The sequence below is a fragment of the Bacillus sp. SH7-1 genome (genome assembly GCF_008042405.1).
Lineage (GTDB): Bacteria > Bacillota > Bacilli > Bacillales > Bacillaceae_G > Bacillus_A > Bacillus_A thuringiensis_N.
This window is the reverse complement of record NZ_QNUD01000006.1, coordinates 57,672-115,342: the sequence shown is the minus strand read 5'-3', so window position 1 is coordinate 115,342 and position 57,671 is coordinate 57,672. Positions and strand designations below refer to the sequence as shown.

Here is a 57,671-nt window from a genome sequence, read left to right as displayed (position 1 = left end):
TCATAAAATTTCCAAAAAAACCTAAAATCGCTGAGTTCCAGAAATGGAGCGGGGGAACCAATTTTGTGCATCGTCACTTGGGGTGAATCTTTCAGTTTTGAAAGTAGGGCTACTCTTTAGGCCCGAATCCGACAGCTAACCTCGTAAGCGTTTAGAGAGGAGGTTTACTTTGTGTTGTTCATTTCGAACACTAAGTAGAGCTTAGTGTTCTTTTTTTGATAATCTGATGGTAAATTTTTACAGTAGGGAGAGGGATAGCTATGTTAGATGTTGTAATGATCGGAATTTTTGTTGTGTTAGTCGCATCGATGGCAAGTCTTGCAAGTTGGTCAGATAAAGTTGTGAAAGAAGGGAAGCAATCATGACGATTGCCTTATCGGTTATTGTTGCAGTAATTACGGTGTACTTAGTGTATGCATTATTAAATCCGGAAAAGTTTTAATTAGGGGGAGTCATTCATTATGATCTGGGTCGCAGTTGTTATTACAATGCTATTGTTTATTCTTGTGGCAAAGCCAACGGGAATTTATTTAGAGAAAGCCTTTCAAGGTAGCAAAAAGCTAGATCAAGTATTCGGGCCTTTTGAAAAACTTATTTTTAAAATTACGGGTGTAAAAGAATACAATCAAACGTGGAAACAGTACGCACTATCATTAGTTTTATTAAATGGATTTATGATTGTTGTCGTATATTTCATTTTCAGACTACAAGGAGTATTGCCATTAAATCCAGCACACATTGAAGGAATGGAGCCCACACTCGCTTTTAATACAGCAATTAGTTTTATGGCTGATACAAATTTACAGCATTATAGCGGTGAAAATGGTTTATCGTATTTATCACAATTAATTGGGATTACATTTTTAATGTTTGCAGCACCGGCAACGACATTAGCACTCGTTATGGCATTTATAAGAGGGCTCGCTGGAAAAGAACTCGGTAACTTTTTCGTTGATTTTACAAGAGCGTTAACGAGAGTATTTCTTCCTATCGCATTTATTGCGGCGCTAGTCTTTGTCGCACTTGGTGTACCACAAACGTTAGACGGTGCAGTTACAGCACAAACAATCGATGGGGCAAAGCAAAATATATTACGCGGGCCAGTTGCATCATTTGTTTCCATTAAGGAACTTGGAAATAACGGCGGTGGATTTTTCGGAGCAAACTCTACGCACCCTTTTGAAAATCCAGGGCAAATGAGTAATATTTTGCAAATGATGCTTATGATGTTATTGCCAACAGCACTACCATTCACGTACGGACGAATGGTAGGAAATAAAAAACAAGGACGTATTCTTTTCGTTTCACTATTCATGGTGTTTTTACTAGGGTTTATAACGATTACGACATCTGAACTAAACGGGAATCCGGCATTAAATGGAATGGGTATTGAACATATACAAGGAAGTACAGAAGGAAAAGAAGTAAGGTTCGGAACAGTATTTTCTTCCCTTTATGCGACTGTAACGACAGCTGCTGAAACAGGGGCTGTTAATACGATGCATGATACGTTAACACCAATTGGTGGATTAGTTCCACTTGTAAATATGATGTTAAATACAGTATATGGCGGCGTTGGAGCAGGTTTTGTGAACATTATTATGTATGCGATTATCGCAGTCTTTATATCTGGATTGATGGTTGGACGGACACCAGAATTTTTAGGTAAGAAAATTGAAGGTAAGGAAATGAAATTAATTGCGGTAACGATACTATTTCATCCACTGCTTATTTTAGGATTTTCAGCATTAGCACTTTCAACAAGTTTAGGAACGGATGCTATTTCTCATTCCGGTTTCCACGGTTTGACGCAAGTGGTATATGAATATACATCGTCAGCTGCGAATAACGGATCTGGATTTGAAGGATTAGCGGATAATACACCGTTTTGGAATATTACAACTGGTTTAGTTATGTTTTTAGGTCGCTATTTCAGTTTAATTACAATGCTAGCTGTGGCAGCTTCATTGAAAGAAAAGACGGTTGTACCAGAAACAGTCGGAACGTTCCGTACGGATAATAGTTTATTTGGCGGCATTTTCATCGGAACAATTGTAATTGTCGGTGCATTAACATTCTTCCCGATGTTAGTACTTGGTCCAATTGCAGAATTTCTTACATTGAAGTAATGGAGGGTAAATGATGAGACCGGTAGTAGTAAAAGAAAAAAGAGTAAATGAATCACAAATACATGCTGTAGAAGATGAGGTTAGACAAGCGAAAACGATGGATCGTGATATCGTGACACATGCGATGAAACAATCCTTTGCGAAATTGAGTCCGAAAGTCATGATAAAGAATCCAATTATGTTTGTTGTGGAAATTGGATTTATCATTACGTTCATTTTATCGTTTCTTCCAAGTAGTTCCAGTAGTGTACCAGGATGGTTTAATATAACAGTTTCTCTCATTCTATTATTTACAGTTTTATTTGCTAACTTTGCAGAAGCGTTAGCGGAAGGGCGGGGGAAAGCGCAAGCCGATTCTTTAAAACAGTCGAAGAAAGATGTGTTTGCAAATGTTGTAAAAGAAAATGGAGACATCGCTCAAGTTTCAGCAACCGATCTTAGAAAAGGTGACGTTGTTATTGTAAAACAAGGAGAAATGATTCCAAGTGATGGGGAAGTCATAAAAGGATTAGCATCTGTTGATGAATCTGCGATTACAGGGGAATCAGCTCCTGTAATAAAAGAAGCGGGCGGTGATTTTTGTTCCGTGACAGGTGGAACGATGGTTGTAAGTGACGAGATTACGATTGTCATTACGAGTAATCCTGGTGAATCATTTATTGATAAAATGATTTCGTTAGTAGAAGGGGCTGCGCGTCAAAAAACGCCGAATGAGATTGCTTTAAATACAGTATTAACGAGTTTAACGCTTATTTTCTTAATCGTTGTTGTGACGCTGCCGATTTTTACAAATTATTTAGGATTTCAAATTGATACAGCTGTACTTGTAGCGTTGTTAGTTTGTTTAATTCCAACGACAATTGGTGGATTATTATCAGCGATTGGTATTGCCGGGATGGACCGCGTGACAAAGTTTAATGTGTTAGCAATGTCGGGTAAAGCAGTAGAAGCTGCGGGCGATATTAATACAATTATTTTAGATAAAACGGGTACGATTACTTTCGGGAACCGAATGGCTCATACATTATTACCTGTAGGAAATGAAACGATTGAGCAAGTTGGAAAGTGGGCTGCAATTGGCTCAGTTTTAGATGAAACACCAGAAGGTCGATCGGTTATTGAATATGTAAAAACGAAATCGATATCATATAATCGAGAAATTGCAGAACAAGGTGAGTTTGTTCCGTTTAAAGCAGAAACGAGAATGAGTGGTGTTGATTTACAGGACGGAACGAAAGTGAGAAAAGGTGCTGTAGGTAGCGTAATTGAATGGGTTCAGTCACAAGGTGGAACGATTCCGAAAGATGTAAATCAAAAAGCAGATTTCATTTCAAAAGAGGGCGGAACACCACTTGTAGTTGCAGTGGATAATCGTATTTACGGTTTAATTTATTTAAAGGATACAGTAAAACCTGGTATGCGTGAACGTTTTGAACAATTACGCCAAATGGGGATTAAAACGGTTATGTGTACAGGGGATAACCCATTAACAGCAGCAACAATTGCAAAAGAAGCTGGAGTAGATGAATTTGTTGCTGAGTGCAAACCAGAAGATAAAATTGCGGTTATTAAAGCAGAGCAAGATAAAGGAAAACTCGTAGCGATGACAGGTGATGGTACAAATGATGCGCCGGCATTAGCGCAGGCTGACGTTGGATTAGCGATGAATAGTGGTACAACAGCTGCGAAAGAAGCAGCGAATATGATTGATTTAGATTCGAATCCAACGAAGATTATTGAGGTAGTAGGAATCGGTAAGCAATTGTTAATGACACGCGGTGCTTTAACGACGTTTAGTATTGCAAACGATATTGCAAAATATTTTGCAATCATTCCAGCGATGTTTACACTTGCGATTCCGCAAATGGAAGCATTAAACATTATGAAACTAACATCACCACTGTCAGCGATTTTATCAGCATTAATATTTAATGCAGTTATTATTCCATTACTCATTCCATTGGCGATGAAAGGTATCGCATATAAACCGATGAGTTCGAATGCACTACTTGGCCGAAACCTACTTATTTATGGGCTTGGCGGAGTGATTGTACCGTTCATTGGAATTAAAGTAATTGATATGATTGTCGGCTTGTTTATATAAGGAAGAGGGGAAAGAGATGGCGAAGAAACAAAGTATACTATCACCAATCATCCGTATTACTTTTACATTTTTAGTGTTGTGCGGACTTGTATATCCGCTTATTGTTACTGGTATTGCACAAGCAGTAATGAAGGATAATGCGGATGGAAGTCTAATATATAATGATAAAAATGAAGTGATTGGTTCTAAATTAATCGGTCAAAATTTCACAGATCCACGTTATTTTCATGGGCGCGTTTCTAGTATTGAATATAAAGCAGAAGCATCTGGTTCAAATAACTATGCACCGTCTAATCCAGATTTAGAGAAACGAGTAGAGAAAAGTATTGAAGAGTGGAAGAAACAAAACCGGGCCGTACCAGTTAAAGAAGTGCCAATCGATTTAGTGACGAATTCAGGTTCAGGGCTTGATCCTGACATTAGTCCGAAGGCAGCTTCCGTGCAGGTAGAGCGCATCTCTAAAATAACGAATATTCCGAAAGAAATGCTAAATCAATTGATTAAAGATCAAACGGAAGGCGCGGCACTTGGTTTATTTGGAGAAGATCGCGTGAACGTCTTAAAGTTAAATTTAGAATTACAGAAACTAATGAAATAGTAACAGTGCTACCTCAATCTAACGGATTGAGGTAGCGTTGTTTCAAAAGAAAGGTTGTGAATGTTTTGTATGCAGATGACTATAAACCAACTTTTCAAAGGCGAACACCAGAAGAGTATTTAGAATATATTCGTCAGCAAAATCGCGGGAAGTTAAAGCTGTACGTGGGGGCTGCTCCAGGAGTAGGGAAAAGTTATAAAATGCTACTTGATGCTAGAGAGATGAAAAAGGACGGTATGGATATTGTAATTGGTTTAATTGAAACGCACGGGAGAAAAGAGACGGAAGACGCAATTACTAATTTAGAAAAAGTTCCTTTAAAAGAAATAGAGTATAAAGGAAAAGTATTTTATGAACTTGATGTGGAAGGAATTATAAAACGTGCACCGCAAGTCGTTGTTGTGGATGAACTCGCGCATAGTAATATTCCTGGATCTAAAAATAAGAAACGTTATATGGATGTACAGGAATTGCTAGATGGAGGTATATCCGTATTATCAGCGTTTAATATTCAACATTTAGAAAGTGTTCATGACATTGTAGCTCAAATTACGAATGTTAAAGTGCGAGAACGTATTCCGGATTTTATTTTGCAAAAAGCAAATGAAATTCAGCTCGTTGATGCAACACCGGAAGTATTAAGGAAGAGATTAATAGATGGAAAGATATATAAGGAAGAAAAAATTCAACAAAGCTTACAAAATTTCTTTACGCTCAATAATTTAGGGGCACTAAGAGAATTGTCACTTCGTGAAGTTGCCGATGATATGGACGAGAAAATTAGCCAAACAGTAATAGAACCGATTGGCGTAAAAGAAAAAATTCTTGTTTGTGTACAATACAGCTCAACAGCGGAGAAATTAATAAGACGAGGATGGCGCATGGCTGATCGGTTAAACGCTGAATTGTATGTATTAAATGTTGAAAGAGAAAATATAGACTCTCTTTCAGCAGGTAAAAAACAAACAATTGAAGAGTGGAAGTCGCTCACGAATCAATTTGATGCAAGTTTTGTGTTAGAAGAGGCGAAAGGGAGAAAGCCAGCAGATGTTATTATTGAAGTTGCGAAAAGATTACAAGTAACGCAAATTTTATTGGGGCAATCGGCAAGAACAAGGTGGGAAGAAATAAGAAAAGGCTCGATTGTAAATGAGATTATGAGACAAACGAAGCATATTGATATTCATATTGTTGCGGATCAACGAGCGTAAAATAGAGACCATCTGTAGGTCTCTATTTTACTTTTTGTGTGGCGGGGAAGCGTAGCATTTTCATCGCATATAAGATTATGATTAGAAACATAATTGCACCTAGGAAGAAAATCCAAAAGTAGTTTTGATTAAATAAAAGAAATCCACCTACAAGTGGTCCTGTGCTCATACCGAGATAGCGGATGAAGTTGTACATACCGATAGCAGTTGCACGTTCTTGTATGAATTCTTCCGTTAATAAAGTAGTGTGAGTTGGCATAGACAGTCCCATACTAAAACCGTATAAAGAGGTAACGATAATGATGAATGGAATGTTGATGCTATATGTGAAAGAGAATAAAGTGACACATATAATATTGAAGAAACTAGTAATGAATAAAGTTTGCTTTGTTGTGAGGCGCTTTTGCAAAAACTTGTAGCAATAACTTCCTAACATAATAGAAAGGGACATCGGTACAAACATAAGGCCAATTTCACTTGCAGTTAAATGAAATGAATTTGTTAAAATACTCGGTAAAAAAACGAGAAAGCAAAAGTAAATACAAAATTGAATAAAGCCAATAAGAGTAATAGAAAATCCAGTAGTATTTTTTAAGATACGCCAGTAATTCTTTTTTGCTTGCGGTTGCTTAATTACAGTTGGTTTTGTTTCTGGAAGTAGTGAGATATTTATAATTAATAAGAGAATGCCAAGCGTAGATAAAAACAGAAATACGGATAAGTGACCATTTATACTGCCGAGATAACCACCAATGAGGGGACCAATCGCAGGTGCGAGAGCAAGTAACATTTGATAAAGGCTCATTGCTTCTCCGCGTTCTTTTCCTTCAAATAAATCGCCGATAATCGTTGCTGCGACTACAGGTATAGCCGCTATTCCTATAGCTTGAACAGTTCTAAAGAATAGAAATAAATAAATGTTCGCTGAAAAAGCACATCCAATTGAACCAATTGTACTAATGATTAAACTAGGAATAAGGACAGACTTTCTTCCTTTTGTATCAATTAAAGGCCCATATACGAGCTGCATAATTGCAAGAACGAGTGTGAAAAGTGAAACTGTTACATTTACAAGATAAAAAGAAGTATGAAAAGAACCTTGAATCATGGGCAAGATAGGTGTGTAAATATTTTGAGCGAAGGAACCGAGTAAGGCGCTAATACAGATAACATATAAAATGAAATTTAGTTTGGATTTTTTCATCGTGTTAACCTCCTTTTTGATTTAGTTTCCTTGGAAACTAAATTTATTTTAACATGTTTTTCTCACTTGTAAATATGAAAAAATGATTTTAAAATGGTATATAGTTAAATTGTTTCTTTGGAAACTTAGGGGGCGAACGGATTGGATTATGCAACGAAACAAATGGAAATACTTTCGGACATTCGTACACTTTTGCATAAAAAAGAAGAACATTTGAAAGGACAAAATGAGAAGTTTCTTCGTGAGACAGGTGTAAGTGGTATGTCTTTATCTGAGTTACATGTAATCGAGTGTATCGGGAAAAATGGTCTGATGAATGTAACGGCAATTACGATAGAAATGGGAATGACGAAGGGCGCAATCTCTAAAATTTGTACAAAGTTGTTTCAAAAGCAATTCGTTGAGAAGATACAAATGTTAGATAATCAAAAAGAAATTTTTTTCCGCTTAACGGAAAGCGGAAATGAAATATATAAAGCTCATGATAAATTGCATAAACAAGCTGAAGAAAAGTGGCTGTTACTTTTAGATGGATATACGAAAGAAGAGCAAGACTTTATTCAAAGGTTTATAAAGGATGTCTCCGATCATTTGGAAATATAATTGGAAGAAAAAACTCCTTCATTTCAAGCCGTTTGAATATAATTTCTAAAAGAACTCATATATAATAGAAAAAGATACTTAACATAGTGAATAGTTAAAGAGTCAATATATAAAGAGGAGAGAATAACATGCTTGAAAATACGGGGTTAGTATTAGAAGGCGGCGGGATGCGTGGTGTATATACGGGCGGGATACTAGAATACTTTATGGAACAAGATTTATATTTTCCATATGTAATCGGTGTATCAGCTGGTGCTTGTCATGCAGCGTCGTATCTTTCCAGACAAAGAAATAGAAATAAAACGGTCAATATTGACTATGTATCACATCCAAAGTATTTATCGTATAAAAACTTATGGAGAAAACGTCAGTTATTTGATATGGATTTCATTTTTCATGAAATACCAGAAAAGCATGTGCCGTTTGATTTTGAAACATACTTTAATAGTCCCGAACGCTTTCTTGTAGGAACAACGGATTGTGAAACAGGACAGTCTGTTTATTTTGAAAAAGAGGGAACGAATGATGATGCGCTAAATTTATTACAAGCGTCTAGCTCATTACCTTTCATTGCACCAGTAGTAAATTACCGTGGTAAGCAATTATTAGATGGCGGGATTTCTGATCCAATTCCAGTTCGAAAAGCACAGGAGGATGGATTTAAAAAATCAGTCGTTATTTTGACGAGAAATCATGGTTATGCAAAAAAGAAATCAAAATTTGGCTGGGTTGCAGCGAAAGCTTATAAAAAATATCCGAACCTTGTTAACACAATGCTAAATCGTTATGAAGTGTATAATGAAACACTTCACTACATTGAAAAAGAAGAGCAAGCGGGTAATTTATTTGTTATTCGTCCAGAAGTGCCGCTTCAAGTAGATCGTATGGAAAAAGATGCGATAAAACTACAAAGTTTATATGAGCAAGGTTATGAAGATGCAAAGAGACAATTTGCAGATTTACAGGCGTTCTTGCAAAAATAAGTATTAGGCTGCAGAGAAGAAATTCTATGCAGCCTTTTTTATTATTGGTTTCAATGCCGAATGTTGGTTATACACGTTTTTAGGTTATGGTATAATATGGATAAAAGTATGTGGAGAGGTGATACATATGGAAAATGTATATAAAGGACTTAGACATACTGGATTTATCATGATGCTTATTTTTGGTGGTGTATTTTTACTTCGCTGGTTTATTCATGATGAAATGTTATTAGATCAATTTATTGGTTTTAGTGTGGGCATAGTAATGGTTATTTCATCAGTTTTCATTCAAAAGTGCAGTAAAGAATTACAGGTAGAATAGAAATATTAAAAGGTTATAAGCTTCTTCATATTTTGGCGGGAGCGTTATAGTTTGAATGATTGTTGTAAAAGAAAAGTAGAGCATCGAATTTCGATGCTCTACTTTTTTAATGTGGTAAGAAAATCAATTGATAAGCAAACAAAATTCCAAATACATATACAAGTGGGTGAACAGAACGAAATTTACCTTTTGCCACTTTCATAAGTGGGTATGAAATAAATCCAAGTGCAATACCTGTTGAGATACTTGATGTAAGTGGCATGCTTAAGATTACTAAAAATGCTGGGAATGATTCATCAAATGCATCCCAATCAATGTGGCGAACAGAGCCCATCATAAGACTACCAACGATAATTAATGATGGTGCAGTAATAGCTGATACACCAGAAATGGCACTTACTAATGGTCCGAAGAACGCTGCTAATGCAAATAAAACAGCTACTGTAACGGTTGTTAAACCAGTACGACCACCGGCAGCAACACCAGCAGATGATTCAATATAAGCTGTTGATGGTGTTGTTCCGAACATAGAACCGATTGTTGCTGAGAATGAGTCAGATAGGAGGGCTCGTCCTGCTTTTGGAAGCTTTCCATCTTTCATAAATCCACCTTGTTGAGCAACGCCAAGTAATGTACCTGTTGTATCGAATAGTGTAACAAGGAAGAATGAGAATACAACGCCGTATAATCCGTAGTTAATTACGTCAGATACAGCAGTAATTGGATTTGAAACGATAATTCCTTCTGGTAATCCAGGCATTGATGTAACACCGTTTGAGAATGTTAATTGTCCTGTGAAGAAAGCGATAATACCAGTTAATAGCATACCGATAAATAGTGCGCCATTTATATTTAAAGACATAAGGACAATTGTAATTCCAAGTCCAGCCAATGCTAGTAGAACTGGAGCAGAGTGAAGATCACCAAGTCCAACTAAGTTTGCATCATTTTTTGTAACGATACCTGTTAAACGTAAACCGATAAAGGCGATAAATAGACCGATACCAGCAGTAATTGCATGTCTTAAGTTTTCAGGAATTGCTTCCATTAATTTTGTACGGAATGATGTAAATGATAACAAAATTAAAATCATACCTGCTACGAATACAGCAGAGAATGCAATTGCGAAAGTCATGCCTTCATGAGCTTTTACAACGGAGTAAGAGAAGTAAGCATTTAATCCCATACCTGGCGCGATTGCGATTGGTAAGTTTGTAAAGATTGCCATAAATAATGTTCCGACAACAGCAGCGATAATGGTTGCTGTAAATGCTTGTTCAAATGGAACACCTGCATCCCCAAGGATGACCGGGTTTACGACAATGATATATGCCATTGTTAAGAAGGTAATAATACCTGCCATAATTTCAGTTTTAATAGAAGTTTTATGTTTTGAAAGGTTAAACATATAAACATCCTTTCTGTTTACGAATAATTTTCACAACAGTTATATATAATATTCGTTTTTTAACTATTTTGCAATAGTTTTGCATAAAAAGTTTATAACAATTCATATTTTGTGTCTTAAATTCGAATATTAATCGTAAACCAATGTGTGAATTTCAGCTTTTTATTGTGCACATGCTAAGGAAAAGGAGTTGAAAGTAGCTATGCCACAGCAAAAAAACTTTATAACAATGCCTGCGCAACATCAAAATAAACAACCTGGTATTGAATCATTAATGAATCCGCTACCACAGTTTGAAGATCCAAATTATAAAGGTAGCGAAAAGTTAAAAGGAAAGAATGTATTAATTACAGGGGGAGATAGTGGAATTGGACGAGCTGTTTCTATCGCTTTTGCGAAAGAAGGAGCAAATATTGCGATTGCTTATTTAGATGAGGAAGAAGATGCTAATGAGGCGAAGCAATATGTTGAGAAAGAAGGTGTAAAGTGTGTATTGTTGCCGGGTGATTTAAGTGATGAACAGCATTGTAAAGATGTTGTTCAAGAGACCGTCCAGCGGCTAGGTAGTTTACAGGTTTTAGTAAATAATGTCGCGCAGCAATATCCGCAGCAAGGATTAGAATATATTACAGCGGAACAGTTAGAAAAAACGTTTCGTATTAATATTTTTTCTTATTTTCACGTTGCGAAAGCAGCACTTTCTCATTTAAAGCAAGGGGATGTCATTATAAATACGGCGTCTATCGTTGCGTATGAAGGAAATGAAACTTTAATTGATTATTCCGCAACGAAAGGGGCAATCGTAGCTTTTACAAGATCACTTTCTCAATCGTTAGTGCAAAAAGGGATTCGTGTAAATGGTGTTGCACCAGGACCAATTTGGACACCGCTTATTCCATCAAGCTTTGATGAGAAGAAAGTATCACAGTTCGGAAGTAATGTTCCAATGCAAAGACCTGGTCAACCATATGAATTAGCGCCAGCATATGTATATTTAGCGTCGGGTGATTCATCCTATGTTACCGGGCAAATGATACATGTAAATGGGGGCGTTATTGTAAATGGATAGTTTTCATTTATAAGAGCAAAGTAAAGTTAATTCCACTTATTATAGTGAGCGCTAGGGGGGATATAGATGAAAAAGTTATGTTTCGTCATACTATTATTTTTCATCCTACCGGTTAGTGCTTTTGCTGATACAGATCATTTAATATTAGTGAATCTTACGACAAACCAGTTGTCTTTTTTTGAAAATGGAAATTATACAAAAACATTCTCGGTAACAACTGGAAGAGAACGTACACCTACGCCTGAAGGGAATTTTTGTATTATAACTAAATTTAAAAATAAAGAATACCATCGAAAAAAAATAGCTGGGGGTGCACCGAATAACCCCCTAGGTACGAGATGGCTTGGGCTAGATAAGAATGAATATGCGATTCATGGGACAAATCGGGAATGGACGATTGGAAGTAGGGAATCAAATGGCTGTATTCGCATGCATGACAGGGATATACAATGGTTATATGACCGAGTCCATTTACAAACAAAAGTAATCATTTCTCGTTTTCATGCGAGCCCCGAATATGAAGCGAATAAGCTTGGTTACCGCGTTGTGAGCTGGAACGGTCGTAAAATAGAAGAAGAGCAAATTGGTATGCTTACGTTAGTAGACCGCGTGGATATATATTGGCAAGAACCAAATGGGCAGTTAACAAAAGTAAAAACGGTATTGCCAAATGAAAGATATGCAGTGTACTCAAAACGAAAAGATGGAATATATTATATAGGAAACAATTTGTATATTGCTGATGAAACAGGAGAAAAAATTCGCTATGAACAAATTCCTTCTTCCACTTTAAGTAATATATATAAACGGAAATATAATGTTCCGTAATGGCTACCGTATTATAGACGGTAGCTTATTTCTACTTTGAGTTTAACTGCAACTATTGTATTTTGCTGAATATAATACAGTACAGATAGGGAAGGCGGTTACATTATGAAAAGTGAATTTGCTTTTAAAATTTTCTTAGTAACGACCTGTTTATTTCTCGTGTATTTGTATGCATTTCTCGTCTTTTCTTTTTATGTTCCATATGTTGATTTAATATTGTTCTTCGGGTTTATTTGGGCGTTTGTTAAAGCAAGAGAAGGGGAGAAGAGTATATATCGGCGTATTACGTTATGCGGGACAGCCGTTCTCGTTATTTTGTACTTTTTTATTATGCATGATTTTTGGAGAGGGATGTAAAAAAGCATACGAGTAATCGTATGCTTTTTATGTTTAATATTTTGGCTTAAAAGTATGACAACAAGTTTCTACACTCGTTGCTACAGAACTTTCTAGCGTCTCGTTCGTTAAAACTGCACTTGTATACGAATCATTTTCAGTTTGACCCGATTCATCTGCATCCGGCTGAACGATAATCGCACTGGCTTGACAAAAGTTACCTTGTCCCCAAAATGAGCAATTGGAAACAGAGCATCTTACTTCTGGCATAAAACCCCCTCCTTATACATTAGTTTGGGAATTTACGCCCATTTCATGTGTAGAAGGAGTTTCCTTTTCTCGTTATTTCTTCGTTTGTTCAAACCATTCTTTGAATTTTTCTTTTGATTGTTCTCCGCTAATACGGCTTACTTCTTTACCATCTTTAAAATGAATAATTGTCGGTGTTCCTTGGATATTGTATTTATCCCAAGGCTCGTTTAAATTTTCAATATCAATTACCTTCATATCAACATTTAAATCTTTCGCTAAAGGTACAACAATAGGAGAGACCTTTTGGCAATGAACGCAAGAGGTTTGATAAAAGTAAATCGTTTGTTCTTTTTTATCTTCTATATTTTTATTGAGATCCTCAAGGGAAATTTTATTTGAGTAGTAACCTTTTTCATCTGTCGATGCGTTTTTCTTTTCCATTTGTGTTACAGCAAAGATTGCCGCAAATAAGACGATAATAATACCGCCAAATATAAGCATTTTTTTCATTCTTTCATCTCCTTATTTGTTTTTGATGACAATAAAGCTACAAACAGCGATTGTAATAAAGCCGATAAGTGCTAAAAACGGGATTGTCACAAAGCCGAACCAGTTTATGTATTCTCCCGTACATGGTACACGACCGCAAGCTGCCCCAGCAGCTGAAAATGCTGCGATTTTTTGAATCGCATAGTGATATAAAGAAATACAAGCACCAATACTTGCAATTGGTAAAGAATAATTTGCGATGCGATAGTCTTTTTTTACTACAGCGATACCGAGCCATAACACGAATGGATACATAAAAATACGTTGATACCAACAAAGGACACAAGGCTCAAATTTCATGATTTCGGAAAAGTATAAACTTCCTAGTGTAGCGATAAAAGAAGCTCCCCAAGCGGTAAGTAAAGCATATTCTTGCTTTTTTTCTCGTCCCATATTTTATACCTCACTTATAATAGTTACATACTAAATTATAGTATGAAGTGGCACAGAAAAGAAAGAAAAAATATGTTTATCAATAAAAGTTTTATAAGGGGAAACTTTTATTGATATAAACATTTTAAAAAAGCGCTATTCTCCAGAAGAGAATAGCGCTATATTTTACATTTGAATTTGCTCTACTTCTTCTACATGTGACTTTTGGGATGCGTGGTCAATATATTGAAATAGGAGCTGCAATTGTTTATCAACTTCTGGCAGTTCTTTACTGTATTGATAAGCGTGTAAAAAATGCTCAATACGCTTAGAAAATAATTGATCGTTCGTTTGAACCATGAGAACGAGTAATTTATCCCAATTACAGCAATACGTGTAATAGAGAGCTTTATCATAGTCATTATATGTTTGCACTGTGTACCCTCCTTACCGAGAGTTATATATAGTGTGTGATAAGTAAGGAGAAATACACTTGAAAGAATTTGTTAAGAAAAAAAGTGAATGAAAAAAAACGAGGTGTTTCCTCGTTTTTTAAGCTTTTGGCATTGGCGTAGGTGTTGGTTTGCCATAGCCTTCTTTGTATTTATTATCGATATAGTTACGAATTTCAAGCGTTGATTTTCCTTTTTGTTTCATGGAAGCAGATTCAACTGCGATTTCTAGGCAATTAACGCAAGTCGTTGCATGGGAATCCCAAACAACTTCACCATTCTTTTTAATTTCACGAATAAAGCAGTTTTTATTATTTTTATGCCCTACACTTTCACCGCAACCGCAGTAACATGGAATCCAATCTAATAGCTCTGCATTTTGTCCAGCGACAGTGTAGATATCTTTCATTTGTGGATCAAGCTTGTCTAGGAAGGTAGGAAGTGTGTCGACTCCTTTTGTTTTCTCTTGAATGTCAGCTTGCTGAGTGTGCGATGCATGGTCGTGCTCTTCTTTTGATTCAGATGATTTTTTTTCATTTGTACTAGTAGCTCCGCATCCAGCAAGAATTAAACTCAGTACTGCAAGTAAAGAAAATACATATTTCTTCATACGCTTGTCCCCTTTACAAATGTATTAATCAAATTGTATCAGAGATTATGGTGTGTTGGGTGAAGATTTTTTCGACCGATTTTTGAAATGCCATCGTAATGAATGGAATAGAAATAAAATCGGGATATAAGCGTATACAATATATAAGCCAGCTTGAGAAAGTACTGTATTTAATGTATTGATACTTTCGCGGTTTGTGAAAAATAATGAAGCTATAAAGACGATGGAAATAAAAAATGGTAATGTAAATTTAAATGAAATATGAAAGGAACGCTTCATCGTTTGGCATGATGACCAAATGGTTAAACAAAGGTTTGGCAAAATAATTAAAAACCAAACGAAAATAATAATGTATTCAAAGCGTTGAATGAAAGGGACTTTAATTATTTTTAGCATCGTTAAAGTAGGCCATATAGTACGATTTAGTTGTCCCTCGCTATAATACATAAAGGACACGATGGCTAAAACTACATAAATTAAGGTACTAAAAACAATTCCTGCATGGGCCCATCTTTTTAAAGATTTTCCTTTTTCAATAAATGGATAGAAGATAAGGATTGTTTCAAAACCGAGAAATTCTAATGCAGATTGTTTTGCCGATATAAGTATGTCAAAAGGTGAATGTGTAAAGACGGGTAAAATATTACGGAAATGTGCATATTTCATTGGATAAATTAAAAAGAATATAACGAAAAGAGGAAGAATGACTCCCCAAAAGCATATTCCTGTCACTGAGCGAAATCCACCTTTTATAATGTAGCAAGTCACTAATAAAAACATAAGGGTAAGTTTCCATAATTTAATGGTAGGGAAAATCCAAACTTGTATTACTTCCATATATGTACGAAGAACAGTAAGGCAAAATAATAAGCAATAAAGAGTAAAAATTACAGAAAATATGGATCCAAACCACTTTCCAAAGCTTGTTGTATGAATGCTAATTAAATCTCCGTCTTTTTCAAGCATTTTTAGCATACAAAACAGTACAATATGAGTTGCAATCCCGGCAATAATAAGAGAGATCCAAGCATCATAACCTGCATTTTTTAAAATTACACGTTGATATCCGAGAACTCCTATTCCGATTTGAAGAGAATGCAGTAAAATAAATGCAAAATATGGAGAGACTGTTTTTGTTTTATTCATTGTATTCATTGCTTATTTCACCTCACTATTCCCCGATTCCGGATTGAACAATATTAATATCTAAATTTACATCTACAGCTATATTTTGATACATATTTCGAATTTGTTTTATATTCCATTTTCTCGTATGGCTTCTAATTTCATCGCGTATTCCTAAAGGGTCAATTTCCTTTTCTTGAAATTGCTTGATTAACCCTTCACAGTCTTTTTCAACATTTTGCTCAATTTGTTTTTTTATATAATTGATATTTGTTTTTTTTCTTAAATCAATCCAATTAGGAGAGTTTTTAATTAATCCATCTAATTTCAAATTAATTTTTACTTTTGGTATGTCTCCAGTTTGATCTATATCATATTTACTTTTCCCAGCTAAATCTTGTATGACAACCATACCTTTATGTTTATTCTTTTTTATCGCTGCTTCGTAACGTCCATTTTTCGTAGGATTAATAAGTAATTTTGTTAAAACAGAGTGTCTTTTATCTGTATACATGACTACTTTATCATCTTTTAAAAAAGCAAGTCCTTTAACAACGACAGAATGATTAGCGTCCATTTTAATATATGGGACATAGGCATCACATACAGAAGAATAGTAATTATATAAAAAAACGTTCAATGAAGTTTGTGGAATGTTCTCATTTCGTATATTTTGCTCGAGTAAATCAACAATGGATAATGAACCATTCTGTTTTCCATGATTTAAAAGATCTTCGGCTGATCCATCTACAATTGCTAGTTGTACATCACGCCCGATGTTTGGGTCACGTTGTAAGTTGGTAATAATTTCTCCCATTCCTCGTTCTCCTAGAGCCTTTCCAAATAAGACGACACGCATTTGACCTATAACAACATTGTGAGGAGATTTCGCATTTAATCGTGAAGCAATAGTTTCAAGTGAACGGGCCGATGTTGATTGAGTCTCTGGTTTAGACTTTACACCATGTGTATACTCTGGAAATAAGATAGTTCCTTGGAATCTTTTGTTTTTGGTGATGTCAAATCCAGCGACATGAATAATACGCTGCGCATCCACTATATACGTTTGTGTACAGCCGGTTTGTAGAAAAAAGAAGATAATGATAAGGTGCAATAAGAATTTTTTCATTCACCATCACCATCACGTTTTTGCTTCGCTTTGTTTGGATTATAGCGCCATTTAGATTTTGGTCTAAGAAAAGAAGGCCTTTGTGCCGTTTGACTAAATGGTAAGCGGAGAAAACTTTCTGCTGCACCTAAACCACGAAATGGATATAAAGGTAATAAATAAGGTGATCCAAGTGACTTTAATTTAATTAAATGAGCTAAAATAAATACAAATCCGACAATAAGACCTAATCCTCCGAATGCACCGGCTAAAAGAATAAGTGGAAATCGTAACAAACGGATAGTAGAAGACATTTTTACAGTCGGTGTTGTGAAAGATGCAAGGGCAGATAAAGCAACTGCAATTAATAAGATCGTACTCGTTAAAGCTGCCTCAACGGATGCTTGCCCAATTACAATTCCACCAACAATTCCAATCGTTTGTCCGACTTTTGTCGGTAAACGTGCTCCCGCTTCACGCAGCAATTCGATTGTAATTTCTAAAAAAAGTGCTTCTAGAATAGGTGGGAAAGGTACGTTAGCTCTCGAGAAAATAATAGGGCCTAGTAAGTCGGCAGGAATCATTTGATAATGATATGTTAAAGCTGCTGTATAAATGGCAGAGGAAAAAAGAGAAAATATAGCCCCGAAAAAACGAATGATACGAAAGAATGAACCAATCATCCACGGTAAATAATAGTCCTCTGGCGAAATAAAAAAATCTAGTAACGTTGTTGGGCCTGATAAAGCATAGGGAGAGCCATCTGTTAAAATTAAAACTTCCCCGCTAATTAATGCAAATATTGCTCGATCTAATCGTTCTGTAGGTAGTAGAACAGGAAAAGGTGAATTGCTATTATCACTAATAAATTGCTCAATCATAGTCGCATCAAACGGGACATCAAAGTCAATGTCTTCTAGCCGTTGTATTGCGGTGTTGATAAATTGTTCATTTGTAACTCCTTCTATATAAGCAACTGCTACTTTCGTTTTTGACATAGATCCGACGGTAACTTCTTTAAAAATGAGTTGCTCTGTTACGATATTTCGGCGTAATAAGTGTATATTTGTATCAAGGTTTTCAACGAAACCAACTTTAGGACCAATTACACTATACTCATTTTCTGTGTCATTATATAACCGTTTTCCTAAAACGGTACTCTCTGCACGAATTAAGGCATATTGATCAGGATTCGAATTGCTTTTTAAGCGTATTAAAATATATCCACCTAATAATTTTTCACGAATATCATTAATAGAAGGAGAGGTAATGATATCTTCAATAGACACAATATTATATAAATCAGAGATATTTTGAATGTGTTCTGCCTTCTTTTTTATAGGAGTTAAAATAAATTGTTTAATAATAAGTGCTTCCACGACAGATTTATAATAAAACAAGCATAACGTTTCATCTTCAAGTATGTTATAAGAAACAAAGTCGGTAGATTCTTTCATGGTGTATATAAATTCTGGAATAGAACAAATTGTTTTTGTAGTAGTCTTTTTAGATTTTTTAGATGATAAACGAAACATTTTCTCACCCCTAACATATATCATTTCCTTGTGTTAGTTTTTGGGAAAGACGGGAATTTATACTTGAAAATTGAAAGTTCATAAAGAAAAGGAAGAGTATTGAAAATCTCTTCCTTTTTGGTGTATTAATTTGTTTTCTTTTCCTTAATCGACTTTACTAATTTAATCATTTCTGCGCGTATATCTTCTTTGTTTACATTTAATTTTTCTGCAATTTGTTTAATATCCATTCTGTCTTTTTTCATTTTTAGTACATCATCAAGGGGAGTATTACTTTTTTGAGAGATGATTGTTAATACCGTGAGCTGACGTAATCCGATATTATATTCTTTCATTTTTTGTTTTAGTCCATCTGGTGTAGATTTTTGCATATTTGCTAATTCTTGCAGTAGTGCTTTTTTCGTTTCTTTATTCATATGATGTTTGTTCAACTTACTTGGATCTACACCGAAATGCTGGGCTGTTTTCTCCCAAGATTTATTTTGCTTATAGTAAGCTAAAACGTCTTTTATTTCTTTTTTACCGATTCTTGCAATATGAGCAGCTTTCCAAATTTCATGTTTGTTATAGCCGAGTTTTTCGAGCGACTGCATTTCTTCTTCTGAAATAGGCTTATGGTGATGCAATGTTACTTCTTTTGGCGTAGCAGCGAAGGTAGGGAAGACGGTTGCCCCAAATAATAACACTGCTATAGTCATACTTACTGCGATTTTTTTGTACATATAAACTCCTCCTAGATGGATAATGTGGAAAGCTTTACACATATCATTTCCATAAAATGTGAAAAACTTGTGAACAAGCTAAGTTTTTTTATTCACAGGATGATGAAATGATGTTTTGAAAGTTTTCCAACATAAAACATTGATTAATAGTAAAAAACTAGGGTATAATCGAAATTGAAAATCAATATCAATAATAAAAATAATCTTATACATATAGATAAAAATAAGGGAGAGAAAAATATGACTACATATACTTCCATCGCAAATGTGATTAAAGAAAGACGTTCTGTTCGTACATTTACAGATAAAGCAGTAGACAAAGAGTTATTAATTGAATTATTAAACGACGCAACATGGGCACCGAATCATAAACACCGTGAACCATGGAATTGTAAATTATACATTGGAGAAGGCCGTCAGAAATTAGTAGACGCAGTATTAAACTCTTTCACAGAAGAAGAAAGAGCGAAACGCGGTAAAATTTTATCGGATCGTTTCTTAAGCACACCTGCACAAATCGTTGTATATATCAATGAAGACCCACGTCAAATTCAACGTGACGAAGATTACGCTGCAACATGTGCATTTATGCAAAACTTCCAACTTCTTGCTTGGGAACGTGGATTAGGTTGTGTTTGGAAATCAGGCGGATTAAACTACAATCCATTATTTATAGAAGGACTTGGTTTAACTAGAGGTCAACGCATCGTTGGAATTCTTCACCTTGGCTATTTTGATAAAGCACCAGAAGGAAAAGCTCGTACGCCGATTACGGAGAAGATGGAGATTATTGAAGGTTAATAGATGAGACATTCTCGTTTTTTATGAGGGTGTCTTTTTATTATGCAATCAATCCTCATGAAAGCTTGTTCCTCATCATACACTTTCTTAAGGGAAAGTGTAAGGAGGGAAAATAATGAAAGCAAGTGACGATAAAGCACTGCAATATGCAATTGCGGAAATTACGGAAATTGCGACTGGATTTGGGCTAGATTTTTATCCGATGCGTTATGAAATATGTCCAGCGGAAATTATTTATACATTTGGTGCATATGGGATGCCGACGAGGTTTTCACATTGGAGTTTTGGAAAACAGTTTTTCAGAATGAAATTACAATACGATTTAGGTCTTAGTAAAATATACGAACTCGTTATTAACTCTGATCCATGTTATGCCTTTTTATTAGATACGAACTCGTTAATTCAAAATAAATTAATCGTAGCGCACGTTTTAGCGCACTGTGATTTCTTTAAAAATAATATTCGGTTTTCAAATACGAAGCGAGATATGGTAGAAAGTATGTCAGCGACAGCTGAACGGGTGAAAGCATATGAGCATAAGTACGGAAAAGAAGAAGTAGAAACATTTTTAGATGCCGTACTTGCCATTCAAGAGCATATTGATCCTTCGCTCATGCGCCCAAAACTTGCGTGGAGTATTGATGATTTAGAAGAAGAAGTAGAAAAGAAAAAGGTATCACAATACGATGATCTATGGAATTTAGATGATCGAAACAAAAAGAGAGAACGATCCAATATACGCAAAAAGAAGAAGATTCCACCGCAACCAGAGAAAGACTTGCTCCTCTTTATTGAAGAATATAGCCGTGAGCTAGAAGATTGGCAGCGCGACATATTAACGATGATGCGTGAAGAAATGTTATATTTCTGGCCGCAGCTTGAAACGAAGATTATGAACGAAGGCTGGGCGTCCTATTGGCATCAACGCATACTTCGTGAAATGGACTTAACATCTGATGAAGCAATCGAATTTGCGAAACTAAATGCGGGTGTTGTACAGCCATCAAAAACAAGCATTAACCCATACTACCTTGGGATTAAAATGTTTGAAGATATTGAAGAACGTTACAACAACCCGACAGAAGAAATGAAACGCCGTGGTGTAAAACCAGGGTCTGGTCGTGACAAAATCTTTGAAGTACGCGAAATTGAATGGGATGTATCGTTCTTAAGAAACTACTTAAATAAAGACCTCGTTATGCGAGAAGATATGTACTTATTCCAGCGCCAAGGAAAAGAGTATAAAGTAATAGATAAAGAGTGGGAACATGTGCGTGATCAACTCGTAAATATGCGTACAAATGGCGGCTTCCCGTACTTAGTAGTAGAAGACGGAGACTACTTAAAGAACGGAGAATTGTACATTAAACATAGTTACGAAGGAATCGAGCTTGATTTAAAATACTTAGAAAAGGTATTACCATATCTTCATCAGCTGTGGGGAAGAACGGTGCATATGGAGTCAATTGTGGAGAGTAAGGGCGTTGTGTTTTCTTATGATGGGAAGATGGTGCATCGGAAGTATGTGTGATGAAAAGAACGAACATAGAATGCTATGTTCGTTCTTTTTTATTTGGAACAAGGTCAAATATGCTATTCTTGAAAAAGGGAGTTACATAGAGAAATGGAGAGGTTCAAATGAGCAAAGTAGGGGTATGTAAGGTGGATATTACGCCGCCTATAGGTATTGATTTTGTCGGATATGATAGAGAGACAGGCATAAATAATATTGAAGAGCGTATTTATGGGACGGTTTTTGTATTTGAAAAAGATGAAATGAAAACTGTATTTATAAGCATTGATAATATTGGGATGTTAGTAGAAGATACGAATATGATTCGTGAGCAAGTAGCGAGTGAACTTCATGTGCCGTTTGAGCGAATAACGGTTGTTTATACTCATACGCACTCCGGTCCAGAGACAGTCGGCGATGATCCGCTAGTGCAGTCGTATAAAACGATTTTAGTAAATAATGTAGTGCATGGTGCTGTTACTGCGAATAAAAACTTGAAGCGATGTGAAGTTGGCTGGGATGTTACGACAGGTGGTATTGGGGTAAACAGAAGAGAGAGAACATCTGATGGAAGAGCAAAGATGGGAACAAATATAGAGGGTGTTGTAGATAAACGAATCGGTATGTTAGCAATAAGAGATGCTGAAACGAAAGAGTTATCTGGGATTGTAGTGTTTTGTACGGCGCATCCGAATGTTTTAAAAGGTGATAGTGATGTATTATCAGCGGACTATCCCGGGATGGCGCGAGAGATTCTTGAGAAAATCGTAAACTGTCCTGTTATTATTGTGCAAGGTGCTGCTGGAAATGTGAATGCGAAGTATCGTGGTTCTAGGGAAGCATTAACACAAATGGCTTACATGCTTAGTGGACATGTATTAACAATGTTACCGACAGTTACATATAGCCCGATTGTAACTGTAAGAACGATTTCGAGTACGATGCAAATGAAGTTGAAGGATATTCCTGAAATTGATGAGATACGAAGCATGGCCCAGTTTGCTGAAGAGCAGTGGGGCGTGAATACGGATGAATGGCTTACTATCGTTTTAGAGAAATATAAGCAAGGTATGCGGCAGTTAAGTATTGATTTAGAAGTGCAACTGTTTCAAGTTAATGATGGTATGTTCTCCGGTATACCGATGGAACCTTTTTCGGAAACGTCATTAGAAGTGAAAGATTGTCTTCAAAATGAATTAGCTTTCTTTGGTGGATATATGAACGGATATGTTGGTTACTTACCGACAACGGAAGAATTTGCATATGGTGGATATGAAGTAGAGTTGAATCCTATTGTGTATGGGGCAACTACGAATTTATTGATGCCACCGGAGGAGAACACAGCGGAGTTGGTTGTGAAGAGAGTTATGGAATTATATAACGCGTAAAAAATATATTCAGTAGAATAAAATTTAAAGAAATTAATGATTTTTAATATAGCTATAGAAAACGAATCCATTTTGAAGAAGATGAATCAAAGTGGATTCGTTTTTGTTTACCAGACAGGTCGTATATTTGATGATAACTTCTCTGTATTTTCTTTAGTAACGAATGTTGTTAAATCTTCTTTTAGCATTTGCATTCGTTCTGTACCTATATTTTCAATCCATCGCTGCTCTATTTCAGCTACTATTTCTTCTTTTGCTGTCATTACTGCTAAACCACGTTCGGTTAAAACAATGATTTTACCCCTTTTATCAGTAGGGTGTGTTTTACGTGTAACGTAGCCACTATTCTCAAGAGAATCCACCATTTTACTTATAGCTTGTTTGGAAATCCCTAAATATTCAGCTAGCTCTATACCAGTTGCCCCATTAGGAAGGATGCGTTTGAACATAAAACCATGTGCTGGCCTAATATCTTCAAATCCTAATTCACTTAATTTGTCATGTAGCTCAGTAATTAATGTGCTAAATGATAATGATAAAAGCGATGTAAGATCTAACTCGTTAAATGTTTGATCCATATATATAACCTCCGCGCTTGTAGTCAATTAAGTTGACTATATGTAATACCTATTGTACTATACATAATATAGTCAATCAAATTGACTATATTATGTTGGTAGAACAAATAATGATTTATATAATATAGAATCAATGGAGGTTTCACATGGTTAATATTGTAAAAATTAGAGGGAGTGTCTTTGCACCATATGCATTGCTGGAACCTATTAAGGATCCTGCAACAGGAAGATCGTTTGAATATGCTGGAGATGCACGTGAGTTTACACCATACGCGGTGAACGCAAAGCGTTCAAGATTAGAACAAGAAGTGAATATTGATTTTTATAAAAGAGAAATTTTCACATATGCAGATGCTTGTATCGTCACAGTGAAGATTACAAATCCAGATGGCTCAACCGAGTATCAAAAAGGAGAAACAAGTACAGAAAACATTGTATGTACTAATATCGTATGGGGCGAGGATGAAGTTTCATTTGAAATGAGAGCAAGTGCCAGTAATCCGTTAAATGCGGCAGCACCTGCAGCTGATTATTTGTTGGCTATACGAGTTAATAAAAGTGGTACTGTGCATGTTGAAGGTGTACATGATGGTTTCCCTTGCTATGAATTTTATAAACAAGTAGATTTTGGTTCGTTTGAATTAATATATACACATGATTTTAGAGAAACAAATGATACTCCAGCAGCACTAGCTGGAGAGATGGAATATAGCTTTAAAATGACAGTCTAAACGTAAATATAGCACTGTTTTTTAGAAGGAAGTAGAAAAGTAAAAGAGAAATCTATTGGTTTTAGGATTGAAATTATGGTTTGTTTTATTCATTAGTATTCAGTATCTAAAATAAAATTATAGAGGTGTTTCTTATGACTAATATCGTAAAAATTAGAGCCAGTGTCTTTATTCCAATTTCTTGGACAGAAGCTAAGAAGGATATAGAAACAGGAAAAATAATTCAATTCGAAGGTGATTCGCGTGAATTTACACCACATGCGGTAAATACGATGCGCTCTAGAGTTGAGCAAGAGGTAGTAGTTGATTTCTATAAAGAAGAAGTGTTTTCATATGCGAACACGGGTATTACGACCGAGAAGGTTACAAGTCCAGATGGTTCTGTGAGTAAAAGAACAGGGAAAGCAAGTACAGAAAATATTGTGTGTACTGATATCACATGGAATTCTGACGGTGTACAATTCAAAATGAGTGCGAGTGCAAGTAATCCATTAAATGTATATGCACCTCCTGTGGATTATGTATTACATGTATGTGTGAAAAAGGACGGCAGTATTGATGTTCAAGGAGAGCATGATGGTTTCCCTTGTTTTGAATTTTATAAACAAGTAGATTTCGGTTCATTTGAAAAAATATATACACATGATTTTAGAGAAACTGGTGATACAGCGGCAGCGCTAGGCGGGAACATGGAGTATAGTTTTACAAAGAGATTGTAGAAAGTATGACAATGGAACGATTGATTGCTTCATTTGTAAAGAACTTGGAGATGTCTAAGTTCTTTTTTATTTGTTTCAAATTTGTGAAAGAAAGACATATTGATTGAAATTAAATTTTTTATACTCTATCATATACCCATACAGGTATATGATTTATGTATGTGGTACATGAGGAAATTAAACAGTATGGAGGTTTGACATATGTCTAGAAAGATAGTTGTAGTAGGTGGAGTTGCCGGCGGGGCATCAGTAGCTGCAAGACTTCGTCGTCTAAGTGAGGAAGATGAAATTATTATGGTGGAGCGCGGTGAATATATTTCATTTGCAAATTGTGGATTACCATACTATATTGGCGGTGTCATTACAGAAAGACAAAAATTATTAGTACAAACTGTTGAAAAGATGTCTAAGCGTTTTAATTTAGATATACGTGTATTGAGTGAAGTGGTAAAGATTAATAAAGAAGAGAAAACAATTACGATAAAGAATGTAACGACAAATGAAACATATAACGAGGAATATGATGTGTTAATTCTGTCACCAGGAGCAAAACCGATTGTTCCATCTATCCCGGGTATTGAAGAAGCGAAGGCGTTGTTTACGTTAAGAAATGTACCTGATACAGATCGTATTAAAGCGTATATTGATGAGAAGAAACCACATCATGCGACGGTTATTGGTGGCGGATTTATTGGAGTGGAAATGGTTGAGAATTTAAGAGAACGTGGGATTGAGGTTACTCTTGTAGAGATGGCAAATCAAGTGATGCCACCAATCGATTATGAAATGGCAGCATATGTGCATGAGCATATGAAAAATCACGATGTTGAGCTTGTTTTTGAAGATGGTGTAGATGCATTAGAAGAGAGCGGGAATGTTGTACGTTTAAAAAGTGGCTCAATTATAGAGACAGATATGATTATTTTAGCAATTGGTGTACAACCAGAGAGTAGTTTAGCGAAGGATGCAGGATTAGCATTAGGAGTTAGAGGGACGATAAAAGTAAATGAGAAATTTCAAACATCGAATCCACATGTATATGCAATTGGTGATGCGATTGAAGTGAAAGATTTTGTTACAGAAACAGAAACGATGATTCCTTTAGCGTGGCCAGCTAATCGTCAAGGTCGCATGTTAGCAGATATTATTCATGGTTATACGGATTCTTTATATAAAGGTACGATGGGAACTTCTGTAGCTAAAGTTTTTGATTTAACAGTTGCTTCGACGGGAGTAAATGAGAAAATATTAAAACGATTAAATATACCCTATGAGGTAGTACATGTACAGGCAAATTCGCATGCGGGATACTATCCGAATGCTACGCCAGTGCTAATAAAATTAATTTTTAATAAAGATAGTGGAAAAATTTATGGAGCGCAGGCGTTAGGACGTGACGGCGTAGATAAGCGTATCGATATTATCGCAACAGCAATGAAGGCAAACTTAACGGTAATTGATTTGCCAGATTTAGAATTATCATATGCCCCGCCTTATTCTTCTGCAAAAGACCCAGTAAACATGGTGGGGTATGCAGCAAGTAATATAGTAGATGGTTTTGTGGAAACAGTACAATGGCATGAGATAGATCGTATTGTTGAAAATGGTGGATATCTTATTGATGTTCGAGAGCCTAATGAACTAAAACAAGGAATGATTAAAGGTTCTATTAATATTCCGTTAGATGAATTACGTGATCGTTTGGATGAAGTGCCAGTGGGGAAAGAAATATATATTACTTGTCAACTCGGTATGAGAGGGTATGTTGCAGCACGCATGTTAATGGAAAAAGGATATAAGGTAAAGAATGTAGATGGTGGTTTTAAATTGTATGGAACGGTAGTACCAGAACGTGTTGTATATTGATATTTTTTCATCTTCCACTTCAAAATTTGGTGGAAGATGAAAGCCTATAGATTAAGGTTTCGCTTTGTGTTTTGTGAATGTATAAGGTGAAAATTAAAAATAGGGGTTTACAAAATACCCTACAGGGTATAATATATTGTCATAGGTTATAAATAGTGACATAATGGTAATGAGGTGATTATACAATGGAATATAATCAAGACATGAAAAATAGATTAAAGCGTATTGAAGGGCAAGTTCGTGGTGTGCTTCGTATGATGGAAGAAGGAAAAGATTGCCGAGAGGTTATTACACAGTTAACGGCATCTCGTTCTGCACTTGATCGTACAATTGGCCTCGTTGTTGGAACAAATTTAGAGCAATGTTTACGTGAACAGTTTGAAAGTGGTAATGGTTCAAATGAAGAATTAATTAAAGAAGCTGTTCAATTACTTGTAAAAAGCCGATAATCTGTCAAACGTAAGTGTTGACAGATTTTCAAAAACATTTTAATATACCCCTACAGGTATATGTATATAAATTATGGAGGAATCGACTATGAGTATAAAAGTGGATATGAGTTTAGATTGTAAAGGGTTGGCTTGTCCGATGCCGATTGTGAAGACGAAGAAGGCGATAGAAGGATTGGCATCAGGACAAGTGATTGAAATTAAGGCAACAGATAAAGGATCTACAGTAGATATACAAAGCTGGGCAAATAAAGTAGGGCATCAATATATCGGGACGAAACAAGAGGGCGATGTTTTGATGCATTACGTTAGGAAAGCGCATGAGCATGAAGTGAATGAAGTAGCGAAGTATCCTCTTACAATTACGAATACGGAGTTGGAAGAGATATTATTAAGTGATGAAGAGTGTATTGTATTAGATGTTCGAGAAGCAGCGGAATTCGCTTTTGGTCATATTCCATCGGCCATTTCGGTGCCGTTAGGAGAGTTAGACAGTACAGCTTTAGATCAGACGAAGCAAATTTATGTTGTTTGCCGAACTGGTAACCGTAGTGATGTTGCTTGCCATATGTTGAAAGAGAAAGGTTATACAAATGTGAAAAATGTCATTCCAGGTATGTTAGAGTGGCAAGGGAATATAAAGAATTAAATTTTTTTAAATGTAAATATACCATAGGGGGTAAAAAGATGAGTGTTAAATCATTACAAGCAAAAGATGTTGCAGAGAAAGTTTTATTCGGAGAGTTGTTTATTTTAGATGTTCGTAATGAGAAGGATTATGAAGATTGGAAAATTGAAGGGAAAGAAGTTACTTCAATGAATGTGCCGTACTTTGATTTATTAGAGGGTGTAGATCATATTGTAAGTGAATTACCTAAAGATAAAGATGTTTTAGTAGTATGTGCAAAAGAAGGGTCTTCTATATTTGTGGCAGAGCAATTAACAGAGGCTGGATTAGAAAATATTTATTATTTAGCTGGTGGTATGAAGGCATGGAGTGAATATGTAAAGCCTATAAAAGTTGGAGATTTAAAAAATGGCGGAAGTATGTATCAGTTTAACCGTCTTGGAAAAGGCTGTTTATCTTATATGGTCGTTTCAAACGGTGAAGCAGCAGTTATTGATGCAGTAAGAACAGTTGTAGCATATGAAGAATTTGCGAAAGAGCATGATGTTACGATTACGAATGTAATGGATACACATTTACATGCAGACCATATTTCTGGAGGACGTAAGTTAGCAGAAAAAGTAGGTGGTACGTATTGGTTACCGCCAAAAGATGCGGAGGAAGTTGTTTTCTCATACAAACCGCTTGTTGAAGGATCTGTTATTACGGTGGGGGGTACTAAAATTGAAATTGACGCATTATACTCACCAGGGCATACGATTGGAAGTACATCATTTATTGTAGATGATTCCTATTTATTATCAGGCGATATTTTATTTGTAGATTCAATCGGGCGTCCGGACCTTGCTGGGAAGGCTGAAGATTGGGTAAGTGATTTACGTAATACTTTGTATAGCCGATATAAAGAGCTATCTCAAAATTTAGTTGTGTTACCGGCTCATTATTCAAAAGTAAGTGAAATGAACGAAAGTGGTATTGTTAGCGCAAAATTAAAAGATTTGTTTGCGTATAATGCAGGATTAAATATTGAGGATGAGGGAGAGTTTCGTAAAGTTGTAACAGAGAATTTACCACCTCAGCCAAATGCATATGAAGAAATTCGTCAAACGAATATGGGTAAAATTCATCCAAGTGTAGATGAAGAGCGTGAAATGGAGATTGGTCCAAATCGTTGTGCAGTTCATGAATAATAAAATAAATAAAAAATGGAGGAATAGATGATGAATGTAAAACAAGTATTAGATGCGAAAGGATTAGCATGTCCAATGCCAATTGTAAAAACAAAGAAGGCAATGGAAGCATTACAATCAGGAGAAGTGTTAGAAGTACACTTAACAGATAAAGGTGCGATTAAAGATATTCCAGCATGGTCACAAAAAGGCGGTCATGAAGTGTTAAAGCATACAGAAGAAGAAGGCGAATTAAAGTTCTGGATCAAGAAAGCATAGCATTTCAATAATAAGTGGAAGATTACATCCTCTGCTTATTGTTGAAAGTAAAGAGGATAATCATATATGTCTTATATAGTTATATCTCTAATAGTATTGATGCTAGGAAGTTTCGTAAAACGTTACATTCCGGTTTTAAATGTTGCATATATTTCGTTAGAACAAGTAAGGAAAATGGAAAGTGTTGTTGTAGATGTACGCAATTACGCAGAGAGTCACAATGATAACACTTCTAGAATTATGTGTATACCGTATGCGTATTTAAAACGGTATTATCATGAAATACCAAATAAGCCTTTGCATCTTATTGTTCATAATAAAGTGGATCGGAATCTAAGTGTTCGTTTTTTAAGAAAGAAAGGGTTCCATATTCAAAGCTATAGTATATATTTGGACGGGAAAAAAGCACAGAAGGAGTTTAAATAGTTTTATGGATGTAAAGACAATATTGAATGTAATCTTAATTGTACTTGTATCGTGGTTTATTATTTCTCGCTTCTTACCAGTTAGAGGAGTGAAAAATATTTCAGGAAAAGATTTAAAACGTATGATGGGGCAAAAGAATAAACAATTTATTGATGTGCGGACAGCTGGTGAATATAGAGGGAACAATATTAAAGGATTTCGGAATATCCCATTAAATGAACTAGCTAATAAGGCGCAACAATTAGATAAACATAAAGAAGTTATTGTTCTTTGTCAGAGCGGGATGAGAAGTAAGCAGGCTGCAAAAGTATTAAAAAAATTAGGATTTCAGCATGTTATCAATGTTTCAGGCGGGATGAATGGTTTGTGAGGAGGAAATGTAAAATGAAAGAAATGACAGCAAAAGAATTAGAAGAAAAATTATTACGTAAAGAAGCAGTAAATATTGTGGATGTACGTGAAGTAGAAGAAGTAGCTGAAGGGAAAATTCCAGAAGCATGTAATATTCCACTAGGACTATTAGAATTTCGTATGCATGATTTGGATAAAAAGAAAGAATATATTATCGTTTGTCGCTCTGGCGGAAGAAGTGTAAGAGCAGTTCAGTTTTTAGAAGGTTACGGTTTTCGAGTGGTTAATATGGTAGGCGGTATGTTAGCGTGGGAAGGTAAAGTAGAATAGGGCGAAACGATTTTTTATAAAAATAAAAATACCCCTATAGGTAATCGGAAGGAGAACAACATGGAACAACAGAAGAAAACAACAATCGTTTTATTTAGCGGAGATTATGATAAAGCGATGGCTGCTTATATTATTGCAAATGGTGCAGCTGCTTATGATCAAGAGGTTACTATTTTTCATACTTTCTGGGGATTAAATGCTTTAAGGAAAGATGAACATGTGAAGGTAAAGAAAACTTTTATCGAAAAAGTATTTGGAAAAATGATGCCGCGCGGCGCTGATAAGATGGGATTATCAAAAATGAATTTTGCCGGTATGGGACCAAAGATGATTAAAGGTATTATGAAAAAACATAATGCGATGCCTTTACCAGATTTAATGGATTTGGCGAAAGAACAAGGGATTAAACTAGTAGCTTGTCAAATGACAGTAGATTTATTAGGGTTAAAAGAGGAAGAGATTATGGAAGGGGTAGAGTTTGCAGGAGTAGGAGCTTATTTAGCAGATGCTTCAGATGGGAATGTGAACTTATTCATTTAAATCACTTTCTTTTTAGATGGCGGGGGATATAAGGTGAGTTTAGTCGTATTACTTTTTATAATTGGGTTTATAGGATCATTTATATCCGGAATGGTTGGAATTGGCGGTGCGATTATTAATTACCCGATGATCCTATACATTCCGGTATTGCTAGGATTTACTGGTTATACGTCACATGAAGTGAGTGGTATTACAGCGGTGCAAGTATTCTTTGCAACTTTTGCAGGGGCATGGGCCTATCGGAAAAGTAATGATATGGATAAAACGCTCGTTTTGTATATGGGAGCTAGTATATTAATAGGAAGTTTCATAGGGAGTTTTGGTGCTAACGTATTGGAGGAACATACGGTAAATGTTGTTTATGCAGCATTAGCAACAATTGCTGCCATTATGATGTTTGTACCGAAACGTAATAATGGTAATGAAGTGAAATATAATAAATGGTTAGCAAGCTTGTTAGCTTTTATTGTAGGCGGAGCATCAGGCATTATAGGTGCTGGAGGTTCGTTCCTTTTAGTTCCGATTATGCTAGTTATTTTAAAATTGCCGATACGTACAACGATAGCGACATCTATCGCTATTACGTTTATTTCCTCAGTAGGGATTACAACTGGAAAAGTGATAACTGGGCAAGTAGTTGTAATTCCAGCTCTTATTATTGCACTTGCAAGTATCGTTGCTGCGCCGCTTGGAGCGCGAGTTGGGAAGAGGATCAATCAAAAAGCACTACAATATATGTTATCGATTTTGATTGTAGGCACTGCTGTTAAGATGTGGATTGATATGATATCGAAATAAAAGGATGGCGCTGCTTGCAGCCCATCCTTTTATTTATCCCGCTATTTAAGGACAGATCGATTATGCCCAAATAACTTTCATTAAGTTTTTATATTCGTCATTTGCTAATTTATATAGCATTCTCGTATGTTCAAAGACAAGTGCTGGATTAAAGTTTGGTTCTGAGAATGCAAGAGATGCTGAAATATCAATTGCATTTTGCTTGTTTAATGTGAATTTTGCAAATCGATAAGATGTGTTTAATTCATTGATAACGTGCAAAATATCATTTGTTGATGCTTCATTAGGTACGTGAGCAACATTGAAGCAGTATATATCTACAGTAGGATGTTCGTTTTGGAAAGCAGCGATAAGTTGAATTTTTGCTCCAGCTTCTGTCTCTAACCCTACTGAAAAATGAACAGAACCATCATTTTCATCTATATTTTCTTCCATGTATATATCGTTTGACTTTAAGTAGTCTTTAAAATCTGAGATGTTATGTTTTACTGCAGCTTTCATATGTATGAGCCCCCTGATAATTGGAATAGATTGCTACTGTTTATTATAATTTAAAAATATTAAAAAAGATAGTTAGAAAGTTCTGATTTTTGATTCTGACGGAATAAAAAGAAGCAGTACTCTACCTCCATAGAGAACTGCTTCTTTATTATTCATTGTCGTTAGACGATGTTTCTGTATCTTCACTGCTATTTTTATTCTTATTTTTCACTTCATTGTTACTTGATTCGCGTTCACTTGAATTTTCAGACTTAGATTCTTTTGTTTTCTCTGTACTTGTTTTTTTCGAATCAGAGTCTGTTTTTGTATATGCAGGTAATCCAAGATGTGCACGAAGATCGTTTGTAACTTTTGCTAATTCTTTTTTATCTGGATTGTAGTAATACGTTCGACCTCCACCAGCAGATTTGCTACATGTATCGTCACCTTTTTCCATATAGCAGTCGTCACCTTGAATTTGTAATTTCTCAATTGAAGAATCCGCCCCATATTTATAGAATGAAAGCATATCATCAAATGTTAAGTTTGTAACGAATTGTCCGTTAATATCATCAATGATGTTACCAACTTTAGTTACAGATCCAACGCTTGTTAGTTTCTTTAAAATTGCTTCAATAACAAGTTGTTGACGTTGCCCACGCATTGCATCACTATCGATGTGGCGCGTTCTAGCAAGAGCAAGAGCTTCTTCACTATTTAGTTTTTGAACGCCTTTCTTCAGGTGAATTGCATCAGCATTATCATTACTATCTTGTTCAGTAAATTCAACTGGTACATCAACTTCAATGCCGCCTAAATCGTCGACAATTTTCATAAATGATTTGAAGTTAAACTTTACAAAGTAATCAACAGGAACATTTAATAATTTTTCAACTGCATCAATACTTGCTTGTGGTCCACCATCTTTTCCGTTTTTAGTAGAACCATATGCATGAGCGTGTGTAATTTTATCTTTTTTCTTTTCCACTGGAATATATGTATATGTATCTCGTGGAATACTTAATAGTTTTACAGATTTGCTATCTTTATTAAACGTTGCAAGTAATAGTGCATCCGTTCTTATAGCTTCACCATATTCTTTCCCACGGACATCGCTTTCATCAACACCCATTACTAAGACAGAGACATTGTTTGTAATAGGTTTTACAGCTTTGTCACGTAAATCAGATTTATCACCGCGTGCTAAATCGTGTGCGGCATTTCGAACAGCAGAAGATGCTTTATTTACTAAAAACCAAGTATAACCGCCACCTACTATTAAAAAGAATAGGATAACGCTTATAATAATTTTTGTTTTTTTCTTACTATTTTTCGGTTTACTGCGTGTATTTTCTTGCAAAGATGGGTTTTGCTCCATTTCCTGTACTCCTTCATTTGGATTGAAATACGACACTCATATCCACTTATTATAATGAAATTTAGCGAAAAAAAACATTACAAATCATTTACATTTCGTAAAAATTCAATTTATTTATAAAAAGTCAGATTTTCTATATTTTATTTTTGAGATGTAGAATAAGTATAAGTTGTTTTAGTAGAAATGAAAATATGTATTATGAGAAAGTAATAGAGAAGTAAGATTTGTTGAAATATAGCCAAGAAGAAATGAGTAGTCTTACGTATATTTTCTATATAATAAAGAAGGATTTTACAGATAAAGGAGAAAAAGCATAATGAATCATACATCATTCCGAGCAATCGTTGTGAACGAAACAGAAAATAAGCAGTTTGTAAGAAACGTTGTCGAGAGAGAAGTAAGTAGTTTACCTGAGGGAGACGTATTAATACAGGTTCATTATTCTTCATTAAATTATAAAGATGCTCTTTCAGCCACAGGTAATAAAGGTGTTACGAGAACATATCCTCATACGCCAGGAATTGATGCAGCAGGAGTTGTTGTGAGTAGTGAAGATGAAACCATTAAGGTAGGAGATCAAGTCATTGTAACGGGATATGATTTAGGGATGAATACTTCTGGTGGTTTCGGAGAATATATTCACGTGCCGGCATCTTGGATTGTCCCTTTACCAGAGGGAATGTCATTAAAGGAAAGTATGATGTACGGGACAGCAGGTTTTACAGCTGCTTTATCAGTATATAAGCTTATTAGAGCAGGAGTAAAGCCTAGTATGGGCGATGTTTTAGTAACGGGTGCTACAGGTGGCGTAGGAAGTGTAGCTGTTAGTATTTTAAGTAAGCTAGGGTTTAACGTAGTAGGAGCGACAGGGAAAATGGAAGAGGAACAGATGCTACTACGTCTAGGAGCGAAAAAAGTGATTCATCGCACGAAATTGAATGATGAATCAGGAAGACCAATGCTTAAAGGAATATACGCCGGAGTTATCGATACTGTAGGTGGACATATGTTAGAAACAGCTTTAAAAACGGTAAAGTATGGTGGTTGCGTAACGACATGCGGTAATGTGGCAGGTCAGGAATTACAAACAACGGTATATCCGTTTATTTTGCGAGGCATAAGCCTTTTAGGAATAGACTCAGTGCAATGCCCAGTGGATGTGAGAAGAGATGTGTGGACACTCTTAGCAAATGAATGGGCAAATAAAGAGTTACTATCTTATACAGAAGAATGTACATTAGAAGAGTTAGATGAGAAGTTTACACTTATATTGCAAGGAAAGTTAAAAGGAAGAACAGTTATAAGTATGAAATGAAAAAAGAGACGCTTACATTAGCGTCTCTTTCCTATTATAAGGATTGTTTTAAATTGATTTTACCTTGTTCACCTAAAACACCATCAGCAATATTTACAGCATGATCACCGATACGCTCTAAGTTACTTACCATATCAACGAAGATGATACTTGCATCGCCGGAACAGCTACGTTCGTTTAGACGTATTACGTGTCGTTTGCGAAGAACACGTTCCATTTGGTCAATTTTACGTTCTTTTGCAATAACAGTTTGAGCTAGTTCAGTATCGAAGTTTGTTAAAGCTTCAACTGCGTCTTGTAATGTTGAAATTGTTAATTCAAGCATTTCATTTAGTTCAGCTAGTGCCTCGTCTGATAGGGAAACACGGTTTGAAATTTGGAAATCTACAAGTTCTACAAGGTTTTCTACATGATCACCGACACGTTCAATATCTCCAACAACACCAGCTAAAACAGAATGCTTCTCAGAATCTGCTGATGAAAGTGGTTTTTCTGATAGTAAAACTAAATACTCGGTAATTTTTTTATCTAAATTGTTAATAGCGCCTTCTAATTGAGTAGCCATGTTAGCGTGTTTTTTGTCTTGTGTATTTAAAAACTGGTTTGCTTCTTTTAATCCATCTAATGAAAACTCCGCCATGCGGATAATCTCTTTTTGAGCTTCTGTTAAAGCAATAGCTGGAGATTGTTCAATAAATATTGGATTTAAATGTTGTGGTTTGAAGTTAATAGATGCATCTTCACCACGAATGATTTTTGTTACAATCCAGGCTAATACTGCAATGAATGGGAACTGAATGATTGTATTCGTTACGTTAAATGTTCCATGTGCGAATGCAATTGTCATTTCTGGATTTAAATTTAATGACGTTTGGAAATATTGAATTAAACTTGTAAATGGTATTAATATGATCGTAAAGATAATGGTACCGATAATATTAAAGATAACGTGAACTAATGCTGCACGTCTTGCTGCAATTGAAGTACCGATTGCTGCTAATACTGCTGTAATTGTCGTACCGATGTTATCACCGAATAATACAGGAAGAGCAGCTTGTAAATCGATTGCACCTTGACCGAATAATTCTTGTAAAATACCGATTGTTGCGCTTGAGCTTTGCACAATTAAAGTGAAGACTGTACCGACAATAATTCCCAAAATTGGATTATCGCTCATGCTAATCATTAAATCTTGGAATGACTCTAAAGAACGAAGAGGTTTCATACCTGCGCTCATTAATTCTAAACCGAAGAATAACATACCAAAACCGAATACAACTTGACCTACAGAATGTACCTTTTTATTTTTAAAGAAGAATAATAAAATCGCTCCAACTGCCATAACTGGGAGAGCATATTCTCCGATTTTAATTCCGATAATAAATGCAGTAACTGTCGTACCGATGTTCGCACCCATAATAACACCAATTGCTTGTCGTAATGTCATAAATCCGGCACTTACAAGTCCGACTGTTAAAGCAGTTGTTCCTGAACTTGATTGAATTAATACTGTAACTAACATACCTGCTAGTACACCCATCAGTGGGTTTGTTGTAAAGCGATCTAGAATATCGCGAAGACGATCTCCCGCTGCTTGTTGCAGTCCATCGCCCATGTATTTAATCCCGAATAAGAAAATACCTAATCCACCAATGAACTGGAAGATCATTTCTTGAACATTATATTCCACGCATTCCACTCCTTAAATTTCATGTACGATGTAATTATTAACTGAACCTTGAGGCACTGTAAACGGTTTGTTAGTAAAATTTACACTAAATTTACAAAGAGAAGAAAAGTTTACAATTCTTTAAAGAAGCAGTTGTATTTTATTGGTTTTCATCTTGTATAAATCTTAATTTTGTAAAGAAATCACACTTTTTAGAATAGTATTTTTCGGTTGAATATCAAGGAAAGCGTCTGTTAGTTCATTGTATATTTTTTGATGAAAGTTAAAAAAATATGTAGAAAAATGCATGTAGTTTTATAACAGGAATAATGAGGGGAAACCATTCTTTTAAAACAATAAAAAAAGCCACTGAAATTATCCAGCAGCTTTTTCTGTGTTTTTATCTCCATGCTTTTGTTTTCTTACACTTGTGATGTAAATGAACAGGAAAGCAATAAGTAGTAGAGAGGAATAGCGATATACAGTTGCGTAGTTTGTAAAATGTGCAATGAATCCAAAAATAATCGCGCCAGCACCAATTCCAAGGTCAAATGCTGAGAAGAATGTAGCTGTTGCGACTCCTCGTCGGTGTGGTGCTACTCGGTCGATCATCCATGCTTGTAGAGCAGGTTGAATCGCTCCAAAACCACTTCCGTAGCATGCTGCCGCAATAATTAAACTCGGAATTGTAGTTGTATACGACAATAAAATAATACCCGTAAACGTAATAATAACTCCTGGAACAATAACGAATGTATGACCTTTCGCATCATATAACTTTCCAGAAAACGGACGAGTGACGGCGATTGCAAGTGCATTAAATAAGAAGAAGAGGCTTATATCAGCAATGCCGACTTCCGTAGCAAATAATGTAATAAAGCTCCCGATTCCTCCGTACATTAATGTAATACACAATATTAATAATGAAGGAAGTAAAGCTTTGCGTTCAATAAATCCATCAAGGAAGGTACCAGATGTTTGCTGTGGTGGTTGCGGCGATTTTTTAATTTGAAGTAGTTTCGTTAATATTAAGGAAACAATTGTACATGAAAGTGCACATAAAAAAAGAATCGTGAAGTTATATGTTTGCATAAGCCAAAGTCCGATAAGTGGACCGAGCGCCATTGCAATCGTTCCAGAAAGACCGAAATATCCCATGCCTTCACCGCGGCGAGCTTGCGGAATTAAATCTGAAACGACAGTTCCATATGTAGTCGTTGTAATACCAAAACCAGCTCCATGTAAAATTCGAACGGCAAGCAATAGGAAAACAGTTGAAGCGAAAAGATAACTACCCATAGCTAGTAAACAAATAGCAGTACCGATCATTAAAATGATTTTTTTGTTAAATTTTTGCAAGGCATTTCCAGTTAGCGGTCTAACAAAAAGTGCTGCAACTGTAAACATACCGACAACAAATCCGATATTGGAACTTGTGCCACCAATTTCTTTCACATAAACAGGTAAAGTAGGAATTAACATTTGAAATCCTAAAAACATACATAAGTTTGCTAGAATTAGCGCAAAAAACTCTTTTGTCCATAACGGTTCTCGTTTTACGAGTATTGCCTCTCCCATATATTCATCCCCTATATAAAATTTTCCCGCTATTAACGGGCAGTAAAACTCCCACCTCAAAATCCGGCTGGAGCAAAGAAGTTAGGTGGGAGATCAACTGCCCGTAAATGCCCGATTGGTTCAACTAATAATCAGTGGGGGATGAACAACCCCCCCTCACTGATTAAAGTTTCACTTTATCTCTTTTCTTTCGAGTATATGTATTGGTCAATGTAACAGTCAAGGAAGGTGCCTTGAAAACGTACAACAATTTTCGAGGTGAAAAAACTGACAAATTTGTGGAAAGACTACACAACTATGAAAAAAAGTTGTAAAGTATAGATGTATAGACTAGTAGTTGTTATGAATGATAGAAATTGTTTTTTCTTTAAAGAAAGCGGATTCAAATGGTAGTGGAAGAGAAGGGGATATATACTTTTTCACTACATATATTTGAAAAGGTTTACAATATGATGAAGAAAGAGGCGTGTACATATGAGACGATTAGGTATTTCTATTTATCCAGAACATTCAACAGTAGAGAAAGACAAGGAGTATTTAACATTAGCAAGTAAATACGGATTTAATCGTGTATTTACATGTTTATTATCTGTAGATGGTGAAAAAGAGAAAATTATAGAAGAGTTTAAAGAAACGATTTCTCATGCAAATACATTAGGGTTCCAAGTGTTAGTTGATATTAGTCCAGCTGTTTTTGAACAACTAGGTATTTCGTATAATGATTTATCGTTCTTCCATGAACTAGGTGCGTACGGTATTCGTTTAGATGTTGGATTCTCTGGTTTAGAAGAATCAATTATGACTTACAATCCATACGGCTTAAAAATTGAGATTAATATGAGTAACGGTACGAAGTATGTAGATAACATTATGAGCCATAGACCAAATCGTGAAAATTTAATTGGTTGCCATAATTTTTATCCGCATCGTTATTCAGGATTATCATACGATCATTTTATTAAATGCTCGAAACAATTTAAAGATTATGGTATGAGAACGGCTGCTTTTATTTCATCATTTGATGCAACATATGGACCTTGGCCAGTAACAGAAGGATTATGTACGTTAGAGCAGCATCGTGAATTACCAATGACGACACAAGCGAAGCATTTATTTGCGACGGAATTAATTGATGATGTTATTATTGCGAATGCATATGCTTCAGAAGAAGAATTAGAGGCACTAGGTGCATTAAATAAAGAGAAACAAACATTTGATATAGAGTTATATGATACAACGACAGAACTAGAAAGAATTATCGTATTAGACGAACCTCATTTTTATCGCGGGGATGTATCTGAATATATGATTCGCTCGACACAAAGCCGTGTGAAATATAAAAAAGAAGAGTTTAAACCTCATAATACACGTGAAATTAAGCGCGGCGATCTTTTAATTGATAATGAGCAATATGGCCAATATAAAGGTGAATTGCAAATTGCATTAAAAGATATGGTGAATACAGGAAAAACAAATGTAGTTGGCCGAATTGTGGAAGAGGAAATTTTCTTATTAGATTATTTACAAGCATGGGATAAATTCGGATTTACATTAAAGAAATAGAGAGAATATAAAAGGGAAAAACTACTGACTTCAGCAGCTTTTTCCTTTTTATATATAAAGAGTGAGAGGAAGAGCTATGACAAAGGTGCATCAGCGATTAATTTCTATTTTAGAAGAGTTTTTAGAAGAGAAATCGATGTTAAATCGAGCTTTTTTAGCAAGCCGTTTACATGTATCAACGAAGACGATTCAAAAAGATATAAAATTATTAAATGATATATTGGAAGAAAACGGAGCGAAAATTGAATCGCAAAGAGGGACTGGATATGAACTAGAAATTATACAAACGAAGAAGTTTGAAGAGTTTTGCATGAGTCTATTTCAAAAACAGACGGAAAAAATCCCAACGTCTTATGAAGAAAGGGTAGCTTACATTCTGCAACGTATTTTAACGACAGAAGGGTATGTAAAGCTTTCACAGTTAGCAGAGGAGATTTATGTGAGTAAATCGACTGTAAATTTAATTATGAAAGATGTTACAGATATATGTGGTCGCTATAAACTGCAAATTGAAAAGAGACCGTATTATGGTATACGTATTGTGGGTGAGGAGTTTCATATTCGTTCTTGTTTATCACAATATGGTTTACCGCGTTATGACCATACTCCGTTTCATGAGCAATTTGAGCAGAGTGATACATATTTATCGTTACCTCATATACCGCTAATCCGTTCAGTTATATTAAAGTATATCGAGGGAGGGACGATATATTTATCAGATATAGAAATTGATAATTTAGTCATTCATATTGCAATTGCATTAAGGCGTTGTGAAAATCAACATTATATGAAAGGACTAAATAAGGAGCAAGCGGAACTTATTATAAAGAAAGAATATGCAATTGCGAAACAGATTGTAGGGGATTTAGAGAAAGAGTTGCATCTTTCATTTCCAGAAGAAGAAGTTTTATATGTGACAATGCATTTATTAAGCACTGCTGTTACAGCGAAAGATCGTTATGAAAATGTGGAAGAACTATTAGGGAAAGATCTATATGCATTCATGCAACATATTCTTTTTAAAGTAGCGGAAGAACGGAATCTTATTTTTTATTATGATGAAGAATTATTATTTGGGTTTGGTGTCCATTTAAAAACATTATTAAATCGTTTGAAGTATAAGTTAAATACGAGAAATCCTCTTTTGGCAGAAGTGAAAAAGAATTATCCGTATGCTTTTGAAATTGCGGTTCTCGTTGGAGATATAATTGGTGAATATACAGGAGAATCGATCCCGGAAAGTGAAATTGGTTATATTGCAATTCACTTCGGCGGAGCGATGAGTCGTTTACAGGAACAGAATCAAAAGAAAAGATGTTTATTAGTTTGTGCAACTGGTCAAGGAAGTGCCCAACTATTGAAATATAAAATTCTATCACAATTCCGAGATAAATTAGAGATTGTAGGTATTACCGGTTATTATCAATTGAAAGTGGAGGATCTTTATAAAGAAAAGATAGATTGTATTATTAGTACGATTCATATACCAAGTGGTTTACCTGTGCCTGTTATAAAAGTAAACTCAATATTTGACGATAAAGAGATTAAGTCAATTGGTCAGCAGTTGTTTACACATGTGAATAATAGTGTGCAGCAATATATTAAGGAAGATTTAATCTTTTTAAATCATAGTGCTTCTACGAAAGAAGAGGTTATTCAGTTATTATGTGAGAAAGCTGCTCAGAAAAACTATGTACCAGAAAACTTTTATGATTCTGTTATGGAAAGAGAAAATACATCTCTGACAGCGGTTGGGAATTTAGTTGCGATTCCTCATCCGATGCAGTTATTAAGTGCGGAAACATTTTTGATGTTTTGTACACTTGAAAAGGCTGTTGATTGGGGAGATAAAAAAGTACAACTAATTATTTTATTTAGTGTAAAGCGCAATAATAATGAAGATTTACAACGGCTTTATGATTTTTTATATGATATTATGTCTAGTCAAAGTGTGATAGAGAAACTAACTCAAACAGAAGGTATTGAAGATTTTCAAGAGATGTTACTATCGGTTTAAAAAAGTATATAAAAACTTCCGTTACATAACGGAAGTTTTTTATGTTTAATTGTATGCGTTTTCATAATAAGATAAAAATATAGAAAAAAGATAGCTTGGGGGAATTTAAAATGACTGATATGCAAACTCCATTTGCGTTAATTTTACATGGTGGCAACGCGAGAAGCGCATCGCTTGAAGCAATTGCTTTTGCAAGACAAGGAGATTTTGAGAATGCGAGTGAAAAGATGACACTTGCTAGTGAAGAAATTTCAGCAGCGCATCGCATTCAAACGGACTTAATTCAAGAAGAAGCAAGAGGAAATCATGCAGAAATCAGTTTACTGTTAGTGCATGCACAAGATCATTTAATGAATGCAATTACAGTGAAAGAACTTGCGGAAGAATTTATTACTCTTCATAAACGAGTGGAAGAGAAAGTGACAGTATAAGATGTACATTTTATTATGTTGTGCAGCAGGCATGTCAACGAGTATGGTCGTAAGAAAAATGCAAGAAGAAGCAAAGAAGCAAGGAAAGAATTATAAAATTAAGGCGGTTGATTCAGAACTAGTGAAGCTTGAAATTAAGGAAGCTGATGTCGTTTTAATCGGTCCGCAAGTAAAATATTTATTTCCAGCGGTAGAGTTTCTTGCAAATTCATACAATATACCAGTTGCGATTATAGACCAACGAGATTATGGCATGTGTGATGGTTTGAAAGTACTTAAGCAAGCAGAACAATTAGTTTTAGCATAATTATATTTTTTTAAATATAAACATTATAATGTTATAACTTTATTTCGTTCTTTCATAGAAAAGAGAAAGAGGAGGGGTATTGATGAATGGATTTATGAGTTTTATGGAACAAAAGATTATGCCAACAACGCAAAAGATTGCGGGACAGCGACATTTATTAGCAATTCGAAACGGGGTTATTTCTACATTACCGTTAACGATTGTCGGATCATTTTTCGTTATCTTTTTAAATTTACCGATTGATGCATATATGGAGTGGATTGCACCATTTCGTCATATTTTAGATATTCCATTCCGATTTACAGTAGGGCTAATGGCGTTATACGCAGCATTTGGGGTAGGAGCTTCACTCGCGAACTTTTATCAGCTCAATCAGTTAAGTGCAGGGTTGTTATCTGTACTCGCCTTTTTACTAGCATCGGTTGAACCGATTCAAATTACGAAAGCTGTACCAGGTGTTATTGATGCAGGTAGATATATTTCAGTAGGAACATTAAGTGCAACGTCTTTATTCGGTGCAATTGTTACAGCATTAATTGCAGTAGAAATTTATCATTTTATGATTAAGCATAATATCTCGATTAAATTACCAGATAGTGTACCACCAGCAGTTGCAAACTCGTTTGCAGCATTAATTCCAACGTTAGTAGTTATTCTTTTATTCTGGGGTATTCGTTACGGTTTGAAATTTGATGTAAACACAACAATCACATATTTAATCGCACCACTAAAATCAGTATTAGTAGGAAATAATTTATTCGGCGGTTTATTAACAGTATTCTTAATCGTATTCTTCTGGTCATTCGGTATACATGGACCTGCGATTTTAGGACCAATCATTCGCCCAATGTGGGATTCAGCAATTCTTGAAAATATGGAAGTATTCACGGCTACAGGAAATGCACATCAGTTACCAAACTTATTTACAGAGCAATTTATTCAATGGTTCGTATGGATTGGCGGATCAGGTTCAACGTTAGCTTTAGTAATTATGTTTATGTTCTCTAAATCTAAGTTCCTAAAAGAATTAGGTAGATTATCATTCGTACCAGGTTTATTCAATATTAACGAACCAATTATTTTCGGGGCACCGATTGTAATGAACCCAATCTTAATCATTCCATTCGTTATTACACCTTTAGTTACAACGACAGTATCATATTTTGCAGTTGTTTCAGGTATGATTCCGTTGATGATGGCGAAACTGCCATTTACGATGTTAGCACCAATTGCAGCGATTATTAGTACGGACTGGACAATTATGGCTGGTGTACTTGTACTTGTTAACTTTGTTATCTCATTCGTTATTTACTACCCATTCTTCAAAATGTATGAGAAACAACAATTAGCAGGAGAGGAGAAAACAGAATGCTCGGATCAATTATCATCTTAATTACATTCGTAGCGGGACAGTGTATCGCACATTATTCAAAATGGGTACAAAGTAAATCGTTATTAGTTTTACTACTAGTATCAATTTTATTTATCGGTAGTTCAATGGGTGCCTATGTAATGCTAAGCTTGCAATCACCGTACGTTATCATTGTACCAACGATTTTATGTGCAACATGTTTATCTGCAAAATATAGATTTACGAGCATGGCATTAATACAACGTGTGAAGGAGATGCAAAAGCATGGAGCGTAAATTAGGAATTTCACTTTATCCAGAGCATTCAACGAAAGAAAAAGATATAGCATACATTTCAGCAGCGGCACGCCACGGTTTTTCAAGAATATTCACATGTCTATTATCTGTGAATCGTCCGAAAGAAGAAATTGTAGCTGAATTTAAAGAAATTATTAATCATGCAAAAGATAATGATATGGAAGTTATTTTAGATGTAGCTCCAGCTGTCTTTGATCAACTCGGTATTAGTTATAGTGATCTATCATTTTTCGCAGAGTTAGGTGCAGACGGTATTCGATTAGATTTAGGGTTTGACGGATTAACAGAAGCGAAAATGACGAATAATCCGTACGGTTTAAAAATTGAGCTAAATGTAAGTAACGATATTGCGTACTTAGAAAATATTCTTTCGCATCAAGCGAATAAGCCAGCTTTAATTGGTTGTCATAACTTCTATCCGCAAAAATTCACTGGACTTCCGTATGACTATTTCATTCACTGTAGTGAACGCTTTAAAAAACATGGTATTCGCACGGCAGCATTTATTACGTCACATGCAGCTAACATCGGTCCATGGGATATTAACGACGGATTATGTACGTTAGAAGAGCATCGTAACTTACCGATTGAAGTGCAAGCGAAACATTTATGGGTAACAGGGCTAATCGATGATGTAATTATCGGAAATACTTATGCGAGTGAAGACGAGTTAGAGAAACTAGGAAACTTAAATCGTTACATGTTACAGCTAAAAGTAAACTTTGTAGACGAGGCGACTGAAGTAGAGAAGAAAGCGACACTGCAAGAATTACACGTAAGACGCGGCGACATAACAGAATATATGGTACGTTCTACAGAAGTGCGTAAAAAGTACAAAGACTATGACTTCCCGGTGCGCGAAAGTGTGCTACAGGAAAGAGGGCAAGTTGTAATTGGTAACAACTCATTTGGTAAGTATAAAGGCGAACTACAAATCATTCTAAAAGAAATGCCGATAGATGAACGGAAGAATATTGTCGGTACAATTGCAGAAGAAGAGTTGTTCTTACTAGATTATGTAGGAGCTTGGACGCAGTTTACTTGTGTGGAATAGGGAAGTACAAGGGGAGGATGCTATGGCATCCTCTTTTTTCTGTTGAAATAGTAATCTATCGTATATAGAATTGGACGGGAGTGAAGGGGAAAGAATGTAAGAACCAAAAAAAGAGTCAGTCTCAACGAGACTGACTCTTTTTTACTAACTAGTTTAATACTTTAACTGTAACTGTTTTACGTCCCCAGTTACTTGATGTGCCTTTGTCTGGCATTAAAACATCGATTTTATTTCCTTTAATAGCTCCACCAGTATCACCAGCGATTGCTACTCCGTAACCTTCAACCCATACTTTTGAACCTAATGGAATGACACTTGGATCAACTGCGATTAGTTTCATGTTTGGATTAGCTGTTAAGTTGTGACCTAAAGCTGATTTTACTTGGTCGCCTGCTTTATAACCATTTTCAAGTGGATCTGCTGTGTAAGCTGTTGCTACAACGCGTAACTCACGAGAAGATGATGGTGCACTTGTTTCAGTTTCTTTTGCAACAGGTTGTTGTGTAGCTGGTTTTTGAGCTTTAGCCGCTTCACGAGCTTTAGCTGCTTCTTGAGCCTTAGCTGCCTCTTGAGCTTTAGCTGCTTCTTGAGCTTTAGCTGCCTCTTGAGCTTCAGCTGCTTCTTGAGCTTTAGCTGCTTCACGAGCTTTAGCTGCCTCTTGAGCTTTAGCCGCTGCTTGAGCTTCAGCTGCTTCTTGAGCTTTAGCTGCTTCCCTAGGTTTGAGTGTTTGCTGCTTCTTGAGCTTTAGCTTCTGCTTGAGCTTTAGCTGCTTCACGAGCTTTAGCTGCTTCTTGAGCCTTGCTTGAGCTTCAGCTGCTTCACGAGCTTTAGTTGCTTCTTGAGCTTTAGCTTTTGCTTGAATTTCAGCTGCTTCTTGAGCTTTAGCAGCTTCACGAACTTTAGCTGTATCTTGAACTTTAGTTGCTTTTTCAGCTTTAACTACTGGTTGTACTTTAATTGGAGCTTTACCTGTTAAGTAAGGAACATGAACATAAGCTGTTTTTCCGTTATATTCAAATTGGATCCAATCATTTTCAACTTGGTGTGTTGTTTCAATTACATCATCTTGTTTCAATTTACCAAGAATTTCTGAGTCTGTGTTTGCACCAGCACGTACGTTTAATACGTTAGCTGTTACGTAGTAAGTGTCTTTTGTATAGTCAGCGCTAATGAAAGCTTCTTTACCGCTATTCAATTTCACTTTTGACCATCCGTTTTCTGTATGTAAAACATTTACTTTATATCCATCTAATAATTTTCCTACAACTTGTGATTCAGTAGTTGGGTTTTCTCGTACATTTAGTACATCAGTCGTTACGATTGTTTCTGCTTTAGCAGATGTTGTGAAAATCCCAAGACCAAAAACCGCTGCTGTTGCTATACCCATAAATTTTTTCATAATAGCCTCCATTGCATTTGTTTTCGTTGACCTCATTATAGCAACCATTATTTTCTTATTTGCGAAAAACATAAAATTACAAAGCTTTCGTAACGGGTCATTAATATTCTGTAATAATTCCAGTAATATCCTAAAAGCGCTTTCTTATAGTTTTTAGGGGAGGTTTGAGCATATGATGCATAAAAAGGGGAGTATTTCAATTTCTAATAGGTTAATAATATTTCTGTAGTGTTACACAATTGTTTCTTAGGTGTTACAAAAATGGCGTATTTTGCTGTTGAAACAGGTGATTAGTTATGTAAAAATAACTATTTTGGCTGTAGAGGAATATAAATGAGGTGAAATTTAATAAAAAATCGCCATAATTGTTACAAAATAAGTCGAGGTATGGAAAAAATTACGCCTTGATTTTAGGGTGTCACATATTATTTTTGCAATAATAGGATTCTATAATAGCTTTAGTAGGTTAAAATAATTAAAGGTGTTTATAACGTGAAACATATATAATAGAAGAAACACGATTTAATAGATAAATAAAAAACGTAGGAGTGTAAGCTCCTACGTTTTTGCTTATTCATATCGTAAACATTCAATTGGATCCAGTTTTGCAGCTTTGTTAGCTGGAAGTAAACCGAATATAATACCGATTAACATTGAGATACCTACTGCAAGAAGTCCAAGTTCTTTTGAGACAACGAGTGGCCATCCGGCAAAGATTGAGACGATCCAAGCGAAGAAGATACCGAGCATGAATCCGATGAAACCACCGAGTCCTGTTAAAATACAAGATTCAATTAAGAATTGTGTTAATACTTTACCGCGTGTTGCACCAAGTGCTTTACGAATACCGATTTCACGTGTACGTTCTGTTACAGATACAAGCATGATGTTCATTACACCGATACCACCAACAAGTAAGGATATAGCGGCAATACCACCAAATACCATTTTCATCATACCGATCGATTCGTCTAATTGTTTCGTAAATTCACCCATATCTTGCGCTTCAAATTTATGCTCAAATTTAGGAGCCTTCATTTCGTTTAAAACAGAAACGGCTTGTTTTTCTACACTTTTACGTTCCGCTGGAGAAACGAGCGTTAATTTCACAGTGTCATACTCAGTTACTCCAGAAATGACAGGGGCATTCTCAAGTGATGTATAACCTTCTGACATAGCCATTCCAAACTCATTTTTTGTTTCATACACACCGACTACTTTATATGGTTTTCCTTTTATATCTGTGTATAAATTTGATTCCCAACCATTAAATAATTTATTGAACGCTTCTTCATTTAATATAACAGCAGGAATTGCTTGGTTTAATTCGCTATCGTTTAATTCACGACCGTGAACTAATTTTATTTTCGAATCTGTCATGAAGTCGCCTGTTCCACCTTTTAAATCAAGAGAAACATCTTTTGAACCAGCAGATGCTTTTACTTTCATACTTACATCTGGATACACATCTTTAACGCCTGGTACAGTTTGAAGACGGTTTAGCATATCGGCTGTAATTTTTGCGTTGTCTGGTCCATAATCAGGATTTTTGTAGTAAATCGTTACTTCATTATCTTTTCCTTGGCCTAACTCTTTTTTAAACTTTGCATTTGTACCATCACCCATTGAAATGATAGTAATAATGGCACTAATACCGATAATAATTCCTAGCATCGTTAAGATAGAACGCATTTTATGAGCAAAGATAGAGGAAAGGGCCATGCGTATATTTTCACTCGTGTTCAAAATTAACCTCTCCAATCTTGGACGATATTTCCGTCACGAATTACAATTTGACGTGCTGCAGCTTCCCCAATTTCACGATCATGGGTAATCATAATGATTGTTGAGCCTTGTTTGTTTAATTCGTAAAAGAGGTCCATAATTTGTGTACTTGTTTTCGTATCAAGTGCCCCCGTCGGTTCATCGGCTAAAATGAACTTTGGATTATTTACGATTGCACGTGCAACAGCGACACGCTGTTTTTGTCCACCTGATAATTCGTTCGGTAAGTGAGTAGCACGATCAGCTAAACCTACTTTTGTTAAAGCAGCTAATGAGCGCTCACGTCTTTCTTTTTTATCAACTCCAGCGTAAATAAGAGGTAGCTCTACATTTTGAAGTGCTGTAAGTCTTGGTAATAACATGAAGTTTTGGAATACGAACCCGATCTCTTTATTACGAACGCGTGCAAGTTCTGTCTCAGACATGTTTGAAATGTTTTGACCAGCTAGTTCGTATGCACCTGTCGTTGGTTTATCTAAACAACCGATAATGTTCATTAATGTTGATTTACCAGAACCAGATGGTCCCATAATAGAAGTGAATTCTCCTTGGTTCAGTGTTACGTCAATTCCGTGTAATATTTGAACGGATTCTGCACCATTTTGGAAGGATTTCGTGATGCCTTTTAAGTTAATCATTCAACGACAACCTCCATACCATCTTTTAAGTCTTTTTCAGGTTTAGAGATAATTTGTTCTCCTTTTTTCACTCCAGAAACTTTCGCTTCGCTATCTGTTTCGAATTCAACAGTAACTGCTTGTTCTTTCGCTTTACCGTCTTTTACGATGAAGACAACATTTTTGTCACCTTTTTTCACGATGCTGCTTTTCGGAACAATTGTCCCAGTTGCTTCGCCAGATTTACTTGTTACGTAAACGTGGAAGCCGTTTTGTAATTCTTCACTATTATCTAATGTGACAGTGAATTGATAGTTAGAAACAGTTTTATTTTCGTCCATACTCTTTAATGGTGTAGAACCGATTTCTGTTACTTTTCCTGTCCAAGTCTTACCAGCGACAGTTTTTGAGGAAACAGTTACTTCTTGCCCAACTTTCATACTAGCAAGCTCATATTCAGAAAGTTGACCTTTTACTTTAAATGGACCAGCGTGACGAAGTGTAATGCCGCTCATGCCTGTTTTTTCATCAGCAATTTTTACGATATCATCAATTACGCCATCAGCAGGACTTGTTACAGAAAGTGTGTTTACTTTCTCTTTTGCTGCTTTAATCATTTCATCAGATTTTTCAACTTCAAACTTTTTCATTTCAAGTTGTGATTCTAATTGTTGCACTTCGATTTCTGATGCTTTTAATGCTTCAGCAGGAAGGCCTGCATTTTTATCTTTTTGTAATTTTTGTTTCGCTGTATCAATTTGTTTTTGGAACAATGTTACTTCTTTTTGTGCGATTTTCTTTTGCATTTCTGCTTCTGTTACACCCTGTTTAGCAGTAGGATCATTGTATTTAAACAGAAGCTGACCTTTTTTCACTTCATCACCTTTTTTTACAGCTAATTCATACGTACCTTTTGTTGGATCAAATGAAATTGTTTCGATTCCGTTTGGGATAACTTCACCGCCAAATTTTTGCGCGTTTTCAATTTGTTTTTCTGTTACTTTATATCCGCTATATGCCATTGCAACATCTGAGCCACCGCCAGCAAATGCAAAGTATGATCCAGCTGCAATTCCGATTGCTACTACACTAGTAATTAACACTTTATTTTTCTTCTTCATCTATTTATCACCTTTTCGTTCGTTTTAGTATCTACATTAAGTATAGAAGAGGTGAAGAATCTGACAAATCGTTTTAGCTTACAATAACCTTACAGTTTTGTAAGGTGTGAATATCTAAATGTAAGGTAGAGCTTGTCCCAGTGTAAGCAAATGAATTGACTCGTTGTTTCTTTCTTACAATAATATTGTATGAAGGAGAGGAGGAAGGAAGATGGAAGCTTATTTTAGTGCGCATCCATTAAAACCGTTTATTCCATACTCAAGGCAACATGCCATTATATTATTTATTATGTTGGTAGGAATCGTTTTTTTATATCAATACCAAGATGTATTACGTCAAAATGAGTGGAATATAACGGTTCGATATGCGATTGCATTTTTATTTATAGGGAGTGAAATTGGACTGCATATGTGGGAGTGGAAAGCAGGGATTTTTGAGCTAGCCACTTCATTACCGTTTGAGTTATGTACGATTAGTTTGTTGTTAGCGTCAATTATGATCATAACGAAAAGTTACCGTATATATGAGATTGTATTTTTCACAGGAATTATTGGTGCATCACAAGCCATTTTAACGCCAAACTTGCAGTATGCTTTTCCGCATTTTCGTTTCATTGAATATTTTATCGCGCATATATTGCTCATTTGGGCACCACTCTTTATGACTTGGGTGGAAGGATATCGTCCGACAGTACAATCTATTAAACGCACAATGATATTTTTAAACATATTGATTCCGATTGTTTCGTTTGTAAATTACAAAACAGGTGGTAATTATATGTTTTTAGCTCATAAGCCAGAAACAGCTTCATTACTTGATATGTTAGGACCGCATCCTTACTATATTATTTCATTAGAACTCGCAGCGCTTATTGGATGTTTTATTTTATATATGCCATTTGCGAAAAGGGAAAAACAGTTACACAAAGAATCGTTAGGGTCATAACCTAGCGATTTTTTATATATTGAATATTTACAATTCAGAAAATTAAGAATAAAATTAAAGGGGAAATTATAGAGAGAGAAGGGCGAAAATGGTCAAAAAGGTATTTTTGAATGGAATGGAAGTGACGATTCAATTTCTTATTTCGATTTTAGGGATTATTATGTTAGGGGCTCTGCCAAAATTATTTTATGGATTTAAGCTGGATGTATCAAAGTACATACAGAGTTTAAAAGAAGTGTTTGTGAACTTAATGGATATTTCTAATTTGCAATATGTGAGAGGTAAATTTTTATTTCCGCAGTTGTTCGTCCATTATAAAGAAACAATTGTTATATTTTTAGCTGCTTTTTTCATTTCATTACTTGTAGCATTTTGTATTGTTTATGTAATTATGAGTAGTTCACCGCGTATACAACATCGAATTAAATCATTTCTTATCTTCCTAGAATCCATTCCAGATATCCTTCTTATTTTAGTATCACAAATTTTAGTTGTATGGCTTTTTAAACAAACAGGTTTTTTACCTTTTCAAATTGCTTCAATTGGAGGCGAGTCGATTAGGGGGTTGCCAATATTGTGTTTGAGCATCCCGACTACGATTATGTTTGTAAAAATGGTCGTGCTTCGTTTTGAAAATGAACTAGAAAAAGATTATGTACTATTTGCTAAGGCGAAAGGGCTGGGGCGCTTTCATATTTTAAATCGTCATATTTTACGAAATGTGTTGCTTAGTACATTATTCTTTGCGAAAACGAATATCTTTTTTATGTTATCTAATTTATATATTATAGAATGGATTTTTAATACGAGTGGTATTTTTATGTTTTTGAAATCGTATTTCGGTATTAGAGTTGAGGTTTTCATCGTTAGTGTGCTTCTTATATATATTCCGATTTTTATTTTATTTAAATTGTTTCATTATCTCATTCCGGCTGCGATGAAGGAGAGATTATAATATGTGGACGTATATAAAACGTGATAAAAGATTTTGGATAAGCATTGGGTTTCTTCTCCTATTAGTTCTTTTGAGCATCGGAAATACGTTATGGAATGATGGACATATTAGACAAGTTACATTGCAATATGATGCGGATGAAAATCCACAAGTGCCACCGTTTTCACCTTCATTACAATTTTTACTCGGGACAGACCGGAAAGGGTATGACCTGTTACATTTAGTCATTGAGGGCGCGAAGTGGACGATTGGTATATCTATTTTAATTGCGGCACTTAGAATGGTAATAGGTGTGTTTTTCGGTGTCGTACTCGGAACGTATATAAAAAGAGGATTTTCAAAAATTGAGGCTTTCTTTGATAGTTTTACAGTTATTCCGACAGTTATGATTGCGTATTTTTTTCTTCAATCTGCAAATACATTTGGAAGCGGAGAGGAGACAACAACCTTTTTTGAAAGGGCTTCGTTTCAAGTGGTATTACTTGTACTGCTTGTAATGCCAGTTATTGCACTGTATGTTGCGAAGGAAGTTCGTAAATTGCGAACGGAAGAATTTGTTGATGCCGCGCGCATATTAGGTGGATCGAGAAGACATATTGTTATAAAACATATTTTTCCGCATCTCTATATGCCGTTTATACTCGTATTTCTTCAGCAGTTTACGCAGACTCTTACTATTTTACTGCACTTAGGATTACTTGAAGTGTTCTTTGGTGGGACTGTGATGTTTGGTGGACAAATAAAAGAAGTGGAATCTTATACGCATGAATGGTCAGGTTTAATTGGAGTATACTTTAGGTCATTAACAGTGAATCCGTGGATCCCTCTCGTTCCGATTACATTTTTTGGACTTACTATTTTTTCAGGAAATATGATTGTAAAAAGTATCGAAGAGGCGATGATGAAAGTAAGGTTAGGAGGAGAGCTAAAGAAGGATCTTGTAGAAGAGGAACAATCTGTTGTGCAGTCGAAAGAAGAGTTATTTACTTTTAAGCATACGATGTGAAAATAAAAAGAAGCAAGCATGTATTCCATGCTTGCTTCTTTTCTTTATTTTGTAGAAACTTCGCCTTCAGCTTCTGTTTGCGGAATAAAGTATCCGATTATACCACCGATGATTGCTGGAACGATCCAGCCGATTCCTAAGTTATAAAAAGGAATCGTGTGTACGATATTAGCGATAAAACTTGGTATCATTCCCACATTATCAAGTGCATGAATACAGCTAATAATGAATGCTGCGATCATTGCTCCGATGTAGACAGAAGGTTTACGTTTCGTATATTTATCTATAAATGATACGAAAATTAAAATAATCGTAATTGGATATAAAATAATTAATACAGGTAAAGTAATTTTGATTAATAAACTTAAACCTAAGTTTGAAATCACGAAGCTAAAGATACAAACGTATAGTACGAGCTTTTTGTAAGAAACGTTCGTTAATACTGTTGCAAAATAGTTGGCGAATGCACTTACAACGCCGATTGCTGTTGTTAAACAAGCGAAGATAATGGCGATACTTAATAAAACATTACCGCTTGTCCCAAAGAATTGGTACATAACAGTCGCTAATAGTTGACCACCGTTTTCGAATTGTCCTAGATTGCCGTTTGAAGCGCCGATATAACCGAGTAAGAAATAAACAATTGTTAAAAATAGAGCTGCAATGCTACCGCAAATAATTGTATATTTCGCGATTGATTTCTTCTCTTGTATACCGTTTTGGCGAATTGCATTTACAACAATCGTTGATAATACAAGTGCACCGATTGCATCTAATGTTAAAAATCCTTCAAGAAATCCTTTGAAAAATGGAATTTCTTTATAGTCACCAACAGGTTCTGCAAACGTTCCTGGTGAAAGAATCGCTTTTGTTGCCATAATTGCAATAATTCCAAGTAAAATGGGCGTTAATATTTTTCCGATATGATCTACTAATTTTGATGGATTTAATGATAAGAAGTAGACGACTGTAAAGAAAATAGCACTAAAAATTAACATAGAGTACCATTGGTCTGGGAAAAGTGGTGCAATCCCAATTTCGTAAGATACAGATCCAGTTCGTGGAATAACAAATAGTGGGCCGATTGAAAGATAAATAATGATAGCGAATACTGCTGCGAATTTTGGATGAACACGGCTTGCTAACGTGTTGAAACTACCACCGGCAAGGGCAACAGCGACGATAGCTAGTAAAGATAAACCGACGTCTGTAATAATAAACCCTGTAATGGAAATCCACATATTTTCTCCGGAAGAAAGACCGAGAAGGGGCGGGAAAATCATATTACCAGCACCGAAGAAAACTGCGAATAGTAATAAACTAATCGAAAGTATTTGCGCTGGTTTTAAAGTTGTACGCATATAAAGAAACTCCTCCTAATGAGTGTTTTTGTCGAAAATTCAAATAATTTGTCGAGTAACTGTTATTATTTTAAAGGTCTGATGACTAGAAAGCAATAGGGAATTTTGAAAAAATTAAAAAATAATGCATTAAATCGAATAAATATACTATTTATATGTTTAATAGGAAGGATTTAACTTTAAACGTAAAAAAACACATATCGCTAGGATATGTGTTTTAAAAAAATATTTTTTTATCACGTTCTTCTTTTAAAATTTCAACCGCTTCTCGGAAACGTTGTGAATGGACAATTTCTCGTTCACGTAAGAAGCGTAGGCTGTCATTTATATCTGGGTCGTCTGATAAGTTAATGAGCCATTGATATGTTGCGCGTGCTTTTTCTTCAGCCGCAATATCCTCGTATAGGTCGGCAATTGGATCACCTTTAGCTTGTATATAGGTTGCAGTAAATGGAACACCAGCAGCGTTATGGTAGTGGAGTGCACTATCATGATCAGCGTAATGAGGGTCAAGACCAGCAGCTTTCATTTGTTCAGGAGTCGCATCTTTCGTCAGCTTATAAACCATTGTAGCAATCATTTCAAGGTGAGCAAATTCTTCTGTACCAATATCGGTAAGGAGGCCAATGACTTTATCAGGAATTGTATAACGTTGATTTAAGTAACGGAGTGCAGCAGCTAGTTCTCCATCTGCACCTCCATATTGCTCAATTAATAATTTTGCAAGTGCTGGATTGCAAGTTCCTACTTTAACAGGGTATTGTAATTTTTTTTCATAAATCCACATAGTTTCTCTCCTTTATATTTGCCATGGCCAAGGACCTTTGCTCCATTCCCAAGGGGCATTAGAATAGCTGTTTCCAAACTGTTGGAGTGGCCCATATTTTTCTTCCATCTTTTGTTTTAATACTCTTCGTTTATAGGAAAAGTCATTAAATTGATTAATAGCAGCAGTGTCGTCTGGATGTGTATCTAAATAAAGAGTGAGCTCGACTAGTACAAAGTCTAGTTCTTGAAGCTCTAGTAACAGCTGATAATATTCTTCTGGTAGGGATTGAGTCACGTCAGTAGTCACCGCCCTTTTTTATAAGGATTTTCATAATAGTCATAAAAAACAGGCCATAAAGTCCCTTTTTGGAGTGCTTCTTTTGGCGTGAATTGCGGTAAGTTTGGCGGTTGAAAGCCTAAAAATAAATTAGGAGGAGTAGAATAATATTTTTTTCCGATAGGAGGACAAGGATCGAGAGGACTATGATAGGGCACAAATGATCTCATATATTTATTCACGAATAAACCTCCTTACATGTTCATTACTACGTATTGTATTCAGACATAATGAGCATTTATGACACATATAAAAAAGTAATAGGTACGGGGGGAATGAATGTGGAGACTGTGAAACAATTCATTGTATTGGAAGTGAAAAACTTAAAGGAAACGTTGTATTTTTACGAAGGGATTTTAGGAATCAAACCTAGTTTAGAAAGACCGCAATTAGATATAACAGGGGTTTGGTATGATGCTGATTCAACGAGAATTAGTTTTGTCATGAATCGCATGTTAGGTGGGCGGGAAAAGAGTGTTACAGATTCATGTGAGGCGTTAACATTTACGATTTCTAACATAGAGAAATTGAAAAAGAAGCTAGCGTTTTATGAAATTTTATATACAGAAAATGAATGTGCGAGGAGTATTGTAGTACAAGACCCAGATGGATATAAACTTGAAGTAGTAGAGAAGGGTGAATAAACGGAGGGGATTTAGTGGAGAGAAACTATGAAGAAAGTGCGTTGTTTGAGCATCAATTTTGGCTAAAGGTACTTACTGATCATGCGCAATTTTTACTTGATGCGTTAGCTCCAAAGGAAAAAGAAGATATAAAAAAAGCTACTTATTTTGTTGAGCTATTTACGAATCTGTTAAATAAAGTTCGTAATGTGAATCTCGTGGCATTTTCTAAAGAGGCGGAACAAGCAGCTAAGGAAATACGAATGTTTAAATTAAATATTATACAGAAACAGTTGGAAGGAAAAATTACAATTCATTTTATGCCGACTTTTATTAATCATATGGTAAACGAAGTGGAAGAGTATATAACGGTTTTAGAGTTTTTGAAGAAAGGGGAAGTTCCGCCTGTTTTTCATGAACTGCATTATCATCTCGTTTGGTTAACGGATGCGGCTGGTCATGCGGGCTCTATTTCTAGTGGGTTAGATCTTGTTGAAAAAAGATTGAAAGAGAAAAGCGAAGAATTCGAGAAGCACTTTGAACAATTTTATTTGAAGGCAGTTGAAATGACAGGGTATTTAAGAACAGAGCTTCACCATTTTCCTGCGTTAAAGAAGTTTACAAAAGATGTTTCACTTGAATTGAAATTATTTTCACATTTTCTCCATGAGGTTGAAGAGCTGGAGTTATCGAATGAAATATTAAGCGCATTATCAGCGAGAATGGCAGATCATATGGCAAGAGAGGAATGTTATTATTTATTAAAATTAGCCCAATCATCTGGACTCGAAATGCCGAAATGTAATCCGCTTTAAAGAAAAAGAGGTCAATTTTATTTGGCCTCTTTTTCTGTTTTATTGTCTCTTTTTATTTTTGCTTGTTCAATACTTGCCTGTAATGTCTCCATAATATTGATGATGTTTGGAGCAGGAGAGATGGTTTCCGTTTTTTCCTGTTCTTCAATTTTATTTTCGATTAATTCGGTAAGAGCTTCTTTATATTCATCTGTATATAACTCTTGTTCGAAAGGGTTTGTAAGATGGTGGATTAAATTAATTGCTGCGGTGAGTTCTTGTTTTTGAATCGGATAATTTTCATTACTTGGTAAGTTAGGTGTATTTGTTATATCGCGAATTTCATTAGGATAGTGAATAGTTTGCAACATAAGCCCATCTTCAAAGTTACGGATAATAGCTAAATGTTGTTT

General features: G+C 35.4%; 65 protein-coding genes and 1 riboswitch (1 of these 66 only partly in view). Of the genes, 40 read left to right on the top strand and 25 right to left on the bottom strand.

The features are described 5' to 3' along the window. Nucleotides 1-18 precede the first annotated feature (18 nt). A riboswitch (cyclic di-AMP (ydaO/yuaA leader) is annotated at nt 19-164 on the top strand. Between the two features lie 96 nt (nt 165-260). From DN390_RS06175 to kdpDN, 6 genes are read left to right on the top strand one after another with little or no spacing between them, the layout of a single operon-like run. Then, entirely contained in the window at nt 261-365 is a 105-nt protein-coding gene (locus DN390_RS06175; RefSeq protein ID WP_000887889.1) for a SipW-dependent-type signal peptide-containing protein, read from the top strand. After that, nucleotides 362-442, top strand: coding sequence for a K(+)-transporting ATPase subunit F (gene kdpF / locus DN390_RS06170; protein ID WP_060629607.1), 81 nt, complete (start codon nt 362-364; stop codon nt 440-442). The genes DN390_RS06175 and kdpF overlap by 4 nt, the downstream gene beginning before the upstream one ends. A gap of 19 nt (nt 443-461) precedes the next feature. Next, nucleotides 462-2,129, top strand: coding sequence for a potassium-transporting ATPase subunit KdpA (gene kdpA, locus DN390_RS06165; RefSeq protein WP_147806833.1), 1,668 nt, complete (start codon nt 462-464; stop codon nt 2,127-2,129). A gap of 13 nt (nt 2,130-2,142) precedes the next feature. Then, entirely contained in the window at nt 2,143-4,233 is a 2,091-nt protein-coding gene (gene kdpB / locus DN390_RS06160; protein WP_147806832.1) for a potassium-transporting ATPase subunit KdpB, read from the top strand. Between the two features lie 16 nt (nt 4,234-4,249). Beyond that, nucleotides 4,250-4,831, top strand: a complete 582-nt coding sequence (gene kdpC / locus DN390_RS06155) for a K(+)-transporting ATPase subunit C (RefSeq protein WP_147806831.1) — start codon at nt 4,250-4,252, stop codon at nt 4,829-4,831. A gap of 56 nt (nt 4,832-4,887) precedes the next feature. After that, nucleotides 4,888-6,042, top strand: coding sequence for a KdpD-like non-kinase potassium sensor (kdpDN, locus tag DN390_RS06150; RefSeq protein ID WP_147806830.1), 1,155 nt, complete (start codon nt 4,888-4,890; stop codon nt 6,040-6,042). Nucleotides 6,043-6,064: 22 nt separating this feature from the next. On the opposite strand, the gene DN390_RS06145 is transcribed toward kdpDN, so the two are convergent. After that, nucleotides 6,065-7,246, bottom strand: coding sequence for an MFS transporter (locus DN390_RS06145; RefSeq protein WP_147806829.1), 1,182 nt, complete (start codon nt 7,244-7,246; stop codon nt 6,065-6,067). 141 nt (nt 7,247-7,387) lie between these two features. On the opposite strand from DN390_RS06145, the gene DN390_RS06140 reads away from it, so the two are divergent. The 3 genes from DN390_RS06140 to DN390_RS06130 all read left to right on the top strand — a co-directional run bounded on the left by DN390_RS06140 (nt 7,388) and on the right by DN390_RS06130 (nt 9,154). After that, on the top strand, nt 7,388-7,849 hold the full coding sequence (locus DN390_RS06140; protein ID WP_147806828.1) for a MarR family transcriptional regulator: 462 nt from the start codon (nt 7,388-7,390) through the stop codon (nt 7,847-7,849). A 128-nt stretch (nt 7,850-7,977) separates the two neighbouring features. Then, on the top strand, nt 7,978-8,832 hold the full coding sequence (locus DN390_RS06135) for a patatin-like phospholipase family protein (RefSeq protein WP_097950104.1): 855 nt from the start codon (nt 7,978-7,980) through the stop codon (nt 8,830-8,832). A 127-nt stretch (nt 8,833-8,959) separates the two neighbouring features. Beyond that, nucleotides 8,960-9,154 (top strand): hypothetical protein, encoded by a 195-nt coding sequence (locus DN390_RS06130; protein ID WP_147806827.1) that lies wholly within the window; start codon nt 8,960-8,962, stop codon nt 9,152-9,154. A 106-nt stretch (nt 9,155-9,260) separates the two neighbouring features. Here DN390_RS06130 and DN390_RS06125 read toward each other — a convergent pair whose 3' ends face one another. Further along, nucleotides 9,261-10,562: an NCS2 family permease gene (locus DN390_RS06125; RefSeq protein ID WP_140968539.1), complete on the bottom strand. Its 1,302-nt coding sequence runs from the start codon at nt 10,560-10,562 to the stop codon at nt 9,261-9,263. Nucleotides 10,563-10,764: 202 nt separating this feature from the next. Here DN390_RS06125 and DN390_RS06120 point away from each other — a divergent pair, with 202 nt between their 5' ends. From DN390_RS06120 to DN390_RS06110, 3 genes are all read left to right on the top strand, one after another. After that, the gene (locus DN390_RS06120) at nt 10,765-11,631 is read left to right on the top strand and encodes an SDR family oxidoreductase (protein WP_147806826.1); all 867 of its coding nucleotides are present in this window, start codon (nt 10,765-10,767) and stop codon (nt 11,629-11,631) included. Between the two features lie 66 nt (nt 11,632-11,697). After that, nucleotides 11,698-12,459, top strand: a complete 762-nt coding sequence (locus tag DN390_RS06115) for a L,D-transpeptidase (RefSeq protein WP_097950101.1) — start codon at nt 11,698-11,700, stop codon at nt 12,457-12,459. 105 nt (nt 12,460-12,564) lie between these two features. Continuing rightward, nucleotides 12,565-12,816 (top strand): hypothetical protein, encoded by a 252-nt coding sequence (locus tag DN390_RS06110; protein ID WP_060629619.1) that lies wholly within the window; start codon nt 12,565-12,567, stop codon nt 12,814-12,816. Nucleotides 12,817-12,849: 33 nt separating this feature from the next. Here the strand turns inward: DN390_RS06110 and DN390_RS06105 are convergent, their stop codons facing one another. From DN390_RS06105 to DN390_RS06065, 9 genes are all read right to left on the bottom strand, one after another. Further along, complete coding sequence (locus tag DN390_RS06105; protein WP_060629620.1) at nt 12,850-13,065, bottom strand: DUF1540 domain-containing protein; 216 nt, start codon at nt 13,063-13,065, stop codon at nt 12,850-12,852. A gap of 72 nt (nt 13,066-13,137) precedes the next feature. Further along, a complete protein-coding gene (locus tag DN390_RS06100) occupies nt 13,138-13,557 on the bottom strand; it encodes a thioredoxin family protein (protein WP_000738460.1) in 420 nt (139 codons plus the stop codon). Between the two features lie 12 nt (nt 13,558-13,569). Continuing rightward, nucleotides 13,570-13,989 (bottom strand): disulfide formation protein C, encoded by a 420-nt coding sequence (locus tag DN390_RS06095; RefSeq protein ID WP_147806825.1) that lies wholly within the window; start codon nt 13,987-13,989, stop codon nt 13,570-13,572. A gap of 165 nt (nt 13,990-14,154) precedes the next feature. Next, complete coding sequence (locus tag DN390_RS06090; RefSeq protein ID WP_001195459.1) at nt 14,155-14,403, bottom strand: YhdB family protein; 249 nt, start codon at nt 14,401-14,403, stop codon at nt 14,155-14,157. Between the two features lie 117 nt (nt 14,404-14,520). Further along, nucleotides 14,521-15,030: a PCYCGC domain-containing protein gene (locus DN390_RS06085; protein WP_000761019.1), complete on the bottom strand. Its 510-nt coding sequence runs from the start codon at nt 15,028-15,030 to the stop codon at nt 14,521-14,523. 45 nt (nt 15,031-15,075) lie between these two features. Continuing rightward, nucleotides 15,076-16,185 (bottom strand): GerAB/ArcD/ProY family transporter, encoded by a 1,110-nt coding sequence (locus DN390_RS06080; protein ID WP_029437529.1) that lies wholly within the window; start codon nt 16,183-16,185, stop codon nt 15,076-15,078. Between the two features lie 16 nt (nt 16,186-16,201). After that, the gene (locus DN390_RS06075; protein ID WP_029437530.1) at nt 16,202-17,284 is read right to left on the bottom strand and encodes a Ger(x)C family spore germination protein; all 1,083 of its coding nucleotides are present in this window, start codon (nt 17,282-17,284) and stop codon (nt 16,202-16,204) included. Then, nucleotides 17,281-18,798 carry a spore germination protein gene (locus DN390_RS06070; RefSeq protein WP_029437531.1) on the bottom strand — a complete coding sequence of 506 codons (1,518 nt, stop codon included), beginning with the start codon at nt 18,796-18,798 and terminating at the stop codon, nt 17,281-17,283. The genes DN390_RS06075 and DN390_RS06070 overlap by 4 nt, the downstream gene beginning before the upstream one ends. A 125-nt stretch (nt 18,799-18,923) precedes the next feature. Next, nucleotides 18,924-19,520 carry a hypothetical protein gene (locus DN390_RS06065; protein WP_147806824.1) on the bottom strand — a complete coding sequence of 199 codons (597 nt, stop codon included), beginning with the start codon at nt 19,518-19,520 and terminating at the stop codon, nt 18,924-18,926. Nucleotides 19,521-19,760: 240 nt separating this feature from the next. Between DN390_RS06065 and DN390_RS06060 the strand changes: the two genes are divergently transcribed. From DN390_RS06060 to DN390_RS06050, 3 genes are all read left to right on the top strand, one after another. Continuing rightward, nucleotides 19,761-20,321: a nitroreductase family protein gene (locus DN390_RS06060; RefSeq protein WP_000214810.1), complete on the top strand. Its 561-nt coding sequence runs from the start codon at nt 19,761-19,763 to the stop codon at nt 20,319-20,321. Between the two features lie 115 nt (nt 20,322-20,436). Next, nucleotides 20,437-21,852 (top strand): stage V sporulation protein SpoVR, encoded by a 1,416-nt coding sequence (spoVR, locus tag DN390_RS06055; protein WP_147806823.1) that lies wholly within the window; start codon nt 20,437-20,439, stop codon nt 21,850-21,852. Nucleotides 21,853-21,959: 107 nt separating this feature from the next. Then, nucleotides 21,960-23,222, top strand: a complete 1,263-nt coding sequence (locus tag DN390_RS06050; RefSeq protein WP_147806822.1) for a neutral/alkaline non-lysosomal ceramidase N-terminal domain-containing protein — start codon at nt 21,960-21,962, stop codon at nt 23,220-23,222. A gap of 107 nt (nt 23,223-23,329) precedes the next feature. Here DN390_RS06050 and DN390_RS06045 read toward each other — a convergent pair whose 3' ends face one another. Next, nucleotides 23,330-23,800 carry a MarR family winged helix-turn-helix transcriptional regulator gene (locus DN390_RS06045; RefSeq protein ID WP_147806821.1) on the bottom strand — a complete coding sequence of 157 codons (471 nt, stop codon included), beginning with the start codon at nt 23,798-23,800 and terminating at the stop codon, nt 23,330-23,332. Nucleotides 23,801-23,946: 146 nt separating this feature from the next. Here DN390_RS06045 and DN390_RS06040 point away from each other — a divergent pair, with 146 nt between their 5' ends. From DN390_RS06040 to DN390_RS05985, 12 genes are all read left to right on the top strand, one after another. Next, nucleotides 23,947-24,531 carry a DUF3238 domain-containing protein gene (locus tag DN390_RS06040; protein ID WP_061687354.1) on the top strand — a complete coding sequence of 195 codons (585 nt, stop codon included), beginning with the start codon at nt 23,947-23,949 and terminating at the stop codon, nt 24,529-24,531. Nucleotides 24,532-24,665: 134 nt separating this feature from the next. Continuing rightward, nucleotides 24,666-25,250 carry a DUF3238 domain-containing protein gene (locus tag DN390_RS06035; protein ID WP_147806820.1) on the top strand — a complete coding sequence of 195 codons (585 nt, stop codon included), beginning with the start codon at nt 24,666-24,668 and terminating at the stop codon, nt 25,248-25,250. Nucleotides 25,251-25,451: 201 nt separating this feature from the next. Then, nucleotides 25,452-27,116, top strand: coding sequence for a CoA-disulfide reductase (gene cdr / locus DN390_RS06030; RefSeq protein WP_147806819.1), 1,665 nt, complete (start codon nt 25,452-25,454; stop codon nt 27,114-27,116). A gap of 185 nt (nt 27,117-27,301) precedes the next feature. Next, nucleotides 27,302-27,565 (top strand): metal-sensitive transcriptional regulator, encoded by a 264-nt coding sequence (locus tag DN390_RS06025; RefSeq protein ID WP_000456206.1) that lies wholly within the window; start codon nt 27,302-27,304, stop codon nt 27,563-27,565. An 88-nt stretch (nt 27,566-27,653) separates the two neighbouring features. After that, on the top strand, nt 27,654-28,214 hold the full coding sequence (locus tag DN390_RS06020; protein ID WP_140968556.1) for a sulfurtransferase TusA family protein: 561 nt from the start codon (nt 27,654-27,656) through the stop codon (nt 28,212-28,214). A 38-nt stretch (nt 28,215-28,252) separates the two neighbouring features. After that, complete coding sequence (locus DN390_RS06015) at nt 28,253-29,383, top strand: MBL fold metallo-hydrolase (protein ID WP_147806818.1); 1,131 nt, start codon at nt 28,253-28,255, stop codon at nt 29,381-29,383. 27 nt (nt 29,384-29,410) lie between these two features. After that, nucleotides 29,411-29,641 (top strand): sulfurtransferase TusA family protein, encoded by a 231-nt coding sequence (locus tag DN390_RS06010; RefSeq protein ID WP_060629637.1) that lies wholly within the window; start codon nt 29,411-29,413, stop codon nt 29,639-29,641. Between the two features lie 66 nt (nt 29,642-29,707). Beyond that, on the top strand, nt 29,708-30,067 hold the full coding sequence (locus DN390_RS06005) for a sulfurtransferase (protein ID WP_147806817.1): 360 nt from the start codon (nt 29,708-29,710) through the stop codon (nt 30,065-30,067). Between the two features lie 4 nt (nt 30,068-30,071). Continuing rightward, nucleotides 30,072-30,437 (top strand): rhodanese-like domain-containing protein, encoded by a 366-nt coding sequence (locus DN390_RS06000; protein WP_097950088.1) that lies wholly within the window; start codon nt 30,072-30,074, stop codon nt 30,435-30,437. A 14-nt stretch (nt 30,438-30,451) separates the two neighbouring features. Then, on the top strand, nt 30,452-30,748 hold the full coding sequence (locus DN390_RS05995; RefSeq protein ID WP_147806816.1) for a rhodanese-like domain-containing protein: 297 nt from the start codon (nt 30,452-30,454) through the stop codon (nt 30,746-30,748). 60 nt (nt 30,749-30,808) lie between these two features. Further along, entirely contained in the window at nt 30,809-31,288 is a 480-nt protein-coding gene (locus DN390_RS05990) for a DsrE/DsrF/DrsH-like family protein (RefSeq protein WP_000437730.1), read from the top strand. A gap of 33 nt (nt 31,289-31,321) precedes the next feature. Further along, nucleotides 31,322-32,086 carry a sulfite exporter TauE/SafE family protein gene (locus tag DN390_RS05985; protein ID WP_060629641.1) on the top strand — a complete coding sequence of 255 codons (765 nt, stop codon included), beginning with the start codon at nt 31,322-31,324 and terminating at the stop codon, nt 32,084-32,086. 60 nt (nt 32,087-32,146) lie between these two features. Here DN390_RS05985 and DN390_RS05980 read toward each other — a convergent pair whose 3' ends face one another. Next, nucleotides 32,147-32,587: a hypothetical protein gene (locus DN390_RS05980; protein ID WP_016089221.1), complete on the bottom strand. Its 441-nt coding sequence runs from the start codon at nt 32,585-32,587 to the stop codon at nt 32,147-32,149. Between the two features lie 148 nt (nt 32,588-32,735). Beyond that, entirely contained in the window at nt 32,736-33,944 is a 1,209-nt protein-coding gene (locus tag DN390_RS05975; RefSeq protein WP_147806815.1) for an LCP family protein, read from the bottom strand. A gap of 316 nt (nt 33,945-34,260) precedes the next feature. Here DN390_RS05975 and DN390_RS05970 point away from each other — a divergent pair, with 316 nt between their 5' ends. After that, the gene (locus DN390_RS05970) at nt 34,261-35,259 is read left to right on the top strand and encodes a YhdH/YhfP family quinone oxidoreductase (RefSeq protein WP_147806814.1); all 999 of its coding nucleotides are present in this window, start codon (nt 34,261-34,263) and stop codon (nt 35,257-35,259) included. A gap of 34 nt (nt 35,260-35,293) precedes the next feature. On the opposite strand, the gene DN390_RS05965 is transcribed toward DN390_RS05970, so the two are convergent. Beyond that, nucleotides 35,294-36,949 (bottom strand): Na/Pi cotransporter family protein, encoded by a 1,656-nt coding sequence (locus tag DN390_RS05965; protein ID WP_097950084.1) that lies wholly within the window; start codon nt 36,947-36,949, stop codon nt 35,294-35,296. Nucleotides 36,950-37,303: 354 nt separating this feature from the next. Further along, entirely contained in the window at nt 37,304-38,506 is a 1,203-nt protein-coding gene (locus DN390_RS05960; protein WP_097950083.1) for an MFS transporter, read from the bottom strand. Between the two features lie 474 nt (nt 38,507-38,980). Between DN390_RS05960 and DN390_RS05945 the strand changes: the two genes are divergently transcribed. The 7 genes from DN390_RS05945 to DN390_RS05915 all read left to right on the top strand — a co-directional run bounded on the left by DN390_RS05945 (nt 38,981) and on the right by DN390_RS05915 (nt 45,546). Next, nucleotides 38,981-40,069, top strand: coding sequence for a DUF871 domain-containing protein (locus DN390_RS05945; RefSeq protein ID WP_060629646.1), 1,089 nt, complete (start codon nt 38,981-38,983; stop codon nt 40,067-40,069). Between the two features lie 76 nt (nt 40,070-40,145). After that, entirely contained in the window at nt 40,146-42,086 is a 1,941-nt protein-coding gene (locus tag DN390_RS05940; RefSeq protein WP_147806813.1) for a BglG family transcription antiterminator, read from the top strand. A 110-nt stretch (nt 42,087-42,196) separates the two neighbouring features. Then, complete coding sequence (locus DN390_RS05935) at nt 42,197-42,517, top strand: PTS lactose/cellobiose transporter subunit IIA (protein ID WP_000131338.1); 321 nt, start codon at nt 42,197-42,199, stop codon at nt 42,515-42,517. Nucleotide 42,518: 1 nt separating this feature from the next. Continuing rightward, complete coding sequence (locus tag DN390_RS05930) at nt 42,519-42,824, top strand: PTS sugar transporter subunit IIB (protein WP_000275642.1); 306 nt, start codon at nt 42,519-42,521, stop codon at nt 42,822-42,824. 82 nt (nt 42,825-42,906) lie between these two features. Further along, complete coding sequence (locus DN390_RS05925) at nt 42,907-44,217, top strand: PTS sugar transporter subunit IIC (protein WP_097950078.1); 1,311 nt, start codon at nt 42,907-42,909, stop codon at nt 44,215-44,217. Then, on the top strand, nt 44,193-44,471 hold the full coding sequence (locus DN390_RS05920) for a hypothetical protein (protein WP_097950077.1): 279 nt from the start codon (nt 44,193-44,195) through the stop codon (nt 44,469-44,471). The genes DN390_RS05925 and DN390_RS05920 overlap by 25 nt, the downstream gene beginning before the upstream one ends. After that, nucleotides 44,461-45,546, top strand: coding sequence for a DUF871 domain-containing protein (locus DN390_RS05915; RefSeq protein ID WP_147806812.1), 1,086 nt, complete (start codon nt 44,461-44,463; stop codon nt 45,544-45,546). Before DN390_RS05920 ends, DN390_RS05915 begins: the two co-directional genes overlap by 11 nt. A gap of 148 nt (nt 45,547-45,694) precedes the next feature. Here the strand turns inward: DN390_RS05915 and entC are convergent, their stop codons facing one another. The 4 genes from entC to DN390_RS05895 all read right to left on the bottom strand — a co-directional run bounded on the left by entC (nt 45,695) and on the right by DN390_RS05895 (nt 50,468). Continuing rightward, nucleotides 45,695-46,945, bottom strand: coding sequence for a cell wall-binding protein EntC (gene entC / locus DN390_RS05910; protein WP_147806811.1), 1,251 nt, complete (start codon nt 46,943-46,945; stop codon nt 45,695-45,697). A 570-nt stretch (nt 46,946-47,515) separates the two neighbouring features. Continuing rightward, nucleotides 47,516-48,667 (bottom strand): ABC transporter permease, encoded by a 1,152-nt coding sequence (locus DN390_RS05905; protein ID WP_415783941.1) that lies wholly within the window; start codon nt 48,665-48,667, stop codon nt 47,516-47,518. Nucleotides 48,668-48,693: 26 nt separating this feature from the next. Then, the gene (locus DN390_RS05900) at nt 48,694-49,368 is read right to left on the bottom strand and encodes an ABC transporter ATP-binding protein (protein ID WP_000609098.1); all 675 of its coding nucleotides are present in this window, start codon (nt 49,366-49,368) and stop codon (nt 48,694-48,696) included. Further along, nucleotides 49,365-50,468: an efflux RND transporter periplasmic adaptor subunit gene (locus DN390_RS05895; protein ID WP_098288584.1), complete on the bottom strand. Its 1,104-nt coding sequence runs from the start codon at nt 50,466-50,468 to the stop codon at nt 49,365-49,367. The genes DN390_RS05900 and DN390_RS05895 overlap by 4 nt, the downstream gene beginning before the upstream one ends. 211 nt (nt 50,469-50,679) lie before the next feature. Between DN390_RS05895 and DN390_RS05890 the strand changes: the two genes are divergently transcribed. The 3 genes from DN390_RS05890 to DN390_RS05880 all read left to right on the top strand — a co-directional run bounded on the left by DN390_RS05890 (nt 50,680) and on the right by DN390_RS05880 (nt 53,375). Next, nucleotides 50,680-51,414 (top strand): YwaF family protein, encoded by a 735-nt coding sequence (locus tag DN390_RS05890; RefSeq protein ID WP_147806810.1) that lies wholly within the window; start codon nt 50,680-50,682, stop codon nt 51,412-51,414. An 88-nt stretch (nt 51,415-51,502) separates the two neighbouring features. Next, a complete protein-coding gene (locus DN390_RS05885) occupies nt 51,503-52,369 on the top strand; it encodes an ABC transporter permease subunit (RefSeq protein ID WP_147806809.1) in 867 nt (288 codons plus the stop codon). Between the two features lies 1 nt (nt 52,370). After that, complete coding sequence (locus tag DN390_RS05880) at nt 52,371-53,375, top strand: ABC transporter permease (RefSeq protein WP_147806808.1); 1,005 nt, start codon at nt 52,371-52,373, stop codon at nt 53,373-53,375. Between the two features lie 44 nt (nt 53,376-53,419). Here the strand turns inward: DN390_RS05880 and brnQ2 are convergent, their stop codons facing one another. The 4 genes from brnQ2 to DN390_RS05860 form a co-directional block, all read right to left on the bottom strand. Then, complete coding sequence (gene brnQ2 / locus DN390_RS05875; protein WP_147806807.1) at nt 53,420-54,736, bottom strand: branched-chain amino acid transport system II carrier protein BrnQ2; 1,317 nt, start codon at nt 54,734-54,736, stop codon at nt 53,420-53,422. A gap of 217 nt (nt 54,737-54,953) precedes the next feature. Beyond that, entirely contained in the window at nt 54,954-55,523 is a 570-nt protein-coding gene (cotJC, locus tag DN390_RS05870; RefSeq protein WP_000265273.1) for a spore coat protein CotJC, read from the bottom strand. A 12-nt stretch (nt 55,524-55,535) separates the two neighbouring features. After that, nucleotides 55,536-55,799: a spore coat protein CotJB gene (locus tag DN390_RS05865; RefSeq protein WP_000194492.1), complete on the bottom strand. Its 264-nt coding sequence runs from the start codon at nt 55,797-55,799 to the stop codon at nt 55,536-55,538. A gap of 8 nt (nt 55,800-55,807) precedes the next feature. After that, the gene (locus DN390_RS05860; RefSeq protein ID WP_001046257.1) at nt 55,808-56,023 is read right to left on the bottom strand and encodes a spore coat associated protein CotJA; all 216 of its coding nucleotides are present in this window, start codon (nt 56,021-56,023) and stop codon (nt 55,808-55,810) included. Nucleotides 56,024-56,056: 33 nt separating this feature from the next. Between DN390_RS05860 and DN390_RS05855 the strand changes: the two genes are divergently transcribed. Beyond that, entirely contained in the window at nt 56,057-56,485 is a 429-nt protein-coding gene (locus tag DN390_RS05855) for a VOC family protein (RefSeq protein ID WP_147806806.1), read from the top strand. A 14-nt stretch (nt 56,486-56,499) separates the two neighbouring features. Next, nucleotides 56,500-57,279, top strand: a complete 780-nt coding sequence (locus DN390_RS05850) for a DUF2935 domain-containing protein (protein ID WP_147806805.1) — start codon at nt 56,500-56,502, stop codon at nt 57,277-57,279. 17 nt (nt 57,280-57,296) lie between these two features. On the opposite strand, the gene ku is transcribed toward DN390_RS05850, so the two are convergent. Beyond that, nucleotides 57,297-57,671: the final stretch of a non-homologous end joining protein Ku gene (ku, locus tag DN390_RS05845; RefSeq protein WP_147806804.1), read on the bottom strand. Its footprint extends 438 nt past the window's final position; 375 of the gene's 813 nt are visible here — the last part of the coding sequence; its start codon lies beyond the right edge, outside the window; its stop codon occupies nt 57,297-57,299.

Bases quoted from the DNA above. Each gene is read 5' to 3' on its own strand.
- DN390_RS05900 (WP_000609098.1), bottom strand. From the start codon at position 49,368: ATGATTAACTTAAAAGGCATCACGAAATCCTTCCAAAATGGTGCAGAA.
- DN390_RS06075 (WP_029437530.1), bottom strand. From the start codon at position 17,284: ATGAAAAAATTCTTATTGCACCTTATCATTATCTTCTTTTTTCTACAA.
- DN390_RS06115 (WP_097950101.1), top strand. From the start codon at position 11,698: ATGAAAAAGTTATGTTTCGTCATACTATTATTTTTCATCCTACCGGTT.
- kdpA (WP_147806833.1), top strand. From the start codon at position 462: ATGATCTGGGTCGCAGTTGTTATTACAATGCTATTGTTTATTCTTGTG.
- DN390_RS06025 (WP_000456206.1), top strand. From the start codon at position 27,302: ATGGAATATAATCAAGACATGAAAAATAGATTAAAGCGTATTGAAGGG.
- DN390_RS05975 (WP_147806815.1), bottom strand. From the start codon at position 33,944: ATGGAGCAAAACCCATCTTTGCAAGAAAATACACGCAGTAAACCGAAA.
- DN390_RS05995 (WP_147806816.1), top strand. From the start codon at position 30,452: ATGAAAGAAATGACAGCAAAAGAATTAGAAGAAAAATTATTACGTAAA.
- DN390_RS06070 (WP_029437531.1), bottom strand. From the start codon at position 18,798: ATGTTTCGTTTATCATCTAAAAAATCTAAAAAGACTACTACAAAAACA.
- DN390_RS05925 (WP_097950078.1), top strand. From the start codon at position 42,907: ATGAATGGATTTATGAGTTTTATGGAACAAAAGATTATGCCAACAACG.
- DN390_RS06135 (WP_097950104.1), top strand. From the start codon at position 7,978: ATGCTTGAAAATACGGGGTTAGTATTAGAAGGCGGCGGGATGCGTGGT.
- DN390_RS05880 (WP_147806808.1), top strand. From the start codon at position 52,371: ATGTGGACGTATATAAAACGTGATAAAAGATTTTGGATAAGCATTGGG.
- DN390_RS06085 (WP_000761019.1), bottom strand. From the start codon at position 15,030: ATGAAGAAATATGTATTTTCTTTACTTGCAGTACTGAGTTTAATTCTT.
- DN390_RS06110 (WP_060629619.1), top strand. From the start codon at position 12,565: ATGAAAAGTGAATTTGCTTTTAAAATTTTCTTAGTAACGACCTGTTTA.
- DN390_RS06005 (WP_147806817.1), top strand. From the start codon at position 29,708: ATGTCTTATATAGTTATATCTCTAATAGTATTGATGCTAGGAAGTTTC.
- cdr (WP_147806819.1), top strand. From the start codon at position 25,452: ATGTCTAGAAAGATAGTTGTAGTAGGTGGAGTTGCCGGCGGGGCATCA.
- DN390_RS06120 (WP_147806826.1), top strand. From the start codon at position 10,765: ATGCCACAGCAAAAAAACTTTATAACAATGCCTGCGCAACATCAAAAT.
- DN390_RS05980 (WP_016089221.1), bottom strand. From the start codon at position 32,587: ATGAAAGCTGCAGTAAAACATAACATCTCAGATTTTAAAGACTACTTA.
- DN390_RS06040 (WP_061687354.1), top strand. From the start codon at position 23,947: ATGGTTAATATTGTAAAAATTAGAGGGAGTGTCTTTGCACCATATGCA.
- DN390_RS05915 (WP_147806812.1), top strand. From the start codon at position 44,461: ATGGAGCGTAAATTAGGAATTTCACTTTATCCAGAGCATTCAACGAAA.
- DN390_RS05895 (WP_098288584.1), bottom strand. From the start codon at position 50,468: ATGAAGAAGAAAAATAAAGTGTTAATTACTAGTGTAGTAGCAATCGGA.
- DN390_RS05960 (WP_097950083.1), bottom strand. From the start codon at position 38,506: ATGGGAGAGGCAATACTCGTAAAACGAGAACCGTTATGGACAAAAGAG.
- kdpB (WP_147806832.1), top strand. From the start codon at position 2,143: ATGAGACCGGTAGTAGTAAAAGAAAAAAGAGTAAATGAATCACAAATA.
- brnQ2 (WP_147806807.1), bottom strand. From the start codon at position 54,736: ATGCGTACAACTTTAAAACCAGCGCAAATACTTTCGATTAGTTTATTA.
- DN390_RS05990 (WP_000437730.1), top strand. From the start codon at position 30,809: ATGGAACAACAGAAGAAAACAACAATCGTTTTATTTAGCGGAGATTAT.
- spoVR (WP_147806823.1), top strand. From the start codon at position 20,437: ATGAAAGCAAGTGACGATAAAGCACTGCAATATGCAATTGCGGAAATT.
- DN390_RS05930 (WP_000275642.1), top strand. From the start codon at position 42,519: ATGTACATTTTATTATGTTGTGCAGCAGGCATGTCAACGAGTATGGTC.
- DN390_RS06015 (WP_147806818.1), top strand. From the start codon at position 28,253: ATGAGTGTTAAATCATTACAAGCAAAAGATGTTGCAGAGAAAGTTTTA.
- DN390_RS06060 (WP_000214810.1), top strand. From the start codon at position 19,761: ATGACTACATATACTTCCATCGCAAATGTGATTAAAGAAAGACGTTCT.
- DN390_RS06130 (WP_147806827.1), top strand. From the start codon at position 8,960: ATGGAAAATGTATATAAAGGACTTAGACATACTGGATTTATCATGATG.
- kdpF (WP_060629607.1), top strand. From the start codon at position 362: ATGACGATTGCCTTATCGGTTATTGTTGCAGTAATTACGGTGTACTTA.
- DN390_RS05940 (WP_147806813.1), top strand. From the start codon at position 40,146: ATGACAAAGGTGCATCAGCGATTAATTTCTATTTTAGAAGAGTTTTTA.
- cotJC (WP_000265273.1), bottom strand. From the start codon at position 55,523: ATGTGGATTTATGAAAAAAAATTACAATACCCTGTTAAAGTAGGAACT.
- DN390_RS06065 (WP_147806824.1), bottom strand. From the start codon at position 19,520: ATGTACAAAAAAATCGCAGTAAGTATGACTATAGCAGTGTTATTATTT.
- DN390_RS05970 (WP_147806814.1), top strand. From the start codon at position 34,261: ATGAATCATACATCATTCCGAGCAATCGTTGTGAACGAAACAGAAAAT.
- DN390_RS05920 (WP_097950077.1), top strand. From the start codon at position 44,193: ATGCTCGGATCAATTATCATCTTAATTACATTCGTAGCGGGACAGTGT.
- DN390_RS06045 (WP_147806821.1), bottom strand. From the start codon at position 23,800: ATGGATCAAACATTTAACGAGTTAGATCTTACATCGCTTTTATCATTA.
- DN390_RS05885 (WP_147806809.1), top strand. From the start codon at position 51,503: ATGGTCAAAAAGGTATTTTTGAATGGAATGGAAGTGACGATTCAATTT.
- DN390_RS06095 (WP_147806825.1), bottom strand. From the start codon at position 13,989: ATGGGACGAGAAAAAAAGCAAGAATATGCTTTACTTACCGCTTGGGGA.
- kdpC (WP_147806831.1), top strand. From the start codon at position 4,250: ATGGCGAAGAAACAAAGTATACTATCACCAATCATCCGTATTACTTTT.
- entC (WP_147806811.1), bottom strand. From the start codon at position 46,945: ATGAAAAAATTTATGGGTATAGCAACAGCAGCGGTTTTTGGTCTTGGG.
- DN390_RS05890 (WP_147806810.1), top strand. From the start codon at position 50,680: ATGGAAGCTTATTTTAGTGCGCATCCATTAAAACCGTTTATTCCATAC.
- DN390_RS05905 (WP_415783941.1), bottom strand. From the start codon at position 48,667: ATGGCCCTTTCCTCTATCTTTGCTCATAAAATGCGTTCTATCTTAACG.
- DN390_RS06125 (WP_140968539.1), bottom strand. From the start codon at position 10,562: ATGTTTAACCTTTCAAAACATAAAACTTCTATTAAAACTGAAATTATG.
- DN390_RS06100 (WP_000738460.1), bottom strand. From the start codon at position 13,557: ATGAAAAAAATGCTTATATTTGGCGGTATTATTATCGTCTTATTTGCG.
- DN390_RS05935 (WP_000131338.1), top strand. From the start codon at position 42,197: ATGACTGATATGCAAACTCCATTTGCGTTAATTTTACATGGTGGCAAC.
- DN390_RS06105 (WP_060629620.1), bottom strand. From the start codon at position 13,065: ATGCCAGAAGTAAGATGCTCTGTTTCCAATTGCTCATTTTGGGGACAA.
- DN390_RS06035 (WP_147806820.1), top strand. From the start codon at position 24,666: ATGACTAATATCGTAAAAATTAGAGCCAGTGTCTTTATTCCAATTTCT.
- DN390_RS05945 (WP_060629646.1), top strand. From the start codon at position 38,981: ATGAGACGATTAGGTATTTCTATTTATCCAGAACATTCAACAGTAGAG.
- DN390_RS06175 (WP_000887889.1), top strand. From the start codon at position 261: ATGTTAGATGTTGTAATGATCGGAATTTTTGTTGTGTTAGTCGCATCG.
- DN390_RS06080 (WP_029437529.1), bottom strand. From the start codon at position 16,185: ATGAATACAATGAATAAAACAAAAACAGTCTCTCCATATTTTGCATTT.
- DN390_RS06145 (WP_147806829.1), bottom strand. From the start codon at position 7,246: ATGAAAAAATCCAAACTAAATTTCATTTTATATGTTATCTGTATTAGC.
- DN390_RS06050 (WP_147806822.1), top strand. From the start codon at position 21,960: ATGAGCAAAGTAGGGGTATGTAAGGTGGATATTACGCCGCCTATAGGT.
- DN390_RS06010 (WP_060629637.1), top strand. From the start codon at position 29,411: ATGATGAATGTAAAACAAGTATTAGATGCGAAAGGATTAGCATGTCCA.
- DN390_RS06020 (WP_140968556.1), top strand. From the start codon at position 27,654: ATGAGTATAAAAGTGGATATGAGTTTAGATTGTAAAGGGTTGGCTTGT.
- DN390_RS06000 (WP_097950088.1), top strand. From the start codon at position 30,072: ATGGATGTAAAGACAATATTGAATGTAATCTTAATTGTACTTGTATCG.